The following is a 57,671-nucleotide window of genomic DNA, read 5'->3' as shown; positions in this document are numbered from 1 at the left end:
TTAATCTCATGGTTTACTCGATGTGCGCTTGTATTGGTTTGTACCTCAGCTCCTATATTGGCGAAAGCGCCTGTAGCTACTGGTGTTGACGTTCTTAATACCGCTGAAAAAGATGACTCTCTCAACGGTACTGCTGATGAAGAGCAAGATGATGAGGTATCTCAAGGCTGGCTTGAGGACTTCTTGCAAACACTGGGCGCCAATGGCGAATTTGATCCCGATAAATTGATCGACTTTAGTTACTTGCCGGGCCCTTTCTACAACCCAGAAATGGACTTAGGGGTTGGGATCTCGGCGGTGGGCTTGTACCAATATGACCCCGATGATGAAGTCAGTCAGTTATCATCCTTAGTGATCAACGGTCTCGCCTCGACCAATGGTGCATTGGGGGTGGCGGTGGCTAATAAGACTTTTATCAATCAAGACAATCAACGTTTCTACCTGAACGCCGAAGTCTATGATGCTCCCGATGTCTTCTATGGGGTGGGTTACGATACTAATCATCAAGAGGGGAGCCGTGTCGAGTTTAATCAGCGGATTATCTCGGTTAACCCTATGCTGCTACAGCGGATGAGCCCGACTAGCTTCGTGGGGATCGGTTTCGATTTTAGTTACGCCGATGCTAGCAAGATTAATCTATTAGACTCAGATGTCGATACTGACATACTCGATGACAGTTCCCGCAGTGTCGGTGTGAACCTGCTACTGAATCATGACAGTCGAGATAATGTATTAAACCCACAGTCGGGGCGGATTTTAGAGATAGATGCGACCTTTTACCGTCAGTATTTAGGTAGTAAGACTGACTTTGATGTCTACAATGCCCTGTATAGCGAATATATGCAGACCGGACGCGGCGAAGATATCTTAGCCTGGCAGGTGAGAGGACGTTTCACCAGTGGTGAGGTGCCGTGGGATCAGCTCTCTAAAGCGGGAGGGGGGGATCTACTTCGTGGCTATACATCGGGACGTTATCGCGATAAACAGATGTTGATGAGCCAGGTTGAGTATCGGCTGAATTTATCTGGGCGTCATGGCATGGTGTTTTGGGGCGGTGCGGGCGTGATTGCCGATGATATTAGCGAGTTTGATGGCAATAAAATCTTACCTAATGGCGGCATAGGCTATCGCTTCGAGGTTAAACCGCGTGTGAATTTAAGATTAGATATGGCGTGGGGCGATGGTGATAGCGGCTTCTATTTCAACGTCAATGAAGCGTTTTAATTGATGCAGAATGTATAGTTGAAAGTAAGAAGGGCTCATTTGAGCCCTTTTTTATTAACGAATTTGCTGACTTTTTATTTCTTGAAGATAGCTTCGTTAGTGCCATATGGGCCTAGGTTTAGGTCACGCTTACGGATCTCATCAACACGGTCGAATGCTTCTTCCGCTACGCGTAGGTTCTTAACGTCTTTACGCCAGTAGTACTTAAAACCGTTAAAATGTGCATTGTTCGGGTACCAGTACATTACACCTAGGCCTTTGTCAGACATGATAGGCGTATTGTGGATAGTGGCACCAGGAATGTAGAAGTACTGACCTGTGCCTAGCTTCTTGAACTGGTTATCGGCAAGAGTTTGGCCTTCACCGTTTACTACGTAGTAACACTCAGGCTGGCCATGGAAGTGTGGTGCGTGGTCAGATTTGCCACCGTCTGTAATACCAATAACCACTGGGCTATCTGAAAGCTCTTTCCAGATATAACCAACTGGTGATTTTGATTTATCACAGTCTTGAATTTCTAGTACGTTGCCGTCGTCATCTAATGACTTACAGAATTGCTGATCTTTAGCGATGCTGTCGTTAGCTTGGATAGTCGTGAAATCAATTTCACCTGCTTCCCATGCTGCGATATACGCTTCAACTTCTGGGTTGCTACACTGCTCAGGCATAGTGTCTTGTGGTGAATATGGTGTGCTGTCATATGGGACTGGTGTCATCTGCTGGTATGGCAGCTGAGCATGATCACACTGTGGACCTTGGGCAAAAGCGGCTGTAGAGGTTAGCGCGGCAATGCCGAACATCATTTTTAATTTCATCATTCTCATCCTGTTTTTTAGCTGATGCAGCCAAAGCTGCGATATTGTGCTCGTTTTAACGGGCTTGAACTAACAATAAAGTGATAATTGCTGCGTAAAGTTGAATTGGATCACGCAGCATTTTAAGCAGCAAACTTATTCGTGAGCCAAGTCGCGAATAATCTTTCCTTTACTGTTTTTTAAATATGAAATTGCAAACTCATCTGGGCGTAATTTGAGGCGCCCTGCGGTGCCGGGATATCTTCATAGGGGCTCAGTCCATCATCAATCTGGTAACGACCGATTTCAAAACCAAGTTCTAATGCCGGTGTGAGGTTGGTGAACAGATTCACCCCTGCATGAAAGCGGTTTGACTGCTCCTGTTCGGTGATAGTGTGGCCGTAGAAAAGGCTCGAACGTGTACGCTCTGTCCAGAAGTGGCGATAAGCAAACATGGCCGAGGTGGTGGTTTCTATTTCGCCACTAACCATATCTCTAGCCGCATCGGTTCCCACATAGCGGCCTAGGTTGCCGTAGTGAAGTTGCAGGCGAATATCGTCTTTACCAACGGTTTTTAGCTTGGCAGCGAGTGAGACACCAGCACCAAACTGTGCTGTACCTTGTGGGTCTAAATATCGCAGTAAACTTGCTACAGATACATTGCCCCAGTCGCCTTTTTGATTGAAACGGATTACTGCGTCGGGGACATAATCATTGCTGGTATCGACCCACTTTTTATCGGCATTTGTACTACCAGCCTGAGTGCCGTAGGTGTAAGGGTTTTCTAGCGCAAACTGCCAACTCTCAGTGCTGTAGCGTACTAGTGCTTGGCGTACCATGGCCTGGCCAACTAAGGGACCACCTAAATCTGCCGTTTCGGCAAAGGCACTGGTGTTAACCATGGTCGACCAAGTTTGGCCTACGGTGAAGTCTTGGTAGTTGATATAGGCATGTCTTAAGCGTGGACTATAGGAGTTAGAAAAAGCTGGATTACCTTGAGCCGAGCCTGAGAAATCGATCTCTGCAAAGCCATACACATCACCATGAGTGATACCGGCATTGAAGCGGCTTTCGGCGGCGCTAAATTGGCTTCTTTTTGCAGAGTCAGTGACACTGCCGCCACCGGTCCAGCTATCTTGAAAGGCAATGTTGCCATCTACATAGCGGGCATTGGCTTTTAGGAATCCACCGAAATGGTATTCACTTGCCATGGATGACTGCGAAACAGTGCCAATTAAATAGATACAGATAGAGACTTTAGTCATCGGTTTCATAGTTATTTCTTGTAGGGAAGAGTAAAAAAGCCCTATTACTATTTGGTATAGAAAGGGCGCGATCCATTGCGGCGCAGTAAGCAGGGATACTGTGCCTAGTCCAATTGTTGGGAGAATCTAAAGCTTGCAGGGGTAACAGAAGCGAAGTGAGAGCAGCTTCGCTTCTGTCGGTAACGTGAGTTAACCTTGTCAGGCTTGCTAATGAGCCTTGCATGCTCCTGTGCTTGGAACATTGGCAAGCGCTAACATAATAGCTGAAAGTTCAGCAGCTATTAGAAGTAGTAACCGAAGTTAATGTTAACGCGCTTGTCCCAGCTGTCGCCCATCTCTGGTAGACCCACATGGTCGTTGTTAGCGGTAGAGAAGGTCATGTTCTTACCCATCACGAAATCGACCATGGTGTAAGTTGGGCCTGCCGAAATTGCACAACCTGTCACGTTTTGCATACTGTTATCGTAGCTAGAATCATCAACATCGGGTGTCATCAGACCGAAGTCGTTGTAGCACTTCACGCTGCCCCAATCGGTAGCGAATGTCTTTGCGATGTTAGCGCTATAAGATTGGCCTTTAGAGGCGATTTCATACTGCCAGCTCACAACAGATACGGCGATCTTGTTAGCATCAACAGCGTCAGCGGCATCGTACTCATACTGCATCGCTTGTAGCTGCAGATTCCAGCCTTTGTAGCTGCTGTCTAAGTGCAGCGCGACTGCATAACGATCACCATTGTTACCTGTATTGCTGTTATAGATCTGACCATATTGTGCTGAGCCACCAAGAGTCGTTTGACCGCCTTCATGCTCTGCTGTGTAAGTCTGACGCAGGTTGAACTGGTTCGTTTCTTCGTTGTAGTAAGTGATACCACTCGCCGCAATTGTGCCACTGTAGATATCAGTCGAATAACGTTTGTTTTCAGATGGGCCGTATTCAGCACTCTTATAGAAAGCTAAATCGGTATGCCAGCCATTTTTTTCGTAAACAGCCTTGATACCTGTGTCATGATCATCTTCAAAACCTAAGTAATAAGGAATGCCAAACCAGTAACTGTTTGAGATGAAGTCCGGGTTACCAAATGGCACCTTGTTGATACCCACTTGTAATTGCCAATCAGGATCGACATCGTAGTAAGCGTAACCGTATTTTATGTAGTTAGTGCCCGAGGTAAAGCGATACTCAGCCGATAGACCCCAATCACCATGCTTGCCATCAAACTTGATTGCTGCCATATCAAAGTAAAAGTCACCGCCTTTATCTTTATTGGCTTCGTCATAGTCACGGTAAGCGTAGTTAACTCGCACTGCGCCGCCCAGCTTAATGCCATCTTCAGTTTGCTCTGCAGCAAATGCTGTTGAGCCTGAAAGTGCGATTGCTGTAGCCACCATCGACAACATAAATTTAGTGGTATTTTTCATCATCATTCCCTATTTCTATTTTTAGATTTGTAAATTAATCAGTCAAATTACATCTCTTCAAACCAAGTACGGTGGCACTCTGTACAAACTGGTGCTTTCTTCTCGTGCTCGGCATGACATGCTAGGCAGCTTGCACCTTGGTTGTAATGCAGTGACTTGTGAGGATGCGCTTCTGGAATAGCCAGTTTGCTTTCATCTACTGGGATGCTGTTGATGTCGCCATGACATTCAACACAGGCAGCGTCAGTTGCGTTTTTCTTCCCCGAACCTTGGTGGCAGGTTTGGCAGCCATCTTGGTAGATAAATTCGTGGTTTACCCGTCCTTCGGTCTTGCCTTTCATCTTCACTAGCTCGCCAGCCATCACGTTGCTAGATAGAGCAAGGCCAAGTAGTGCGCTTAGTAATAACTTGTTCATTTGACGGCTCCTTATAGATCGGCTTTGATGGTTTCAGACACGATGATGCCCATGGCTAGACACTCTAGGCAGGATGTCGAGCTCAAACGCGCTTCACCGTGGATACCACCTGTCACTTCACCAATGGCGTATAGGTTTTTGATCGGCTCCATAGAGCGACCATCAATTACGCGAGCGCCTAAATCGGTTTTCAGACCGCCCATGCAGTAATGCACTTTTGGCCAGATGCGTGACACTACAAATGGACCCGTTAGCGTTTCTGCCGTATCCATCTTGCGCTTGAATAGCGGATCTTTACGGTCGCTAACGTGCTTGTTGTATTCAACAATACTGCGCTTAAGTTCAGCAGCTGGAATATCGAACTTAGCCGCGATCTCATCTAGTGAGTCGACCTTCCAAGCCATCTTGTCGCGCAGTGCGCGAACAACACGGTCATCGTTGGCATAGTTGTTATAGTTGAAGAACACCACTGGGTAAGCTGGGCTGCCGTCGGCGTTACGGTTTTTCATAATGGCTTCAGAGCAGGTCTTACGGTCAGCACGCTCGTCCATAAAACGCTTACCGTTTAGCACGCTGATAGCAACACCCTGGTGCCAGCCGATAGATAGCAAGGCGTTTGACCAACCAAACCCGCCTTCATCTGGAGAGCCCCAGTGGCCTGTTTGGATAAGGTTCATGTGCACAGGCAGTGCGCCGTATGCCATCGCCGTTAGAGTGACTTCACCTGTCGCTCCCATCGCATTGGTGCAATCGAGTGTTGGGTCGAGTGATGGATCAACCGCTTCACGTAGCTTCATGTTGCGAGCGAAGCCGCCATTAGCGAGTACAACGGCCTTGTTGGCTTTAACAAAGATAGTGGTGCCGGTTTTTAGATCGGGGAAGCGGTAGTTCTTACGAACCTTAACGCCGACGATTTTCTGACCGTCCATGATGAAGTCTTCGATGTAGTGCTGTAGACGGTAATCAACGCCCTCTTTTACACCGGCTTCATATAACTTGGTGGTGATGTCGCCGCCAGTACCATGTTGAGTTCGAATAGCACGCGCCTTGTTGTGACCGCCCACTTGGATATTAAAACCGTCACGAAATTTAACGCCGGTATCGATACAAAGATGGTAAGCATCTAGAGAGCGGTTAGCGATCTGGCGTAGCGCAGGTTCGTTTTGCATGCCACGGCCAGAGATGATCTGATCTTTGACTAACTCTTCTGGAGAGTCGTCATTCACGCCTTGAGCCAACTGGATAGGATTCTTAGGGATCGCTAACCAGCCGCCGTTAATGGCTGAGTTACCACCGATCACTTGCATCTTTTCTAAAACAAGTACTGAACCTAGGCCTTGGCGTTTAGCATTTACAGCAGCAGAAAGACCTGCAAAGCCAGAGCCGACAACAATCACGTCTACGCTTTCGTCCCAGTTAATTTCGCCACAGGTTTTAGCTTGTACGGTACCGGGTAATGTTGCCGCTAAACTACCTACGGCAGCACCAGCACTCAGTTTTAAAAAGTTTCTTCTACCTTGCATTTTCTCGTAATCCTCAATCAGGGAATGAGGTAACGATAAACGCAAGTTCAGTTGCTAAAGGTGAACTAAGTCACGCCATTTTTTCAGTGACAAATTTATTCGTGAGGCAGCTCTCGAATAAATTTTCTCTCAAAATTTGCGATGTTTTACAGTGTTTCTAAATGTGAACGGATTCGATATGGAGTTAAAAGTTATGTCCGTAATGTTTGTATGACGTAACTCACAAAGCCTACTAATAAAGTGGTATTAGCGTGAAGTGAATCCCGATTAAGAAAGAGGTATCTATAATCGACAATTGTTAAAAGCGCATAATCGGTTTAACTCGATAAACAGGTTGGTTATAGATGAAATGTCCCACTGAAACGTTGCCCATGATGCGCTGCAACCAGATACTCGACGCCGCAGAACGGCTCATTGAGTCGCAAGGCATCGTGTCATTTAAGTTCTCGCAACTTGCGAAAGAGGTGGGATGTTCCACTGGCACACTGTATAAGTTTTTTGAGCGTAAAGAGGATGTTTTGGTTTGTCTTTTTTTACGCAGCGCGACCTCTAACCACTTACCAATATTTATTAACAAATATCCCGATTTAACCGCCCAAGAAAAAGTGTTGTTGCCCATTCTGTTTACATTCGAAACCATCAAGCGCAGTAAGAGTTTCTTTACTCTGCGCTCTGTTTCAGTCAATACCATGGTGTGGCAACTGGCCAGTGATGAGAAAGTGGATCGTTTCAAAAAGCGTATCAATGCGTTTTGGGGCTGGTTTACCGACTCACTCAATGAAGCCGTAGCAAGAGGCGAACTTGTGGCCACGCCACTACAGGTGAAAGAGCTCGTTCAAGGGATCACCTTTTACCTTACAGGTTCGTTAACCCAGTTCGAAAGCCAACTGATTGCGCCTGAATACTTATCGAATCGTCGCGAGACCTGTTATCGCCACTTGGCAAGATTGATGGCGCAATACAAGTGGACTAAGCCATTGAATCCTGAACTGTTTGAGTCTCTCGAGAGTCGAAGCTCGAACTTTTTCGATAAACACTATCGCGATCATATGAGTTGCAGCGCATGCAGTGCCTTGACCAGCTCCTCGGCCAATAGCTCAGCACCTTGTTTACGCAAAAAAGAATGCGCCGCTTAACTCTTTTTTAAAGTATAAAAAAGCCCTCCTGAAAAGAGGGCTGGCTCAGTAACCCTTACCTGATATCTTTCCAGAGTTTAGTTAATACGCTTATTGAAGATCTTGAGGCTAGCCCCCGTTTTGCTTGACTTTTATATGACCACTGATAGGCTGCTCAGTCAGTAATCAAGGTGGTATACAATGCAAATAACTTACAACTTAAAACCTGCGTTAGAGCGCCGTACCGAGCAATTCAAGCCTACAAGCAATGTCGGCTTCGGTAACCTCAGAACTGACCACATGTTTTTAATGGATTATCGCGATGGGCAGTGGTGTGATCCCAGAGTCGTTCCTTATGGCCCATTTGAAGTTGCACCGGGTGCCATTGCTCTACATTATGGTCAGTCAGTTTTTGAAGGTGCAAAAGCCTTCCAGCACGAAGACGGCGAAATTTACACCTTCCGCATTGATAAAAATGCCGAACGTTTAAATCGTTCGGCAGACATTCTCTGTATTCCGGCATTACCTGAACAGATGCAGATAGATGCCATCAATGCCTTGATTGATGTGGATCGTTTGTGGTTCCCGATGCAAGAGGGCGCCTGTCTCTATATCCGTCCATTTATCTTTGCTACCGAAGACCGCTTATCGGTGAGTCCGAGTGAGCAATATACCTTCTGCGTGATGTTGAGCCCTAGTGGCCCCTATTATAGCGACGGTTTCGATAAGGCGATTCGTCTGTTGATCAGCGAGCGTTTTCACCGCGCAGTTGCCGGCGGTACCGGTGCCTCTAAGGCGGCGGGTAACTACGCGGCATCGCTAAAGGCGGGTAAGGCTGCTGCTGAGTATGGTGCCGCGCAGGTGCTGTACTTGGATGCTAACAATAAGCAGATTGAAGAAGTGGGCGCGATGAACCATTTCCACGTGCTTAAAGACGGCACGATTATTATTCCAAAATTTACCGACACCATCTTAAAGTCGATTACCTCACAATCTATTCTTGATTTGGGCGGGCTGCTGGGCTGCGAAGTACGCCAAGAGACGGTGATGTTGGATCAGTTTATTAGCGATATCGAGTCTGGTGAGATCATCGAAGCGGGTGGTTTTGGTACTGCGGCTGTCGTATCGCCAGTTGGCTCTTATATCTTCGAAGATAACCGCATTGTCACGGTCGGAGATGGCGAAGTAGGTGAGCACACTAAGCGGATCTATAAGGTGTTAACCGAGATCCAGAAAGGTCATATTCAAGGGCCAGAAGGCTGGGTGCAGCACGTTAAGCGTATGCAGGGCTAACAAGCTATTTTCTAAAGGCTAAGCTTAGCTCACTTAGCTGAATGCAAAAGGCTCCTAATTAGGAGCCTTTTTTATGGATGTTTTTTAAAGCGTGACAATAGTGTTGATCATAACCGCCTGACGGCTAATGTTCTGCGCGGTTGGGTAAAACCGATACTCGCTTATTCCTGTCAGTTCATCCACGGGGATCTTAGTGCCGTCGCTGGTGTTAACCATGCTGACCTGTTGCATTGTCCCTGAGTTGCTAATCACAAAGGAGACTTTATAGGTTGCTTTATCTTGCGCAGGCTCGGCGGTTGGCAGAGGCAATATCTGTTGCCAACTGATGAGCGTATCTTTTGTCACCCAGAAGTAAGCCATCTCGGTACCGCTGATCTGTAGTGGTGACTTAGTGGAGTTAGTGCCGCCTTGATTTGCGCAGCCCATACTCATCAGCATAAAGAGAACAATAAAAAAGGTGTAGGCTAATTTGAGTTGACGATACATTTTAATACGCTTGTTGTTATTGTGTTGGTGACTGGTGAGCCTATCCTCTAGAACTGACTAAGTCTAGTCAACATATTGACATTACTGGCAAATTTAAAGTTTTGCTTAGTATTTTATATTGTAGATTTTACAGTATGCAGGGGCTGCTGGAGGCTTATTGGCTAACTCTAGATTGACGTGGCTGTTTGCGGTCTGTTACTTAGGGGTTTGAACTGTTTGTTTTGAGTGCGGTTTATTTGACGAATTCCGAAGTGTTGAAGCTAAAAGAGGCTTTAAATAGGCAAGGTTGTATGCCTTGCCTAGATGAAACTTGGTACATCTATTGATTATCTGAGTCGCTAGGCTTATGAACAATATGCTCGCTAGATGGATTGTGTTTAAGCATTAGATGATGGATCTCTTCATCTTTATTTTCCCAAAGATCATTGAGCCAGCGTTGAAACTCAACGCGGTAAGCTGCCTCTGAAAAATAGCGCTTATTATCGACCTCGGGCACAGGTAGTACTTTTACCCGCACGACAATCTTTTTCATGCGGCCATGCATCACTTCGTATAAGGCATCCTTTTTAAATACGTCAGGATAAAGGACTGTGATGTCGAGTACATTGGTAAACTGTTCACCCATCGCCGAAAGCGCAAAGGCAATACCACCGGCTTTAGGGCGTAGAAGGTAACGATAAGGTGAGTCTTGACGAGCATGCTTCTCACCTGTGAAGCGACTGCCTTCAACATAGTTGATAATCGATGTTGGCATGTTACGGAATTTTTTACAGGCACGACGGGTGCTGTGTAAATCTTTGCCTTTAAGCTTAGGGTTTTTCTTTAGCTTGGCGGGGCTAGTTCGAGTCATAAATGGCATATCGAGTGCCCAGCATCCTAAGCCTAAAAATGGCACGTACATAAGTTCTTTTTTAAGAAAAAACTTAAGCATAGGAATGTGGTTACGTAATACATAAGTCTGCACCGCAATATCGAAGCCGCTGAGATGATTGCTGATCAGTAGGTACCAGCTCTTTTTATCGAGATTGTCTAGCCCCTTAATATCCCATTCAATGTCGGCGAGTAGATATAAAATACCGCCATTACAGGTAGCCCAAGCCCACATAAAGCGATTCATGACATGGGTTAAGCCGATGCGCACGACAGTAATTGGCAGTAGCAGTTTAATGATGCCACCTACACTGATCAGTGATGCCCATAAAACGGTATTAATGATCAAGAATAGGGTGCTTAGGAAATATAAGACTGGTCCAGGTAAAAAGTTTAACATCTTGCTTTTATGCCTCTTCTCGAGTGATTTCTGCTTGCGCTAATTGGGCTAGTACACGATCTTTCTGTTGCCAGATAAGGTTTAACTCTTGCTGAAATTGGATTTTGAATTGGCGGTCTTTGATGTAATCACCGCGCAGTTCATCATTAATTGTATTAACACTAATATGAACTCTAACTTCTTTTACTTGGCCGCTAATGTATTCCCAGTAGGTCGGAACCTTGCCGGGATAATAGATAGAGACGTCCACTAGTTTGTCAATATGCTCGCCCATTGCCGAAAGCGCAAAAGCCATTCCGCCAGCCTTAGGCTTAAGAAGGTGAGTAAAAGGTGAGTTCTGTTTGTTGTGTTTTCCTGGATGAAAGCGGGTGCCCTCAACAAAGTTCATTACGCTGACCGGCTTGTTCTTGAATTTAGCACAGGCTTTACGAGTGATCTCGATATCTTTACCGCGTAGCTTAGGGTTTTTCTTTAATTGTGACGTGCTATAGCGGCGCATAAACGGAAAATCTAGTGCCCACCAAGCTAGCCCTAATACAGGTACAAAGATCAGCTCCTGTTTTAAGAAGAACTTTAAGAAGGGAATTTTACGGTTCAAAATTCGCTGCAAGATGAGAATATCTACCCAAGACTGGTGGTTAGCAATAACCATATACCACTCTTCGGTAGACAGCTCTGTGTCACCTTCAACAGTAAGTTTGAACGGGTGCAACAGGTTTTCGATAGCGCCATTGACGCTGATCCAAGCACTGGCACAAAAATCGAGGAAATAGGTGCAGGCCTTACGAGTCACTGTTAAAGGAATAAGCTTGAAAATGCTCATAACTAATATTGGAGTGACCCAAAATAGCGTGTTAATTACATAACACAAGAAGGCAAAGCTTCCCCTAATGCGTGACACTATCGCGCCCATTAACAACCTCTAGAAAAAAATTGGAGACCTATAGTACTCGTTGTCAGGGCTGGTCTCAATCTAGATGTTAAATTATGGACGGTTTACGGTTCAGTCTATCGGTGCTTTGGGGAAACCTGTTAGTGACTGTTAGCGCGAGTTGTGACTAGTTGTTCAGAAGATTTATCACATTATAAATGTTAAGCCCCAGCATTATACTGATTAGTATTATGCTAGGGCTTGATTGAGTTTTAGACGTTAACTGTTGAGTAAGTAGGTTCTTAGCTCCGTTGCGGGCAGTGCCTTTGAATAGAGCCAGCCTTGATGCAGATGAATACCTAACTCTTGTAGGTATAGAGCCTGCTCACGGGTTTCAACCCCCTCTGCGATGAGATTAATATTCATCTCCCTCGCAATCGCAATGTAGGAGCGGATGAGAAATGGTTGGTTTTGCTCGCTCAGTACTATTTTGATAAAGGCTTTATTTATCTTTAGGCAGTCAAACTCTAACTGCTGGATAAGCAAACCGCCACCGTAACCCACGCCCATATCGTCGAGCTTGATGCGACAGCCTAACTGCTTACAGCCAGCGATAAATTCACGGATAACCTGTAAAGACTCGATAGGCTGACGTTCGGTGAGTTCGAAGCATAATTGGTCCACGGGATAACCATTGTTAGCTAATAGCTGTAGATATGGCAGTAAATCTTGCTGCTCTATCTGTTTCGCGCTGATATTGATGCTGCATCTGGCTATCTGATTACTTCTAAGTAAGGATTTTAGTTCACTTAACGCAGTTTTAATCATCCACTTCGTCAGCTGTGGCATTACAGAGTCTTGCTCCAGCATTTTGATATAGCTGCAGGTTTCTCTACAGTCTCCGTTTTTCTTACGCCACCTTAGCAGGGTTTCGACCGCAAATACTTGTCCAGCCTTGGTATCTATTATTGGTTGATAAGCTAAGTAGAAGGCCTCTTTTTTCATGGCCGACACGAAGCGACGATGCCAATAAAACTTAAAGATTTTCTCGCGATATAGATAGAGCGTAAAGCCCAAGAATGCCGCAGGTAGTAGTAATAGTAGGAATACGGTTAGCCAAAGCAGGTTTCTTGCTGACTCATTGCTGATTAAGGTGTACTTAAATTGTGAGCCTTTGGCTTGGTACTCGATACTTGCAAAGGGATTTGCATCAGTATTTTGACTGAGCCAATCATGGGAGTTTGCTTTAATATTTATGCCACCGCATGCTTGGCAGTCGGCGAGAACCCGATTAACGGCTCCTATCGATTGTACAGGCACAAACACCTTTGTCAGACTGTCAGCTGCGCGGGCATAAATGACCTTTTGTTTGGAGAAGGCGCTAACGTCGGTGGTTTTCACGAGCCCATGACCATCAATATCTCTGCTGAGTAATTTGCCTCCTGGAGGGATTGGCCAGCGACCGATAGCCGAACAGATAATGTCTTCGTCATTAAACTTCACCCAAGGCACAGGTTGGTCACTCTGTGTAAATAGCTTCTTCTTGAGCAGCTTGATGGTCTCTTCAGAGCAGTGAGTCTCTTTATTCTCTTGTAGCATCGCCTGCACTTCTCGCATCTGTGCTTTTGCGGCTAGTAGTCTTTGCTCGTATTCATGCTCAAGCTTGCTGGCAACATCGGTAAGCTGACGCGTTAGTAGGTAGTGGCTAAGACCTAGTGATACAGCCAGTAATGCAATAAAGAAAAGGCCCACAGTAAGGGATTTTATGGCATATTTGCTGTTATATTTGAATTTACTTGGCATGGTCATAATTTACTAATAACGAGAAAAATTAAATAAAAGATGATAGCCATTAGCCTGTTACAGGCTGAGTGGGGTGATGGGCAAACAGATCCTTACCATGTTGGAGATCGCGTTGTGAAGGTCGCTCTTGGTGGCGAAAATGCTATAAAAACGCTGCTTAGGTATGATCAAAGTAAATAAATGTTTGCTACTTCAATATCATCGAGTTAACGAAGCGGGAGGAATTTACTGGAATCTAAGACTTGATTCAACTTATTTTGTCATAAGGGTAACAGTTATTTAATTTAAGCATATCTTATTTACTTTCTCCATTGGGGGCTCTGTAACCTCTATATCTTTGCCTGTTTATGCACAACCCACTAAGAAATATGACAAAGTCAGCCATGCTGCAAGCGGCTATATTGAGTATATGAGCAGGTTAGGGACCTACATTGTGCAATCAAGCCTACGCGTCATTACTGCCTTGATAGCGAGGCGAGTAGTCGATCCATGGCGCGGTATCCTAGCGCTTGGGCGATGTGAGAGCGGCTGACATTGGGCTCTTGTTGCAGATCGGCTATGGTGCGAGCGACCCGCTGTAGACGGTGATAACTGCGTACAGACAGCCCGAGTTGATTGACGCTTTGCTCCAAAAAAATCAGGTCTTTATCATCAAACTTAGCCTCTTGTTTAAGCTGTTTGCCTGTTAGTTCACTGTTGAGCACGCCGGAGCGAGCGAGTTGCGTCTCTCGTGCTTGTTGTACGCGCTTGGCAATTGTCGCACTGGTTTCGGCTTGTGTGTTTTGGTTATTGAGTGCGCCTAAGGGCAGTTTGGGCACGTCTATAGTTAAGTCAAAGCGGTCGAGAAAAGGCCCTGATAACTTTGAAAGATAGCGCTGGATCTGCTCATTACTGGATCTGCCATTGTCGCTATCACCGCAAGGACTAGGGTTCATGGCGGCGATGAGCTGGAAGCGACTGGCAAAGGTCAGTTTGGCCGCCGCACGGGAGATACTCACCTCACCGGTTTCCATCGGCTCACGCAGGCAATCGAGGACTTTTCTTGGAAACTCCGCCACCTCATCTAAGAAAAGTACGCCCCTATGAGCTAAGGATATTTCACCGGGTTTGGGCTGGGCACCGCCGCCCACCAAAGAGATAGCCGAGCAGGTATGGTGCGGGCTCCTAAAGGGACGCTGATAAAAACTATCAGGTTTAATGTTGTGTCCTGCAACAGAGTGAATGGCAGCGACCTCTAAGGCTTCGCTATAGGCTAACTGTGGTAGAAGCTGCATCATACGGCTAGCGAGCATGGTCTTACCGGTTCCAGGTGGCCCCAGCATCAGCAGGTTATGGTTGCCAGCAGCGGCTATCTCTAATGCTTGTTTGGCTTGATGTTGACCCACCACTTCACTCATACAAGATAACGGCTTAGTTTTATCTTGTGATAACCACTCAAGATTAAGGTCGATACTAGGGAGTTGCGATTGGCCGTGTAGGTAGGCGGCTAGAGATTGCAGGTGAGTGGCAAAAAGGACCTTTTCAAAGCCCACGAGTTCGGCGTCTTCACGATTATCTACCGGGAGGACTAAGGTGCTATTTTGTTTGCTGGCATCGACGATGACAGGTAGCATCCCTTGGCAGTAACGCACATGGCCAGTCAGTGCCAGTTCACCGACAAATTCATGTTGCTCGACAGATTTGAGTGGGATCTGCTTCGAGGCCGCGAGGATACCGATGGCGATAGGCAGATCGTAGCGACCACCATGTTTAGGCAGGTCAGCCGGTGCAAGGTTAACCGTGATGCGGCGCATGGGGAATTCAAATCCGGCGTTGATAAGCGCGCTACGCACTCGCTCTTTCGCCTCTTTGACAGAGGCTTCAGGTAGTCCAACTAGGCTAAATGCAGGCAGACCGTTGCTGAGATGGACTTCGACTTGTACGGCAGGGGCTTGGACGCCGTGGCTAGCACGGGTGGCAACACAGGCTATGGGCATAAACAAATCCTTTTGTTTTATGGAGAGGTCGTTGTGGATAGGGAAATCCAGTTTTCCCTTTGTTTGGGTTCTGGTTAAGTTTAGCAGTTATATAGGGTTTGTTATTTTTACCTTAATAACTTGGACTTGGAGTTAGACTTCGTCTAACAAACTGGAAGGTATCAAACTTCGTTTGATAAAGGGTCGTGGCGCTTCGCTCTACGCTTAGTAAGAGGAAGCGCATTCGTTGAGAGAAGTTAGTTAATCATTAATATTATCAGGCTTATTATTGTTCGGGTTATTACGCACGTACTCGATATTATTTCTCTTATAAATATGTGAGTCAGGGTGCTGCCCTTGTTTAACCTCTTTCACCATTTGAGATCTAGCTACGTTACCTCTGCCTGTTATCGTGTAAGAGGTATTCCCCCCATTTTTACCGCCGCCATTACCGTTAATGCTTGAACCTTTAGCCATAGTACTCTCCAGTTGGATTTATAGTCGTATTAGCAGCTAAGAACTATATGAAATATATAGCTTCACCTCCTTTGCTACCTTCTAACTATGTATGGGCATACAGTATCGTATTCAAGGTTTGAATAGAGAAAGTTGGTGATAAATCAAACTAATTTCTGTTTGTTATTTCTGCTAGGTATCAAACTGTACATTTACCTTAAATGGTAGTGATTTGCCGATACTTGTAATGCATCAGGCTACGCCTGACAAAGGTCGTGAGCTTCCAGCTCACACTCGGGCAAGAGGGGGTCAACAGCTACCCCCTCTTGCATCTCCCCAGCCGCCCCTACGAAGTTGTTGATCCTCAGTCATTTTCGAAAATCGCTATCGCCTCAGAATCGCCATCCATGGCTCTACTAAGGCTACCTCGTCATCCATGACTCGCTCACGCGATTTATCTTCAATGACCCTCGGCAACTCCGATGGGGAAATGGTGTTCTCTGTACGGACAGGGGGAAACTGATAGCAGTGGGATTATGGTCAACAGAGCAAAAAACAACGGCAGAGTTTATTTTACTCTGCCTCTAGGTTTATTTGATTTCAGTTTGAGAATGAGCAATATAAGCATATTGCCGAAGATGACAAGGGAGTTTAATTGAAGAGTTTAATTTATTAAGGCTCAAATAAATGCCTCCAGCTAAGCCAACTCCTTTTGTGAACATTTCAAAGCCTTCTAACAGTCCCATAGAAGTTAGGCTGGTGGAAACCCATTCTACGCCTCCAGTAAAAGTAAGAACTTCAGTTGCACATCGTTTAACGGATGGTTGACGAGATTCTTTAACTAATCGGTTTACATCCCCGATATCTCTTTCAATTTTCCTTATTTTTCGTCTAAGCATCTCGTCAGAATCCGCGGATAAAAGTATTGCACTTTTCAAGTCATCCATACTATCTCTGAACTCAAGTAATTCATCAGACCTTTTTTCTTTAAATTCTAAAATTTCGGAAAGAGGTACTTCAGGTGTAAAGACATTCATGGCATCTAATAAATGAACTGATATCGCTTCATCCTTTTTAGATGCTATAGCCTGCTTTTCTAATAACTTAAAACTTGAAGCCAAGCACCAATCTGTATCTTTATCTACAGATAAAGCTTGTAGTGCTCTATTCTCTAACTCACTGAAAAATTCATTGTTAACGTTTATGGAACCGAAAAAGTTTACAGTCTTATAATCGGCAATTCCTGCATTTATTAAAAAATCGAAATCAGCACCTAGACCTGAGTAAATAATATTACTTTGTGGGCAAGATAGACGGTCCCAAAATAGTAAGTACTGCCTTAATGCTTGTTGGTCGATACCACCATTGAGATCAAAACCTTCACTTCTAGCACTAATGTCCTGAGTTATCATTAACCCACGTTTCATAATAATACGCCTTAGTTTCAGATGGTTATCAAGCTACTCTGTTCAAGTTGTTGATTCAATATATATTCTAGTTAAGTGAGGTGTAACTCATTATCCAAACTATTTCGCTTTTCTAACTTGGTGTAGATACGGCTGAAGCCTTCGGTTTCAGGGATGAAACCGTAGAGCTCACAGGGATGTGCTCGCAGCGTGCTTCAGCAGTGTCTGCACATGCGCTGGCCGCAGGCCATTGGAACCATTGGTGTAGGAAGATACATCAAATTCAGCCTAAGAATTGGTGAAGCAAAAGTTCGCATGCTTTAGATTTTAAGCCTGCGTTCGTTTCACGCAAATGAAACCACGCCTAAAGGGTCTCCCCTTTAGCAGAAAACACCAAGGTGGTGCGAAACTCAACCCCGTTATCATGAGGTTGATAACCCCACCCCATGCGTTCACAGATCCGCTCGACAATGACCAGTCCAACACCATATCCCGCATTGTAAGTCTCATTACCCTCATGCCGGTTGGTAATCGTCAGAGTATACCCCGTGAGCACGATTTCGATATCGCCTATGCTGTAGCTAAAGGCGTTTTTAATGACGTTATTAAGCACGATGGCAATAAAGCTTTGCGGTGCGTGTATCATTGCAGCTTGCTCTATCGATAGATTGTAGCTGCTGCCTTGCTTTGCGAATAAGACCTCCATCTCAGCCAGCTGTTTACGTAATGCTTGCTCTAAACTGAAGTCATCAAAGTAACGTGGGTCAATCGTCTCCTTACCGAGTAGTAAGAATGTTTCGGTGAGCACCTGCATCTCGTCGCTGGCCCGCAGCAGACGCTTTACGGCGTTGACCGCCAGTGGGTGCTGGTCGGGAATTTTTGCCAGTAACTCGGCCGAGCCTTTTACCACCGTAATCGGGGTTCTCAGCTCATGGGAAGCAAAGTGACTGAACTCCTTTTCACGTTGAAAGAAGCCGTTGATATTATTTCGACTATCTACCAGGGTTTGTTCGATATTACGGGTCTCGACAAACCGAGTATCGACGCCAAAGGGGGGATCATCTGGCGACATCTGACTGATTTTCTGCTCAATAATGTTCAGTGGCTTTGATAGGGCGCGGATAAAATACAGGCTATAAATTGTCATTAATAAGCCGATAAGCAGGCCTAAGATCAAGATGTAATCGTGCAGATGCTCCTCATAATCATCGAGGTAGTCGTCGGAGTCATCTTGAAACAGGATATACATTAAGCCTGTGCCTGAAGGGTGGGGTTTAACAATAAAATGCTTATCTTCATCGCCGAGTTGATGCTCATAAAATCCCGGCACTTGGTAAGCTTTAAGCCACTCAGGGAGTGGCTTTTCACTCCAATAGCTGGTGAACTCACTGTCATTGGGGCGCGTGGCATGTTCGCCGTGAGTTTTGTAGTCTCGGCTGTAACGTGAGGATTCTGTGTCTAACCAGTGGTGCAGACTGATGAGCTCAATTTGGTTCTCGGCAATATAGATCACCGACCAAAATAGGCTGAACATAGCAAAGGTCATCAAACCGAAACTCCAACGGATCTTTCGGTAGATGCTTGGGAAGTGCTTATGCTTTGAGGCGGTAACCTTGTCCATGAATAGTCTCTAATCGTGATTGTTCGAAGCTTTTATTAAGGGCGGTTCTTAGGCCGTAGATATGACTCCGAAGCGCATCACTTGGTGGCGACTCATCCCCCCAGACGGCGTCGCTGACATCTTGTCGACTGACAATTCCCGGGGCTCTCTTTATCAATACCTTCAATATTTTCAACTGAATACGACTGAGCTTAATGGGTTGCTCGGCTCGGGTGACGATATTAGTTTGGGTGTTAATTTTGATGTCGGCAAACGACAATGTGCCGATATCTTGCCTCGGGCCGCGGTTACTTAGTGCATGCAGGCGTAGACTCAGCTCCTCCATGGCAAACGGTTTGAGTAGATAGTCATCGCCTCCGGCTTTAAAGGCGGCGACTTTATCGTCGAGGCTATCTTTAGCTGTTAAGAATAAAATGGGGGTATTGCAATACTGCTCTTCCCGTAGTTTTCGCACTGCGGTGATACCATCAATCTTTGGCATCATGATATCCATAATAATCACATCGTAACTATTCTCAGACACCAAGTTTATGGCAGCTTCGCCATGGTAGGCACAGTCAATCACCATCCCCTCGAGTTCTAAATAGTCGGCGATTGTTTCACTTAGGTTATGGCTGTCATCAACAATTAGAACTTTCATAGATTATTTTATCTTTCTTCACGATCGCTTCACGGTTCAAGTTTTAACATACAGCTAAATTTGATAATCATCTCTTTATATAAGGGTATTTAGATGAAAAAAGTAGCTTTAGTTTCAACACTTGCTCTGATTTTAACTGCTTGCGGCGGTGGAAGCGACAATTCTGACAATGGTAATGGCGATAACGGTAATGGCGGCGGTACTGTTACAGCTCCTGCAGCGGTTAAAGGTACAATTGACTCAGTCGATGCTGCGAAGAATCAAGTTGTCGTAAATGGCTATAGCTATGACGTTGCCGGTGTTATGTACGGCGACGTTAAACTAAATACCTCTGATCTGCAGCCTAACATGATGGTGCAGATCGGTGGCCAACAAGCATTTGCTGCAACGGCTGCAACTGCTGCAGTTCAAGTTAATCTTGAGCCGACGATTACAGGTAAGGTAACTGCCATTGATGCGGCTGCTGGTACTTTTGATGTGAACGGCATCAGCTTAACCTATAAGTTGTCTGACGAAATTGATCTAGGCGATTGGGTGATGGTGTCTTCACTGCCAACGGCTAATGCGGGTTACAAAGTCTTGTCTGTGGTTAAGTTTGAAAATGCAGACTTAGTTAATCACTACGAAGTTGAAGGTCGTTTATCTAGCTTAGACGATAACGCCAAGAGCTTTAAGTTAGGTGCTGCGTTAACGGTTGACTACTCTGCTGCACAAATTGAAGACAATGCAATACTTGCAAACGGTCAGTGGGTTGAAGTGGAAGGCACAATGAATGTGAATACACTCGATGCCACTCAAGTGGAAGTTGAAGATTATAGCGATCTTGCAAACGACACCGAAGTTGAAGGTATTGTGACTTGGGTTGATGTGCAAAAAGCAGCGTTTGAGCTTAACTACCAAGGCCGCTTTGTTGTTAATGCTCAAACTAAGTTTGAAGATGGCGTGAAGGCTAACTTAGTGCAAGGTGCTTTAGTAGAAGTCACTTCAGTTAAGAATGGTACGACTCAAGTTGCCACTGAAGTTGAGTTCGATGATGATCACTCTACAGGTGACGACAATACAGGCAATTGGAAAGAGTTCGAGCAAGAAGGTTTTGCGACCTCTATCGATGCCGTGTCTCAAAGCTTTATTGTTAACGGCATGACAGTTTTTGTTGATGCCAGCACGCAATATGAAGACGGTATTCGCTTTGACACACTAAGTCAGCAACGAATCGAAGTTGAAGGCGTAGTGATTAACGGCCAAAACATTGCTCGTGAAATCGAAGCCGATAACGATTAATTGTAAGTCGATATTTCGAATAGATTGTCCCCAAATGCCTTTCTTATGAAAGGCATTTTTGTATCTGTTTTTTGCCCACAGTTGTGGCGTGGTAGTCGTTAGGCTCAGATGAATGAGCAGTATTTACTTACCTGATTAGGATAACTAATGCTTGTTAAATGAGCGAATTAGGGCCTTGTAAGGCCATGCTGCTTTAGAGAGGATGAAAAAAAAAGTCATTATTTCGATGGAATGTGAATATTGATACTACACTGAACGGTAGTTTTGATTTATGCCATTAAATAAAGGATTATGTTATGGACGAAGAGTACCAGTATCCCGCCAATTACAATTTAATCTCAATCACGTCTCCTTCTAGTCATATTAAATATGCCAGCCCGCATTTTTCTGAAGTAGCGGGATTTGCAGATGGTGAGCTTGTTGGTCTTCCTCATAATGTTGTTAGACATCCGGACATGCCAAAGGCCGCGTTTAAAGATCTTTGGGGTCACTTGCAGAGTGGCAACCATTGGATGGGAATGGTGAAAAACAGCCGTAAGGGCGGAGGTTATTATTGGGTGGATGCATTCGCATCGCCGATAAAAAACAATGGTGAAATTGTTGAGATGCAATCGGTGCGCTTTAAGCCTGAGCGTATTCATGTCACTAGAGCCGAGGCGATATATAAGCAGCTCTCAAACGACAAAAAACCCTTTCGTTTAAGCATCGGCTTGAGAACAAGGCTTTGGCAGCGCAGCGCCTTTTTCTATGGCATCGCGGCACTTGTCTCGTATGCGATTGCGATGTTTTCCCAAAATACCGCTATCACGCTGGCATCCTTCTTTGTGATGGCGACTCTGATTAGCTATCTGTTAACTCGTCCCTTAGAGCGACTCGCAAAAGAGTCCCGTAAAGAATTTAATAACCCGCTGATGGAGTTAATTTACACGGGCAAGGTTAATGATTTTTCTGAGATAGAGTTGGCAATGAAAATGCGCAAGCAACATGTTAAGGCATTGATTGGTCGGGTCAATATCTCGGTGATGGAGGCCTGTGATAAGACCTTAGATAACGCAAAGTTAGCCACAGAAAACAACCATAAAGTGACTGAGCACTTGAACACACAGAAAACGGAAATTGAAATGGTGGCCACGGCAGTCAATGAGATGCAGGCGGCGTCGACTGAAATCTCACAAAATGCTCAGGGTACTGCCGAAGCGACAATGCAGACTCAAACGACCATGTCAGATAACTTGGAGTGCATTAACCAGGTTAATAAGTCGATGCTGGAGCTAGTGGAGGAGTTGGCTTCAATTTCTAGTACCGTGGTATCACTCGATAAGCAGACTCAGCAAATCAGTTCGGTGATCGACGTGATTAATGGCATTGCCGAACAAACCAATTTATTAGCATTGAATGCGGCGATTGAGGCGGCTCGAGCCGGGGATTCTGGCCGTGGTTTTGCGGTAGTGTCTGATGAGGTGCGTACCTTAGCCCAGCGGACTCAAGTGGCAACAACGGAGATCCAGACCGCGATAGAACAGATCCAAAATAATAGTCAAGTTGCGGTTAAGTCACTAGAGGTCGGCAATGACAAATCGAGCAAGACGGTCGATATCATCAATACATCACTGGCTAAAATTGGTGAATTAGAAGAACTCATAGAGGGCATTGTGGAACGTAATCAGCAAATTGCCGTTGCGATTGAAGAACAAGTGTATGTCTGTAATGAAGTGAACACCAATGTGCAGATGGTCAATTGTAAGGTGTCAGAATCTTATGATCTTATTACCGTTACCAACACTTTAAACCAAGAGGTTGAAAGCAGCACCAGTGACCTATCCGATACGATTAGAAATTTTAATATGTAGTCTTGCGGGCTAGTGCCTGAAACGGATTGATATTAAAAGGTGCTTAGCTGATGGCTAAACACCTTTTTTATTGGTAAATACTAGAAGTAAAACCTAGATTACTGTGGAACTGAGTATGACTTAAGGAACTTAATACCGTTATTGATATCGGGTGTGTAAGTTCGGTCTAAATCGACAAATGGTACCACTTTACGGTACTGCTCAATTAGATGGCTAGTGCCTTGGCCCATCTGCTTATCTTGGTCTCTCATGCGAATTTCCATACCTTGAGTGGTATGCAGCACTTCGTAAGCGTAAATTTCGTAGCCAATGTCAGCCATTTTCTCAACGCGAGAAGCAATTAAGTTCACATTGCTGAACGTCTCTTCGATGCCTACTGAAGTTGGTATCCCGTAAAGAGTTGCGCTGTTTGTTAGTGTCATGGCTTCAGCGTATAGCCCTGACATGGACTGCGCAATATTAGCAAAACCATCACCGCCGACATTCTCTTTTGCAATTAGGTAAGTCGGTAGGTTAGTACGGTGTCCATCATCTAACTGAGTCGTACGCCATGCAGAAATATGGATCACTTGTGCGAGTGCACGGCCTAAAGACTCCATCTGTACGGCTAGTTGTGTGTTGTCGAAGTTAGCCCCTGAGTTAACAAAAACACTGTCATCGCCAACGCGTAATGCATTCACAGCAGGTGTGTCGCTGTACCATAAGTCATCACGGGCTTCGGTATTCACAATTGGGTTATCTGTCGTGTGGTTGATAGCGGTGTTAAGTAGCGCTTTTGCTTGGCGTAGCTCTTCTTTAGCCGTCGCTAAAATGTAGCCTGATGAGCGGAATGACAGTGGATCTTGCAGGTTACGCTTGCTGTCCAACTCCCATAAGTAAGAGCCTTTTAATGCGCCAAGAATCGCTTCTGCTGCTTCATGACCTTGTGGCCAACCTTTGGTGTCCACCGTATGCCAAAGGAAAGGTGATACGTTACCGTTAAGCGCTTCTAGTGAAGAGGCGATAATGATCGGTGAGATTTCAAGTAGGTGTTCGGCTTTTTTCACCGCCGCGATATTTTGTGCTTCGGCCACGTTACCGTTAGATAAGATAGAGATCCCATCTAAGCCAAAAGGCCTGTATGGCTTAAGATCTAGCTCATCGCGAACCTCTTTCGAGTTACGGCGCTCACCTTTATACATCACATCCCACTCACCCATTAGGGATAAGCCGATGTGAGTCGCTAAACTGAGATCGTTAGCGCCAGATGAGCCGCGGCTTGGGATAAGTGGAGTCACATCTGCGTTGATGTAGTCGATAAAGGCCTGTGCACCTTCGGTGCTCATCGCTGTGTAACCTGCCGCCATTTGGTTAAGACGAATGATCATCGCCATTTTAGATTCGCGCTCAGAGATGAACGGCTCGACACCTGCGGCTTGAATGCGCATTTGACGTTCGTTGAACTTGATTGATGCGGTAAAGTTCGGCTCATCTTCCACTGAGGTACCTGCAACACGCTGATCTTTAAGTGCGCCATAATTTACGGTTAAACCATAGATAGAGCGGCCATCAGCTGCGGCGTGGATCGGCGCCTTATAACCTGCGTTAATACGCTGCCAGCCAGTCTTAGAAATAGTGACATCTTCACCCGGCTGGGCGATTTCCCATAATTGATCAACGGTCAGCGAACGGCCATCTAAGGTGTGCGTTGCTGCATTGACAGATAGAGGTAGGCTGGCAGCGATTAGCATTGCAAATACACTTTTCTTCATTCTTTATATTCTCTTACTTAGCAAATTAATTTATTTGAGATTGTTAAATTCGACTTTGTGACAATCGGAGCAAATATCTTTTGAAGGCTGGTGCTCAGAGTGGCATACCATGCACTCAAGCAAGTCTTCATAGTGATGCGAATTGTGTGGATTCTTATCGAAGCGATTTGGCTCAGTCGGGATATCATGCATGCCGCCATGACAATCGATACAAGCCTGATCGCTTGGGCGTTCAAATGCGCCCTTGGTTGTATGGCAGGTACGGCAGTTCATGTCATCGCCAAGAGCATCGATATGATGTTGTTTAATGCTCGGCTTTGCGGCTAAAGCACTGCAAGACAGTAAGGTTGCGATGACGGCAACGGCAAAAGAGGTTCTCATTATACGTTCGCCTTATAATTTGCTGCAGTTCTGCCTGCAATCTGACCAAAAACTAAACCGTCAACTGACGAACAACCCCCTAAGCGATCCATACCGTGAGTACCTCCGGCAACTTCGCCGGCCGCAAACAAACCTTTAATCGGTTCACATGTCGTTGCATCGATAACTTCGGCGTTTGGAGTAATTGCTACGCCGCCCATGCAGTAATGCAACTTAGGTGACAATCTAAGTGAGTAAAATGGTGGCTTTAACTCGGTTCTTCTATCTAACGGCTTGTTAAATGGATCGGGCTTGCCTTCGACAATCTCATTCCAATCTGCGATAGATTGGGCGAGTATCGCCTCATCGACACCGTGACGCTTGGCGAGTTCAGCAACAGAGTTCGACTTGTTAACCGCGCCATCACGGTAAGCTCCCTTAAACCCTTCGGCACGTTGAGTGGTCGCTTCGCTACAGAAAGTAAATGGGAAGTTAGGTTTGTTTTCAGTGCCTTTCTCCAACACTACTAACTGTGCTTCGGCGCGAGTGCGGCGATCGGCAAGTTCATTCATAAAGCGTTTACCCGTCATCGGGTCGATGGCAATGCCTTCGCTAAATGAGTAGTCGGCAAAGAAAGAGGCAGGCCCCGCTCCACGCTCATCAGGAGAAGCCCAAGGGCCAAGTTGATACATGTCGATCATGATAGGTAATGAGCCTACCGCGAGTAGTGATTTGATCATGCCTGCCGTTGCGCCAGGTTGAGCCGTGGCTTCTAGGTGTGCATAGATAGGCATGGTGGTTTTAACAAACTGCTTATCTTGACCCCAACCACCTGTTGCAACGATAACACCGTGGCGAGACTTGTAGGTCTGCTCACTCTTGAACTTTTCTGTATCGAAGTCGAATTTTTCCTGTACGGCAACGCCTGTAATCGCGTTGTGCTTATCACGCAGCAATGTGGTGACTTGAGTGCGGTTTTGGAACTGGACACCTTTATCGAGCAGGTATTTGTGCATCGGTACCACAATTCCGCCACCAGATGCATTGGCTGGGATATGGGCTCTTGGTGCGCTGTGTCCACCAAGACGGATAATTTTATCCATAAATTCAACGCCACAGCCAATTAGCATGTCGTAAACGGTATGAGCCTCAGTCGCTAGGGTTTTACATAGCTCTGGGTGATTGAACCCACGACCAGCTTTTACCATGTCTTTAATCATGAGTTCTGGTGAGTCTTCGATACCGTGCTTTTTCTGGAGTGACGTGTTTGGCATACAGGCGATACCGCCGCAGATAGCCGAGTTGCCACCCCAAGTTTCCATCTTTTCGAGAACGAGTATGTTTTTTATTCCTGCTTTGTTCGCTGAGTAGGCTGCTGCTAATCCTGCAAAGCCACTGCCGACAATGATTAAGTCATACTCACGATCCCAACTATTTTCCGATGCAACGGCTGTCGTTGAAAAAGGTAAAGCCATGGCTGCGGTGACACCCATGCTTTTAGTTAGAAATTCTCTTCTTTTCATTATTATCCCACTAATTAGCTCTAGTTAGTTTTCGTGGTAAATGATATTTATCACTCAGTTCTTAGTTTGTGATGATTATCTGATATATCGTGGTATAAAAAAAAGCAATACCTGCTATTGTAAGTAGCGTTATCGCTATAAATACCGTGAAGTATGATTATCAATAGGTATTTTTCACTAGGGTTATTTTTAGCGAATTAACGTGTGTTTGATTGTAATCTCATAACCATAAAAATATAGACTTAGAGCACATAGCGCTATGATTAACAATACGGTAATTTATCATTTTTATTATTCTGCAAAGTTCTCGTCTTTCTCAAAAGCCGCCAGTTTTTTAAAGACAACGCAGCCAAATGTAAGTTCTAGCATTATTGCTTTAGAGAAAAGGATGGGTACTAAACTATTTGAACGACAAAGCCACGGAGTCCGATTGACTCCTGCAGGAAGTGATATTTACCTAAAGGCTGAAGCCGTTATTATTTCGCTTAATGATATGAACTCAGCATTGTCGCAGATTAATAGAAAGTCGGTTATTAAAATTGCAACTCAGCCTAGATTGTATGAAAAGTATTTGTCATCTAAGTTAACGCCGGAGTTCATCGAAGAGTTTTTTATTCAAATTAATACTGGCGAACTGGCAACGATTAAAGGCTGGATGGACTCGGGTGATGTCGACCTAGTTATTACCGAGGGGATATTCCATAATCACCCCATATTTGAACATGTTGATGAACTGGATAATCTTAAGTTTTTTTGGGCAAAGAAGAGAGGCATTGAGTTTGCAGCTCCTATCCCTACCTTTGTGCATTCTGATGTATGGAATCATTGGCATGATCTGAGCGAGTGTATGTATAACAACCCAGACTTCAGAAAGGTCATGGTGATCGACACGCCAGACTTTTCTTGTAAATTAATCGAGCGGGGTATGGGGATCGGTCTATTACCTGAACAGATTATTCTGAATAACGACATGCTTGAAAAATGTGTTGGACCGACAGAGGGAGATATCGATGGCCCTATTGCTATCTATGTTAATCAAGAGCGCAAGTTGGAATTACAGCAAATAGGCTTAACTAATAAAATTATCTCTAACAACAGTGAAGGGTGATTTTTTATTACTTAATGTAGCTGAGACGATTCTCTGAACAAAAGTAATGTGCTTATTGTCACGATTATCTTGGTAGTATGATTGTCCTCATAAATATAACGATTATCTGGACGAATTTATTTGTAGGCTTGTATCGGTCTCTTTATGAAATAATTAACTGGGTTGATGTTTACTAAGCTTGCTTGCTAATTTAAAAAAATTGCTATGAATAAAAGCTAGAGTGATTGATTTTTATAAAGTCGCCTCACTATATTATGATGGTTGGCTGGTTAATTTAGATTCAACTTACCTCTATTAAACCAGAGGTGATACTAAAAAGTGTGTTATTCACAGATGTTTTATTGAACGAAAATGGCATGATTCCACTTTAGCTAGTGAGCCGAAGAGGATGAATCCTAGTCGTATATTTAGCCGTCGTTATATTGATTAGTCTGCCAGATAAGTCGAATTTCCATAGCGTTAGTTCACAAAGCCTTTATTATGATAAGCATAACTTACGCTGGCCCTAAAAGGTTGTTTGTGAAACAGTTGGATTTCAATTTACTCAGAGTGTTAGAAGTGCTGCTTGAAGAGCAGAGCGTGACGGCTGCTGCGTCGAGACTACATTTGAGTCAGTCCGCGGTGAGTAAGCAGCTGAGTAAACTGAGGGAAACCTTCGATGACCAGTTGTTTGAACGCACGGCCTATGGCTTAAAAGCCACGCCCCGTGCTTTGCAGTTGGCGCCTGAGTTGAGAGAGGTACTGCAAAAGCTTGATCAATTTACTCGACCCAGTACCTTTGACCCGGCTGAGAGTCAGCGTCGCTTTCGTATGCATATTGTTGAAACCGCCTACTCGCTAACCTACCCCCACTTTATGCCAAAGCTGCTAAAAGCCGCGCCTCAGGTGAGTATTAATGGTCATACTTGGTCGCATACCAGTATGGACATGCTGCTACGCTGTGAAATTGATATGGGTATTATCTGCCGTGAGTGGGATAAGCGCTCCTTGCTGCATATGAACAACTTACCGGAAGAGCTCGGAGCGACAGAGCTTATTCGTGACTATCCTGTGTGCCTGCTAAGGCGCGATCATCCTGCACTGAAGGAACCGTGGAACTTAGATACTTTTCTAAAATACCGTCATCTGCAAGTGGCCTTTGGTGGCTTGGAGCACTGGCTGCTCGATGATGTACTACGTCTAGATCATCTACAGCGCGATATCGCGGTCAATATGACCGACTTTAATTGTGCGATGGACTTGTGTGAGAACAGCGATCTTATCTTGTGTGCGCCGCGAAAATATATTCAGCAGATGGTGGCAAACTATGACTTGGTTTGCCTCGATGTCCCTGTGCATGTTGAGCCTGGTGCCTATGTCTTAGTCTGGCATAAGCACTTTAATTTAGATCCGAGCCATCGCTGGCTGCGCAACTTAATTGTTGATGGGGTACAAACACAAGCGGCAGCTATCGAGTCTGGTCGCTAGATTTCATCGCGAAAAACTTGAATATGGTCGTCTCGATGCTTGGCTTGATACATGGCGATATCGGCGTGTCTTAATAGTGCTTTTCGATTATCACCATGGGCGGGAAAGAGTGCTATCCCAATACTGAGTCCCACGCTTAAGGGGACGGGTTCGCAGGCTATTTTTTGTCTAAAACGGGTCTGGATAGCTTGGGCAGCCTTAAGGGCTTGTTCAAGCTCGGTATTGGGCAGTAGTAATATAAATTCATCACCGCCAATCCTGGCCACAAGCCCCTCTTGGGGCGAGACGCTGAGAAGGCGTTTAGCCACCTCTTTGAGAACATAATCGCCTATGGCGTGACCATAGGTATCATTGATAATTTTAAAGTTATTAATATCTATCATCATGCAGCACATAGGCTGTGGCTGCACGATCCAAAGCTCTAGTGTTTCGTAGAAATAGATGCGGTTAGGTAAATTCGTGAGAGCGTCGTGGTGTGCCTGAAACTCCTTCTGCTCTAAGACGGTTAGCATCTGTGTGATAGTGCTTCTGCTCATCATGGTGATGGTTAAGACAAAGCCGCCACCGCCCAACAATATGGTCGCAACCACGATTTCCAGCATGCCAGCATTGCGATCTAACAACATCCAGATGAAACCAAGGTAGCCAAAAATAAATAGCTGGATCATGATAAATAGACCGATCCAGCCGCTGCGTTGATACTTGGATTGATGAAAGATCTGAAAAGCGGGGTAGAGCGCGAGCAAGAGCCCTAAAAGACCCAATGAAACAAGAGCGAGAGCAATGGCATTCATAGGCTTAATAGTGGTGAGTGATGGCTAAAGTATAGTCAAGAATAGCTTATTGCCGATTTTGGCTGCCCTAGGCTCGCTATTACGGCACGATTAAATCACCTCTAAAAATGCAGCAATAATAGGTTCTTGTAAGGGTTTGCTTTTACAGGCGCAGCCTAGTTCAACATGACTGAATGTCGATTGGCATACATCTCAGGTACCTGAGGTGTACGTGGCTAAATCGCCTGTAGAAAAGCTTCGATAACAGGCTCTTGTAAGCGTTTACTTTTACAGCAACAGCCGAGTTCAAAAGGTGGGATGTCGATAGGTGAGGCCAGCAGTTGAATACGGTCTCGCACCGGACTGTTGTTGATCACCACCTCTGGGGTAATGCTGACGCCACAGCCGAGTGCCACCATAGAAGCGATCGCTTCTTGTCCCGACACTTGGGCATAAATATTGGGAATTAAGCCTAATGCCTTAAACCAGTTATCGATACGTTTTCGCCCGGGGCCATGCTCCGGTACGATAAAGGGCAGTCTATCCCAAGGGATATACGATTCGGTTAATAACTTTTGTACTTGGCATCTAAAGGTCGGCGCGATGATCGACAGCGGCACGTCATCGATTTTGGCGAAATGCAGGTTATCGGGAAACGGATCGGGCAGGGCGGCGATGGCGATATCGGCGCGCTGGTTACGTACCTCATTGACGGCGTTAGCGGCGTCACCTGTGGTGAGGGCTATCTCAACTTGTGGGTGTTCACGTCTAAAGCGATCCAGTAATCCGGGTAGATGACTGTAGGCGGCTGTTACCGAGCAATACAGGTTGAGTTTGCCCCTGAGTATGTCCTGCTTGGGATCGATCTTAGTTTTAAGCTTTCCCCACTGATCTAAGGTTAACTCGGCAAAGTGGCGATACTCGATACCGGCACTGGTTAAGGTCACACTGCGATTATCACGTTGAAACAGCTGCGCACCGACCTCCTCTTCTAGCCTTTGCATCGCACGGCTCAAGGTCGACGGGCTGACATGCATCGCCTGCGCAGTTCTAGCAAAGTGCAAACTGTCTGCCAAATGCAGGTAAAGTTTTATGGTTCGAATATCCAAGCGCAGCTCTCCATCAGTTTGTCAGAAACTATGAATCGAATTTGTATTGCAAAAAACGCAACGTGACGTTTCGAATATATCATTTTAAGCAATGAAATGCTTGCGCTATAGTGAATTCAATTACAGCGTGACTCGCTATCGAGTCAGCCCGTTTAACTGTCCAGAATCAAGGTGGTATATCAGATGGCTAACTATTTTAACTCTCTGAATTTGCGTCAACAATTACAGCAGCTGGCACAATGCCGCTTTATGGATCGTAGTGAGTTTAGTGAAGGCTGTAACTTCATCAAGGGCTGGAATATCGTCATTCTTGGTTGTGGCGCTCAAGGCCTTAACCAAGGCTTGAATATGCGTGACTCGGGCCTAAATATCTCTTTTGCACTGCGTGAGCAGGCGATTACTGACAAGCGTGACTCTTACCAGAAAGCGACAGGCAACGGTTTCCGCGTAGGCACTATCGAAGAGCTTATTCCTGATGCAGATCTGGTTCTAAACTTGACGCCAGACAAGCAGCACACTAACGCTGTGAACACGGTAATGCCGTTGATGAAGCAAGGTGCAACCTTGTCTTATTCTCACGGTTTCAACATTGTTGAAGAGGGCATGCAAGTTCGCCCTGATATCACGGTAATCATGGTAGCACCTAAGTGCCCAGGTACTGAAGTTCGTGAAGAGTACAAGCGTGGCTTTGGTGTACCAACACTGATTGCGGTTCACCCAGAGAATGACCATAAGGGTGAAGGTTTCGATATCGCTAAGGCTTACGCAAGTGCAACCGGTGGCGATCGCGCTGGTGTACTACATTCATCTTTCATTGCGGAAGTGAAGTCTGATCTGATGGGTGAGCAAACCATCCTTTGTGGCATGCTGCAAACCGGTGCAATTTTAGGTTATGAGAAGATGGTTGCCGACGGTATTGAGCCTGGTTACGCGGCCAAGCTTATTCAGCAAGGCTGGGAAACCACCACTGAAGCACTGAAGCACGGCGGCATCACTCATATGATGGACCGACTATCAAACCCAGCCAAGATCAAGGCATTTGATATGGCTGAAGAGTTGAAAGTTATTCTTAAGCCGCTGTTTGAAAAGCATATGGACGACATCATCGGTGGCGAATTCTCTAAGACCATGATGGCTGACTGGGCAAACGATGATGCGAATCTACTGAAGTGGCGCAGCGAAACTAACGACACTGGCTTTGAGAATGCACCGACTTGCGATGAGTATATCGATGAGCAGGCTTATTTCGATAAAGGCATCTTCTTGGTGGCGATGATCAAAGCGGGTGTAGAGCTTGCTTTCGATACCATGGTTGCGGCTGGCATCATCGAAGAGTCGGCTTACTATGAATCACTACATGAGACGCCACTTATCGCGAACACCATTGCACGTAAGCGTTTATACGAAATGAACGTAGTGATTTCAGATACGGCAGAATACGGCTGTTACCTATTTAACCATGCAGCGCTACCGCTACTAAAAGACTATGTTGCTAATATGTCTGCCGAGTACCTAGGTGGTGGCTTGCAAGATACAAGTAATGGAGTCGATAACCAGCGTTTAATTGAAGTTAACGCGGCGATTCGTTACACCGCAGTTGAAGAAATTGGCGCCGAACTTCGCGGATATATGACTGAAATGAAGCGCATTGTAGAAGAAAGCTAATCGCTTTTTAGCCAGAGTCTTCGCCATGATTAGCGCAGGCTCTGGCTGTCTAAAATTGAAATTAGAGATAAAAGTCATTTAGACAAATCATTAACGATTAACACTTTAGTGACGGTAATAAAGTTAGGCAGTGCATCATTATTTATCGCTATATGAGCCACCAAAATAGTGCTCACAAGATGATAAATTTTGATGTTATAAAGTTTTTATTGTGTTGTTTATAGGCTTTGTGGTACTTCTTAATAGTCGAATTTTAAACGACACCGAATTTAAGCAAAGAATCTAATTAGGAAGTAAGTCGAATATGTTCAACCAAGCTGCCCAGCTCATTATTGTGATTATTACCGTCGTGATTATTAAATCACAGCGGGGGCTGCGCATATTAAATCGACACACCTAACCTAGGTTTAAGATTGCAAAAACCCCCGCTCCGAAAGGAACGGGGGTTTTTTCGTTTAAGGGCTTAGGTGAAATAAAAGGTAAAGTAAAACTTCTATCTAAGCTCTTAATAAAAAAGTTAATTGTAGCGGAGCGCTGATTTATGGAACAAGGGAAGATGGAGCAAGGACAAATGATAAGAGGCGCAGATGCAGTCATCAAGGCGATTGCCGCACACGGTGTAACAACGGTGTTTGGTTATCCCGGTGGGGCGATTATGCCCATCTATGATGCGCTCTATGGTAGCCCTGTCGAGCACCTGCTAAGCCGTCATGAGCAAGGCGCGGCATTTGCCGCTGTCGGCTACGCCAGAGCCAGCGGCCAAACCGGGGTTTGCTTTGCCACTTCAGGCCCTGGTGCCACAAATCTCGTGACATCACTTGCCGACGCTCTGCTAGATTCGGTGCCAGTCGTTGCCATCACGGGTCAAGTTTCTACCGCGGTTATTGGCACCGATGCCTTTCAAGAAATTGATGTCTTAGGTATGTCACTGTCATGCACTAAACATAGCTTTATGGTGACCCATGTCGATGAGCTTGTTCCTACTCTGTACAAAGCGTTTGAGATCGCCGCCTCTGGTCGCCCTGGTCCTGTGTTAGTCGATATCCCTAAAGATGTGCAGATCGCCATGCTTGAATACAAGACGCCACTGCAAGCGGTTAGCGTTGAACCTGAGCACACTGCCGAGCAGCTTAATGAGGCAAATCAGCTTATTGAGCAAGCTAAGCGACCAATGCTTTATGTGGGTGGGGGGGTAGGCATGGCAAGCGCTGTCGAGCAACTCGCTGATTTCATCAAGGTCACCGGGATTCCATCGGTTGCCACCCTAAAGGGCTTAGGCGCTATCAATCCAAATACTCCCGGCTACTTGGGTATGCTCGGTATGCACGGATCTAAAGCGGCCAATTTAGCGGTACAAGAGTGTGACTTGTTGATTGTGGTGGGGGCTCGTTTTGACGATAGGGTGACCGGACGCTTAGCCAGCTTTGCTGAAAATGCCAAGGTGATCCATCTGGATATCGACGCTGCCGAGCTAGGTAAGTTACGTCTTCCTGAAGTGGCTATTGCTGGCGATTTGCGCCAAATTCTTCCTGCACTAACTCAAAACCTAGGTGAGCAATTTGCCCCATGGCAAGCCAAGGTGGCCCAGATGAAGCATGAGCATCAATGGCGTTATGACCGTCCGAGTGAGCTTATCTACGCACCTGCAATGCTCAATCGTCTTGCGCATAAGTTGCCACAAGACAGCGTGGTGTCCTGTGATGTCGGTCAGCATCAGATGTGGGTAGCGCAGCACATGTTCTTTAATCGCCCAGAAGATCACCTGTCGAGTGCCGGGCTTGGCACTATGGGCTTTGGCTTGCCTGCGGCCATTGGCGCTAAAGTGGCGCGTCCCGATGCTATGGTAGTCGCAGTCTCGGGGGATGGCTCTTTTATGATGAATGTTCAGGAGCTGACCACCATCAAGCGTAGGCGCCTACCCGTTAAAATCTTGCTTATCGATAACCAAAAGCTAGGCATGGTTAAGCAGTGGCAGCAGCTGTTTTTTGAAGAGCGCTACAGCGAAACCGACCTGTCTGACAACCCTGATTTCGTTAAGATGGCATCGGCATTCGATATCCCAGGACGCACTATCTCTAAGACGAGTGAAGTCGAAGCCGGACTCGATGAACTCCTCAATAGTGAAGGTCCCTTTTTACTGCATGTGTCGATAGATGATGTCCATAACGTCTGGCCATTAGTGCCGCCAGGGGCTTCAAACCAAGAGATGATGGAAGAGATGGATAAGCAAACTTAAGCTGCAGAAATCGGCGAGTTTGAGTCTGAATAAGAAGATTAGAAAGAGCGATAAAACGAGATGGAGAGCAAGGATATGAATAATTACTCATTAGCGTTAAACGTGCAGCAAAGACCAGAAGTGTTAGAGCGCGTGCTACGCGTCGCTCGCCATCGCGGATTTAAGGTCGCCAATTTGAGCATGCAGCTCAATAGTAATAACTGTACCAGCATCGACATGCTGGTACAGAGTGAGCGCGAAATCGGCTTGCTAACCAATCAAATAAATAAGCTTATTGATGTGATTGATTGCCAAGTATTGGTAAATAACACCGCAGTAGCATTAGCACAAAATAAAGGGTGAGAATATGGCCGCGAAAACAGCAGAGTTAATTTGGTTCAATGGTGAAATGATGCCTTGGGGTGATGCTAAGGTTCATGTCATGTCTCACGCGCTGCACTATGGTACTTCCGTTTTTGAAGGCATACGTGTTTACGATACTCATCGCGGTCCGGCGGGGTTTCGTTTAACTGAGCATATTCAGCGCCTATTTGATTCTGCCAAGATTTACCGTATGCCTATCCCATATAGCTTCGATAATGTTATGCAGGCGTGTCGAGACGCCACATTAGGCAATGGTTTAAAGAGCGCTTATATCCGCCCCTTAGCCTTTTATGGTGATGTTGGTATGGGGATCACCCCCCCTAAAGATGCTCAGTGCGACTTGTTAGTCGCAGCATTTCCGTGGGGAGCCTATTTAGGGGAAGACAGCATGGATGCCGGGGTCGATGTCGCGGTAACCTCCTGGAATCGCTTAGCGCCAAACACGATTCCAACGGGAGCCAAAGCGGGCGGGAATTACCTCTCTTCGCTACAGATCTCTACCGAAGCTAAACGTAACGGTTTCGATGAAGGGATTGCACTCGATACTAACGGTTTAGTCAGCGAAGCCGCTGGTGCCAATATTTTTGTCATTAAAAAGAACAAGATCTACACACCTCCAGCCACAGCCGCTATTCTGATGGGGCTGACTCGAGACAGCATTATTACTCTTGCACGAGATAAAGGTTATCAAGTGGTTGAAGAGCCGATGTCACGCGAGTTTCTCTACCTTGCCGATGAGATCTTTATGACCGGCACCGCGGCCGAAATTGTGCCGGTACGTAGCGTCGATCGCATCGAGATAGGCAGCGGCAAGCGCGGTGAGATCACCAAAGAAATTCAGCAGAGCTTTTTCGGCCTGTTCAGCGGTGAAACCGAAGACAAGTGGGGTTGGTTGGAGGCTTTGGAAGGCTAAGACGAACGCTGTGCTGACGGAAAGGCCGGAAAAGCAGATCCTAGGTACTAGAAAAAGCTAAGAAAGGCCCTAGGAAAGCAGAGGCTAAGACGAACGCTGTGCTGACGGAAAGGCCGGAAAAGCAGATCCTAGGTACTAGGGAAAGCCAAGAAAGGTCCTAGGAAAGCAGAGGCTAAGACGAACGCTTCGCTGACGGAAAGGCCGGAAAAGCAGATCATAGGTACTAGGAAAATCCAAGAAAGGTCCTAGGAAAGCAAAGGCTAAGACGAACGCTTCGCTGACGGAAAGGCCGGAAAAGCAGATCCTAGGTACTAGGAAAAGCCAAGAAAGGTCCTAGGAAAGCACAGGCTAAGATGAACGCTTCGCTGACGGAAAAGATTAAGGCGAAACATAAAAGCTCAGAACGATATCTCAGATTAAAAATTAGAAAATTGAAGGATAGGGTGGCTAGTTTGATGCTAGAACCTAGAACCTAGAACCTAGAACCTAGAACCTAGAACCTAGAACCTAGAACCTAGAACCTAGAACCTAGAACCTAGAACCTAGAACCTTCTTTTAAACAAAGGATAAAGCAATGCCAAAACTACGCTCAGCAACCAGTACCGAAGGCCGTAACATGGCGGGAGCCCGTGCATTATGGCGTGCAACAGGTGTTAAAGATAACGACTTCGGTAAGCCGATCATTGCTATCGCCAACTCTTTTACCCAGTTTGTGCCGGGTCATGTGCACTTAAAAGATATGGGCTCATTAGTGGCGGGAGCGATTGAGGAAGCAGGCGGTATTGCTAAAGAATTTAATACCATCGCCGTCGATGACGGTATTGCGATGGGGCACGGCGGCATGCTGTATAGCCTACCTTCGCGTGAGCTGATCGCCGATAGCGTGGAATATATGGTAAATGCCCACTGCGCCGATGCATTAGTGTGTATCTCCAACTGCGACAAGATCACCCCTGGCATGCTGATGGCATCTTTAAGACTGAATATCCCAGTGATATTTGTCTCTGGCGGACCGATGGAGGCCGGTAAAACTAAGCTGTCAGATCAGCTGATTAAGCTGGATCTGGTCGATGCCATGGTTGCTGGCGCCGACTCCCGCGTTTCAGATGCCGATAGCGAGCAGATTGAGCGCAGCGCTTGCCCAACTTGTGGGTCATGCTCGGGCATGTTTACCGCTAACTCTATGAACTGCTTAACCGAAGCGCTGGGTTTATCATTGCCGGGCAATGGTTCAATGTTGGCTACCCACGCCGATCGCCGCGAGTTATTCCTTGAGGCGGGTCGCCGCATTATGGATCTTGCTACTCGCTATTATCAACATGACGATGAATCCGCACTGCCGCGCAACATCGCTAACTTTAAGGCGTTTGAAAATGCCATGACACTCGATATTGCCATGGGCGGTTCGAGCAATACTGTGCTGCATCTACTGGCTTCTGCGCAAGAAGGCGAAGTTGACTTCACCATGGATGATATCGATCGTCTGTCTCGCCTAGTGCCTCACCTTTGCAAAGTGGCGCCATCAACCCCTAAATACCATATGGAAGATGTACACCGCGCGGGTGGGGTAATGGGGATTTTAGGTGAGTTAGACCGAGCTAACTTGCTCCATAACGATGTGTACCATGTCGCGGGTAGCAATCTTGCCGATGTATTAGCACGATTTGATATTGTGCAGACCGACGACGCCGCGGTGCATAAATTCTTCTCGGCAGGCCCCGCAGGCATCCCCACCACTAAAGCCTTCAGCCAAGATTGCCGCTGGGACAGTGTTGATAACGACCGCAAAGAGGGTTGTATCCGTAGCCGTGAGTTTGCCTTTAGCCAAGAGGGGGGGCTTGCGGTGTTATCGGGTAACGTTGCCCTAGATGGCTGTATTGTTAAGACCGCTGGCGTAGAAGTTGAAAACCATACCTTTATCGGCAGTGCTCGCGTTTTTGAGAGTCAAGATGATGCGGTGGCTGGGATCTTGGGTGGTGAAGTGGTTGCTGGCGATGTTGTGGTTATTCGTTACGAAGGCCCTAAAGGTGGCCCAGGTATGCAAGAGATGTTGTACCCAACCAGTTACCTTAAGTCGCGCGGTTTAGGCACAAAGTGCGCACTGATCACCGATGGTCGTTTCTCGGGAGGCACCTCGGGCTTGTCTATTGGTCATGTTTCACCAGAAGCAGCTGCTGGTGGCACTATCGGTCTAGTGCAAACGGGCGATCGAATTGAGATTGATATTCCAGCTCGTTCAATCAAACTTGCGATTAGCGATATTGAATTAGCGGCGCGCCGCACGGCGATGGAAGCACTTGGCAAAGATGCATGGAAACCACTTGGCCGTGTAAGACAAGTATCGATGGCGCTCAAAGCCTACGCGTTACTCGCAACCAGTGCCGATAAAGGCGCAGTGCGCGATACCAGTAAGTTGGTCTAATCAGTTTTCCGGGATTAAGAGGTAGTTTATGTTGGCTTTAGCATCACAATCGCAACTGGATTTAGCCCATTATTATTTGCAGAAAATTTTGCTGTCATCGGTTTATGATGTGGCTAAAGTCACACCGCTGTCGAGCCTTAATAAGCTGTCGGCACGCTTGGGCTGTCAGGTCTTTTTAAAGCGTGAAGATCTGCAGCCAGTGCACTCTTTTAAGCTTCGCGGTGCTTACAATAAAATTGCCGAGTTAACCAAAGATGAGTGCGAGTGCGGTGTGGTTTGTGCCTCTGCCGGTAATCATGCTCAAGGCGTGGCGATGTCGGCAGTGGCCCGTGGTATTAGTGCGGTTATCGTGATGCCAGAAACCACCCCAGATATTAAGGTCGATGCGGTTAGGCGTTTAGGCGGTGAAGTGGTGCTCCATGGTCAAGCATTCGATCAAGCCAATGCTTATGCGCAGAGCCTAGCTAAGAGTGAGGGCCGAGTCTATGTCGCGCCTTTTGATGATGAAGCGGTCATTGCTGGCCAAGGCACCGTTGCGCAAGAGATGTTACAGCAGCAGCGCGATCTCGAAGTGGTGTTTGTGCCTGTTGGTGGTGGCGGCCTGATTGCAGGGGTTGCGGCTTACTATAAGGCCGTGATGCCACAGGTGAAGATTATTGGTGTAGAGCCTGAAGATTCTGCCTGTTTAAAAGCGGCACTTGAGGCCGATGAGCGGGTAATATTACCGCAAGTTGGCCTATTTGCCGATGGGGTGGCAGTTAAGCAGATTGGCGCCGAGCCCTTTAGATTGGCCCGTGAGTATGTCGATGATGTGATCACCGTGAATTCAGATGAGATCTGCTCTGCGGTCAAAGATATCTTTGAAGACACGCGCGCGATTGCCGAGCCGTCGGGAGCACTGTCACTGGCTGGGCTGAAAAAGTATATCGGCACCAATGGTAAGGGCGAGAAAGTCGGTGCGATTTTAAGTGGCGCTAACGTGAACTTTCATAGCCTACGTTATGTGTCGGAGCGCTGTGAACTCGGTGAGCAGAAAGAGGCTATTTTGGCGGTTAAAGTGCCGGAGCGCCCCGGTGTGTTTCTGCGTTTTTGTGAGCTGTTAGGTAAGCGAGCAATGACCGAGTTTAACTACCGCTTTAGCAGCCGTGACAAGGCCGTGGTGTTTGCGGGGATTAGGCTTACTCAAGGGCAAACTGAGCTAGATGAGATAGTCACTAACCTTGAGTCTGAAGGCTTTGATGTCCAGGACTTGTCTCAGGATGAAACCGCTAAATTGCATGTGCGCTATATGGTGGGAGGTCATCCACCAGAGCCGTTAGAGGAGCGTTTGTTTAGCTTTGAATTTCCTGAGCATCCGGGGGCGCTGTTTAAGTTTTTAACCACCTTGCAGAGCAAGTGGAATATCAGTCTGTTCCATTACCGTAATCATGGCGCGGCCTACGGCCGAGTGCTCGCGGGGTTCGAGGTGCCGGAAAGTGATGCTTTGGCTTTTCAGCAGTTCTTAACAGAGTTAGGTTTTGTTTATCAGGAAGAGACAGATAGTCCGGCTTATCGACTGTTTTTAGATAACCGCAGCCGATAGTTGCCGCTATATAAGTTACAGAGGCAGTAGCGTTTTTCGATGCTGCCTTTTTATTGAAGATAAACAACAGTAAGACTGGATACAATCTTTATCAGCTATCGGCTTGATAGTCTAAGAGCTTTCTTTGTAGTATGCCTTAGATAGAGCAATAATATTTCACTAGAGACAGACTAACACCTAGGGGCTTGACGATATTTATCGTTGTAGCAGTGTGGCAGTCGTCAAACCTTAACCTTTTAAAAGCCTGTAGTTTTAGAGGAAATATCATGTTACCTGCACCCTTTTTCGAGCCTTTTAGCCCACCTCGCCGAATCCTCATGGGACCCGGTCCTTCCGATGTGTATCCAGAGGTACTGGCTGCTCAATCTAAGCCAACCATAGGCCACTTAGACCCGCTATTTGTCGAGATGATGGATGAGCTAAAAGCACTTATCCAGTACGCTTTTCAGACCACAAATGAGATGACCATGGCGGTTTCTGCTCCGGGTAGCGCCGGCATGGAGACTTGCTTTGTGAACCTGGTTGAGCCCGGTGAAAAGGTGATCGTTTGCCGTAATGGTGTATTTGGTGAGCGTATGCGCCAGAACGTCGAGCGTGTCGGCGGAGTGGCTGTAGTGGTTGATAATGAGTGGGGCGAGGCGGTAGATCCCGATCAAGTTGCTAGTGCATTGGCGGCAAATCCTGATGCGAAGTTCTTGGCCTTTGTCCATGCAGAGACTTCAACGGGGGCATTATCAGATGCTAAAGCCTTATGTGCACTCGCAAAACAGCATGATTGCTTATCAATCGTCGATGCGGTTACCTCTTTAGGCGGCGTGGAGCTGCTTGTTGATGAGTGGGGCATCGATGCCATCTATTCAGGCTCTCAGAAGTGTTTATCTTGTGTGCCGGGCTTATCGCCGGTGTCATTTTCTCCGGCGGCAGTTGCCAAACTAAAGGCGCGCAAGACGCCGGTACAAAGCTGGTTTCTCGATCAAACCTTGGTGATGGGCTATTGGGATGCGTCTAGCGATGGCAAACGCAGCTACCACCATACCGCCCCGGTAAATGCACTGTATGCATTGCATGAATCGCTACGCTTGTTAGCGGCTGAAGGGTTAGAGCTTGCATGGCAACGTCATGCTGATATGCACCAAGTGTTACGTCATGGCTTAGAGCGTTTAGGGCTTAAGTTTGTGGTGGCTGAAGAGTGTCGTTTACCGCAGCTGAATGCGGTTTATATTCCAGATGGCATCGATGACGCTAAGGTAAGAAAACAGCTTTTAGAGAACTATAATCTAGAGATTGGTGCTGGCCTTGGTGCTTTAGCGGGTAAAGCTTGGCGCATTGGTCTGATGGGCTTCGGGGCAAGGCGTGAAAACGTAGCCTTGTGCCTTAAAGCCTTAGAAGAGGTACTCGTTTAAACGAGACCCTTGTTTATTCATTAACAAGGCCGCTGATTTCAGCGGCCTTGTTGTTTGTGAGCTTTAGCTGAAAAGCGATTAACTTAGAAAGTGTAATCGACTTTAACCCAAGCCGTACGGCCCGGCTCGTTGACTTGGAACATCGGTGAGCTACCCGGGATATCGTTACCCGCACCGGAGCGACTGATGTGCTCTGCATAGGTGATATCGAATAGATTCTCTACGCCGAAGCTAACCAATAGGGCTTCATTGTGTTTCCAGCTAGCGTTGAAGGCGAGGGTACCGAAACCGCTGCTTTCAGCCAAGTCTTGGCCCGAGATATTACCTTCGCCAATGGCGACTCTATCTTGAGCCGCGACTAGGCGCCAAAGTAGTCCAGCCGTCCACTGGTTGTATTGGTAATCTAAGGTAATTCGGCCTTCAAGTGGAGGAATTTGCCCTAGAGGAGTGCCTGCGGTGTCGTTCTCTCCGTGGCTATAGCTAACGCTCGTCTGGCTTGAGAAGTGCTCGGTTAATGGGAACGTAGCGGCTATTTCACCACCATAAACGGTGGCGTCGATGTTATAGGCTGTCGCTGCTGGTCCGTGGTTGGCGTCAATCAAGATATAGTCGCGGATCTCACCGTAAAATAGCGAAGTCGAGACGGCGATATCGGCTTCATAGATCCAACCGATATCCAGCTGAGTGGTTTTCTCCGGTGCCAAATCGAATGCTTTCTGACTAGGGTTATTGATATCCGATTTCATGATCTCCCAGTAATCCGGCATACGCTGGGCATGGCCGACACCCGCATAGTATTGGCTATTACCAGATGTGAGTTCATAGCGGCCGTAACCGCTGAATAGGTCGTCGGTTCGCTCACCTTTCTGAGCGACCATCAACTCAGTTTTCCAATGGTCGTAGCGCATACCCGCAAGTAACTTACCGCTTGAAAGATTGTAGGTGGATTCTAAGAATAGGCCACTGGCCTGATAACGCATGTTGTCTTTGAATGGCTTATTGAGCAGATCGTCTAAGCCATTATCGACAGCAGGGTTAATACTGCGCCCTTTGTGTGTACTGTCCATGTAGTCAGCACCCGCGGTTAATGTCCAGTCAGTGGCTAAGGTAAAGTCAGCCCAAAGATGGCCACCCTGAGTGCCACGCCTAACATTAGTGCCTGAATTAATGCCTTGGTCGAATTGATCCATGATGTGATCGTTTTCGTTGGTGTAGGCTTGGAATTCGATTGCATCTATCCATCTACTATCAAACTCATGTTGCAGTAAGACGGTCAAGTTTTCATTGCTGATCTCACGGGCTTTATTGGCGCGATCTGCGTACTCTGCTTCCCCCGATGAGCTGCCATAAGCCAGCTCTAGTACTGTCTCTTCACTCGGTGTCCAGCCTAGGGCAAAGTTATAGTTGGAGCGATCATAACTCGATTGCACCTTGTTACCGTCACCATCTTTATAATGGTCGCTAGATGACTGGTTGACGTCCATATCGAAGTAATGATTTTCATCACCAGCTTTTAGCTCGACTAAGTAATCTTTGCGGCCAAAGCTACCCGCCGTCATGCTGGCACGGCCATCTAAGTCTGGCTCATCAAAGCTGTGGCGGTCTTTTTCGAACAGGACGGTGCCCGCGCTACCAACAGGGCCATATTTTACCGTTTGTGGCCCTTTAATCACGGTGATGTTGTCGTAAGCTTCTGGGTAGATATAAGCCGTTGGTGGATCCATGCGACCGCCGCAGGTGCCGTAAACGTGCTGGCCATCATCGACAATGCTTAAACGTGAGCCACCGAGTCCACGCAGACTTGGATCGCCGCCGGCACCGCCTTTACGACCAATGCTAAAGCCGGGAATGGTCTTAAGAAATCCCGCACCGTCATAGGCGGGTAGGGGGAGTCGTGGCTTTTTAGGATCGGTATAGGTTTTGGTGGGATCTTTCATCAACTCGCCAGTGACAATAATGCGCTCCACTGGCTCTGATTTATTCTTTGTCGTGGTTTCGGCGAAAGCTGGGGCAGAAATTAGCCCAAGGGTGACCACTGGAATGGTCAGTATAGTTTTCTTGTTCATCATAATGTCGCTTATCGTTATTTATTTTTTGCTTGTTTTACAGTGCTTAATAAAGACGACAAACTAATTTGTCGCAAGGTGCGACAAAGGGTCACAGGAGGGTGTGACTAGGCTCACTATTCTGGGGGGCCAGGATAGAAAAGGGACGATTAAATCGTCCCTTGATATCAGTAATTTTTGCAGCTGAAGTTAGCTAATTAGTTGCACAATGATCATGATGATAAGTAGCGGGCAGATGTATTTCACATACCAAGGCCATACTTTCCAAAATAGGCTGTTAGGGTTCACCCCCTCTTGCTGAGCAATCGCACTAATCAATTGATTTCGGTTCCATACCCAGCCTAAGTAGATGGCAATACCAAGGGCAATTAATGGCTGAGCCCGCTCGGTGGTTAAGGTGATCATAAAGCTAAATAGTGTCTCGAAATTAAATACCACGACCAGAGATAAAGCGGCAATCAAGCTACCCACAATCAAGGTGGCTCTATCACGGCTCAAGTTAGTTTTTTCAACTAGGTAGCTGGTGGGCACCTCGACAATAGAGATGGCCGAAGTGAGTCCTGCAATCGTCATCAAGATAAAGAAAACAATGGCAAGTAAATACTGGCTTATGCCGCCAATCGTGTCGAATAAGGCGGGTAGAACGGTAAACACTAAGGTGTCAGAATTTAATAAGCTGCCGTCGTCAGCAAAAATTTGTACGCCGTTATGCTGCGCCACATACATGGCTGGAATAACCATTAGCGCTGCTAAAAATGCCACCGAGGTATCGGTCAGTGTCACGTAAGCGGTTAGCTTGGCAAGATCTTCTTTTTGGCTTAAGTAAGCGCCGTACACCATCATTGCGGCTGTACCTATGGTCAAGGAGAAGAAGGTTTGCCCTAGGGCGCCAATTAATACATCGGCTTCAAATACACGGGAGAAGTCGGGAACCAATAACACTTCTAAACCTTGCATCGCGCCTGGCTGAGTTAAGATATAGATCACCCCTGCGACTAAGATCAGTAACAACATCGGCATGAGGCGCTTAGACCAACGCTCAATCCCTTTTTGCACACCTTGGCGGATCACTAAAATGACCATGGCAATGAAAACCAGCGTGAACACTAAATTGCGTGACAGCGAGAAATCCATCAACCAAGAAGCAGCCTGTGTTTGGCCTGTTAATTCGGCAACCGGTGCGATGGCAAAGCTGACAAACCAGCCCGATAAAATGCTGTAGAAAGTACAGATCAGGGTAGCGGTAATGATAGAGATAAAGCCGATTGCCTTACCTATTTTTTTGGTTAGTGGACGGCTGGCGACTTTAGCCATGGCATCGGCAGGATTGGTTTGCCCATGGCGACCAATCATCAGTTCTGCCATTAGCATGGGGTAACCGAGTACCAAGATCAGAAATAGATAAACCAGCAGGAAAGCACCGCCGCCATGAGTGGCAGCTTGAGTGGGGAAGCCCCAGATATTACCGACTCCGACAGCTGAGCCTGCTGCCGCCATAATAAAGCCAATTCTAGAGCTAAAGTGCCCTTGTTTTGCAATACTCATTTGAGCTCTCTTTCTGTACTTCTTTGTCAATTAAGAGCGCGCATATTAATGCTTTAAATTTGCTGGTCAACGCATTAAATTCGCGCTTAAAAACATTTTTGTAGTACTTTATTTTTTAATTTGTTGTTTTGGTGCTGTTATTTCTCTTTATGGCGGGTAAGTTTGATATTTGTTTGCGTCGCAGTGCGGTTATCAATAGTTCTGCGCAATAAAATCATTTACAGATTAAAGGCAAAAATGCGACTGATTGCACAGATTATAGTCGTAACCGCTAAAGCGAGGAGGAGCGAGCGGCATGTTATGCCGCACGATGCTCAGCTGAAGGAGAGTTAAATCAAAACAAAATTAAATCGGCAGTGGAATGCTGGTTTGGTTTTTAACTTGCTTCAGCACGAAGCTAGAACGCACGCCAGCGATGTGATCATTGGTCGTCAGCTTATCGAGCAAGAAGACTTTAAAATGTTTCATATCGCTAACCAGCACTTTAAGTTGATAGTCGGCATCACTACCCGTAAGAAGACAGCACTCTTGCACTTCATCGTAGCTGCTAATTTTGGCTTCAAAGGCATCGAGAATATCGGTCGAGTGTTTCTCTAAGCGGACTTGAATATAGGCGGTCAGTGCAAGATCAAAATGTTCGGCGCTGAGCAGGGTGGCATAACCCGCAATATAGCCCGCCTCTTCTAGCGATTTAACTCGTCTTGAGCAAGGGGAAGGAGACAGACCGACTTTTTCAGCTAGTTCCTGATTAGACAGTTTGCCATGTTGCTGCATCAGTTTGAGGATGTTCAGGTCAATCTTGTCTAATTGCAGTTCAGCCATGGTCGGTCTCATCAGAGTTGGGTTTAATCAAAGTATTGTTTTGTTTGCAAGCAGAATACCGCAATGGCTATTAAGCGCAAGTGAGCCGCTTAATAGCTGTAGGGTTTACTTTATCAACTTATCAGGCTGCTTTGAGGCGTGAGACAAACAGGTTATTGATTGCTGGCCACAGCGCTTGAGTTAAGTAGATGCTGATAAAGGCGATGCTACCGCCAATTGCTGTCGAAGCGAGAACATCTTGCGGCCAGTGCATCCCTAGCAGCATACGGCTAAACCCCATGGTAATTGCCCAGCCAAATAACATCAATGGCAGTAAGGTTTTCCCTGCCATGAGTAGATAGAAGCTAACCGTTAGGGCAAGTGTGACGGCAAAGAGAGTATGACCAGAAGGGAAAGCGTAACCGACTTCATGTTGCCAATGGCGTTTTATTGAAGGGCTTAAGTTCAGATCTGGGCGTGCCACTTCAAGCTGATGTATTGCGGTACCGATCAGCTCTCTTTTATCGGCTTTAGTCTGTTGATAAAAATCTTGGGTATTAAGTAGGTACTCTTGCTCTAGTAGCGCCGCATTGGGGCGAGCTTCGGCAAAATAGGGCTTAAGAAAGTGGTTGAGACTAAGCGTTGCAGCCATGCTAATGGAGACTGCGAGCACCAGTTGCATAAATTGCTGGCGGCTTAAACTGCGATAGCAGACAACAAGAATAAGTATCCCGGTCATGATGCCGTAGGGTGCGGTGCCTGTACTGGTTAGCCAATAAAGAGCCTGAGCAAACCAAGAGTCTAGTGCAATGCTAGGGAACAGGTTTACGGAGGAGAGATAGATAACCGCAGGGGTGATAAGTAGTATGGCCCAAGCGCTAAGCAGGACTTTTTTAGTGTGTTGAGGCTGGAAAAAGAGTGTATTTAAAGCTGATTTTTTCAAAGTTTAGCCTCAAAGTGGTAAGTTAATGAATTAAAGGTAAAAGTGAGTCAGCAAGATTACCTATCCGTGCGGAGCTATACTAGAGCATCCACATGAAGTGTAAATTAATCTTAATTCACTCTAATCATTATTGAAAAATGGCCAATAAAAAAGGAGCATCTTTTAAGATGCTCCTTTTTATTTTATGACTTAGCTACTACAACTTAGCTCGCGCAGAGTTCGTCGTATTTGATTTAGTCTGCTGCGTTTAATTTGGCCTCAAGCGCGTCGACTTGGGCTTGTAATCTCTCAAGTTTTTCACGAGTCCTAATCAAAACGTGCTGCTGCACCTCAAACTCTTCGCGTGATACTACGTCTAGTTTTTGTAACTGATTTTGTAAAATCTGTTTGCTTCGCTCTTCAAACTCGCCTGCGAATTGTTTTAATCCACCTGGGAGGTTCTCGCTTAGTTGCTTAGCGACTTCTTCTATTTTTTTAGGGTTAATCATTATCAGTTTCCGCTTTAGTGCTTAATGCTTAATATGATTTGATTGTACCTGAGCAAGTTCTAATTGCCAAAATAATCGCCACTGGAGCACTTTGCAGCCGCAGTGACGAGCAGAGATAAAAAAGCCTGCTAATGAGGCAGGCTTTTGGGATGAAGTGACAGATAAAGCCTAGACTTTTTCTTTAACCTCTTCGTCAAATACAGGCAGAGGTTCGTGCTTTTCTGCTAGATAAGTATAGATAACGGGCAGTACGAACAGGGTAAATACCGTACCGATGGCAAGACCGGATACAATCACTAGTCCGATATTGAAGCGAGCGACAGCGCCTGCTCCTACGGCAAATAGTAGTGGGATCAAGCCTGCGATCATGGCTGCGGTTGTCATTAGGATTGGACGCAGACGGATGGTTGCCGCGTGCTTGATTGCATCAAGTTTACTTAGGCCATTATGCAGCTGCTCTTCCTTTGCTACCTCACACATCAAGATACCGTGCTTAGTGATGAGACCCACTAAGGTAATTAATCCGACCTGAGTGTAGATGTTCATTGATGACAGCCCGAAAACATGGGTCCAACCTAAGGCTATCAGGGCACCACTAATCGCTAACGGTACGGAGACTAAAATCACCAACGGATCTCTGAGGCTCTCAAATTGACTTGCAAGCACCAAGAAGATAATTGCTAGCGCCAAACCAAAGGTGGCATAAAGTGCTGAACCTTCGGTGACATACTGACGTGCCTCACCTAAGAAGTCATAGCTATAGCCTTTAGGCAGTTCGTTATCACCGATATTCTGTAAGAAGGCAATCGCATCACCAATAGCAACGCCTGGCGCAGCAACACCACCGACGGTAATCGCATTCATCTGGTTGAAGTGCGGCAGTGAACGAGGCTCCGACACTATCTCGACGTCCACTAGACTAGACAACGGAATTGAGCGACCATCGGCGGCCGTTAGATAGTAACCAGCAAGTGCTTCTGGGTTAGCACGTAGTTTACGCTCAACCTGCGGGATCACTTCATAGGAGCGACCATCTAAGTTGATACGGTTAACGTAGCCATCACTCATCATGGTGGTTAGTGTTAGACCTATATCTTTCATGGTAATGCCGTAGGCACCAGCCACATCACGCTTGATATGGATCTTCATCGAGCCAGAATCAAACTTTAAGTTGACCTCAGAGTAGACAAAAAGTGGGCTCTGCTGCACTTTGTTAAGTACGCCAGAACCTATCTGGAATAAACTTTCGAATGAGTTTGAGCTGGTAATCACAAACTGAATCGGCAGTCCGCTAGAGGCACCGGGTAGCTCAGGCATCTGGAAGGTCGTTACAGCCATACCTGGTACTTTTTTAACTTCTTCACCAAAGAACTTTTGCATCTCTTTCTGGCTTTTGTCTCGCTCACTCCAAGGCACAAGAGGTGCGATACCGAAAGCTTGGTTAGCATTAGGTACACCCACGAAGGCCAAAGATGCCGCCGCTTCAGGCTGAGCGCTGATCATATCGGTCACTAATGTCATGTTAGCTTGGATATAGTCTAAGTTCGCACTAGAAGGGGCGGTGCCCATCATCATTACTACGCTCTTATCTTCATTAGGAGCAAGCTCTGATGGGATAAAGCTAAACATCACAGGTAGAGAGGCAAACACGATAATCGCGAAGGCTATCACGACAGGACGCTTGTTTAGTACGGCTGTGAGCATGCGGTTGTAGCGAGAGGTTAGGCCACTTAGGAAGTTTTCAACACCTCGTTCAAAGCGGTTAGGCTTCGAGTGAGCCTTGAGGATTTTTGAGCACATCATAGGAGACAGGGTTAGCGCTACGATACCGGAAATAAATACCGCTCCGGCCAAGGTTAGGGCGAACTCTTTAAACAATGAGCCCGTGATCCCACCCATCAAGGCTATCGGTGCATATACTGCTGCTAAGGTAATGGTCATCGAGATAACCGGAACTGCAATTTCTCGAGTACCTATAATTGCCGCCCTAAAGGGTGTTTCACCGAGCTTGATATGCCTATCGACGTTTTCGACCACCACGATGGCATCATCCACAACCAGACCGATAGCGAGTACCATGGCCAGTAGTGTCATCAGGTTGAGAGTGAAGCCGAACATCTGCATGATCACTGCCACACCAATCAAAGATAGCGGAATGGTGACAATTGGAATAATCACTGCTCGGAACGAACCTAAGAACAGGGTGATAACCACGATAACAATCAGCGATGCTTCACCGATAGTTTTAATCACTTCATTAATCGATTCATCAATCGCTAGCGACGAATCATACAGAATTCGAGCCTTCATCGAGATCGGTAAATTGCGAGTGATCTGTGGCATCATGGCGCGCGCGTCTGCAGCAACCACCAGTGGGTTAGCTGTTGGTGTAACGTCTAGACCAACGACGACGGCCTCTTGGCCATCGGCTAAGGCGCGATAGACATCGTGACTCTTCTCTAGGCTGACATCTGCGATATCGCCTAGGCGGATCACTAGACCGTCTTTACTACCGATAACTAGCTTCTCTAATTCTGCAACGGTTGCAACTTGGGTGTCTGCAGTACCGTTAAGCAGGGTAAAGGTATTGTTAGTTTGGCCAACAGCGGACTGGTAGTTGTTAGCCTGCAGGACGCTCATCACATCGGTTGATGATAGGTTAAAGCCTCCCATACGCGCTGGATCTAACCATATGCGCATCGCGTACTTTATACCGCCGTAGAGGTTGACTTTAGCTACGCCATCGATAGTGAATAACTCAGGCTTAACCACACGCTCTAGATAGTCGGTTATTTGGCTTGAGTTGATCTGATCGCTGTAGAAAGAGATGTACAGAGCAGATGTTTGCGCACCTGTCGACATCTCTACTGTGGAGTCTTCGGCTTCTTTCGGTAGCTGAGAGCGCACCGAATTTACCTTAGCCAAAATGTCGGCTAGGGCGCCATTAGGGTCGGTATTGAGCTTCATGTAAACAGAGATTTTGGAACTACCCAAAAAACTATCTGATGTCATGAAGTCAACGTTGTCAGCCTGAGCTAACGCTTGCTCCAATGGCTGGGTAATAAAACCTTGGATCAAGTTTGAATCGGCACCATAGTAACTAGTACTTACCGTCACAACGGTATTGGTCATCTCTGGATATTCACGTACCTGCATGCTTTTTAGGGCATAAAAGCCGAGTAGTAATATCAGAAAGCTAATGGAGGCCGCCAGTACCGGCCTGCGTATAAAGATATCAGTAAAGCGCATTGCCAAACCCTCCGTTACAACTGTGGCAATGTGGCGGGAGGAGTTAATGCATCATCCTCTGTCACTTTGACTTTACTGTTGTTACTTAGGCGAACCTGACCCGAGGTGACGATAGTATCACCGGCACTGATACCACCGCTGACTAATGCATTGATATCGTCACGCTCTAGCACTTTAACGTTAACTTGCTTAACACGTTTGATCTGCTCGCCATTTTCACTTTTCTCTTCGATGATATAGACGGAGTCGCCGTAAAGAGTAAAGCTAATTGCAGTTTGTGGTAGCACCACCTGTTGAGTTAATTCAGGCAACATAATATCGACTTTAGCGAACATGCCGCTACGTAGTTTCGCGTCGGTATTTGGGATCCGCGCTTGTACCTGGATCAGACCACTTTGATAGAAGACCGCGGGCTCGATGGCTGAGATAACCCCTTCAAATGGCTCTGTAGGATAGGCGTCCACATAGACGTGAACCTTTTGCCCTGTCGCGATACGAGAGAGCTGAGTTTGTGGAATGGTAAAGCGGATCTTCATGGTGCTGATATCTTCAAGGCGAACAATTTCGCTGCCCGTTTGTAGATATTCACCTAAGTTAACATTACGAATACCCACTAGACCCGCAAATGGTGCACGAATTTCACGGCGGCCAATGGTTGCACTTAAGCTTTCACTGTCGGCCATTAGCGCTAAGTATTTAGATTGGCTATTGTCGAGATCCTGCTTGGAGACAGAGTTTTGCTTGTAGAGTTTACTCAGGCGCTTAAAGTCAGCCTCTGCTGCTGGTAGTTGAACTTGTTTGCTCTTAAGGTTGGCTTTTTCTACCTTAGAATCTAGCTCAATAAGCATTTGGCCGACTTCAACTTTGCTACCATTTTCAAAGCGGATAGCAGACACCACACCAGAGACTTGGTTAGCAATGGTCACACCTTGATTAGGCTCGATGAACCCAATGGCGTTGATTGTTGGTTGCCATTTACTTTGTTTGACATCCACTGCGGTAACTGGGGCCACTGCTTCAGGCATATTAGCGATGGCATTGGCGATTTTTCCTTTTATAAAAATATTAAAACCAATGACTGAACCGAAGGCCAGTACTGCGATGATAATCATCACTAGGCTCCACTTTTTCATGTCCTGAAACTCCTTTAGATTGTCGCTGTAGTTGTATTTGGGCTGAGTATGGCCCGCCAGCATAAATCGCAGGCGAAAGTAATATCTTTAGGTTGGTAATCAATAAGGCCGCGTCTGCAAGTTCGTGCCATGGTCATCGCGGGTTCCATCGCGAGAGCGTAAAGCATACGTGGGTGTAGTGGTTGGATTAGCCCTTGGGCTTTTCCCTGTTCGAATAGTTGCTGCAGTGGCGCGAAAAGTTGCATCTCTAACTGGCGGATCTCTTGGGTATTGATCACCGGAAGATTGGCATATTGCTCATAGCTTAAATTGGCTGGAGAGGGTTGCTTTCCGTAGTTGTACATTTTCATCCAGATCCGTTTGAATCTTTGCTCAATCGTACCTATTTGATGGTCTTCCAATATGGCGCTAGCTACTTGCGATAGCACATCTTTTCTGAGTTCAAGGATAAGCTGGTCTTTATCTTTGAAGTAGCGATAGATAGTGCCTGCTGCAACGCCAGCTTCGGTTGCGACCAATTGCATGGATAAGCCTTGAATACCACCTGCTGCAATAATTTTTTCTGCCGCGCGAAGAATGAGCTCGTATTTATTGTGCATGGTATAGCCTAAAATGAATGAACGTTCATTCATTAGTGTAATCTTCATCCAAAAACTTGGCAATAGAGCTGCGTTAAGTACTTTGTCTTTTATGTGATTAAGCTCATAAGTACATTAATGAAAAATGGAGTTACTAATAATCACAGTCGAGATATTGTCGATAACTTTTCCGCTTGCTAGGGGCTTTCTGCTATCATTCCTCTTTTAATGCCTTCCTTAATACCTTGGTTATAACGTATCCATGAAGCTCAATCCCGGACAAAATGACGCCGTTCACTATGTTAGCGGCCCTTGCTTAGTACTTGCAGGCGCAGGCAGTGGCAAAACCAGAGTAATTATTAATAAAATTGCCTATCTGGTGGAAAAGTGTGGCTATAAAGCACGCAATATCGCAGCGGTAACCTTTACCAATAAAGCGGCGCGCGAGATGAAAGAGCGTGTGTCGCAGTCTATGGGACGTAAAGAAGCACGTGGTTTGTGGATCTCAACTTTCCATACCTTAGGCCTTGAGATCATTAAGCGTGAACATAAAGTTGTGGGCTTAAAGCCCGGCTTCTCACTATTTGACGACCAAGATACCTTTGCACTGCTAAAAGAGCTGACTCAAGATGAGTTAGACGAAGATAAAGACTTACTCAAGTTATTGGCCAGTACCATTTCTAATTGGAAAGGCGATCTTGTTATTCCTGAGCAAGCTCGAAAAATTGCTAAAGACGAGCAACAGCAACTCTTTGCTTTGTTGTATCAGCGTTATGCTCAGCATATGAAGGCCTATAATGCCCTCGACTTCGATGATTTGATCTTATTACCGACTTTGTTACTTAGGCAAAATGAAGAGGTGAGAACTCGCTGGCAAACCCGTATTCAATATATGCTGGTGGATGAATATCAAGACACTAACACCAGTCAGTATGAGATGGTTAAGTTATTGGTTGGTGAACGGGCGCGTTTTACCGTGGTAGGTGATGACGATCAGTCAATCTACTCTTGGCGTGGTGCTAAGCCGCAAAACTTAGTATTACTCGGCAAAGATTTTCCTAGATTAAAGTTGATTAAGCTGGAGCAAAATTATCGTTCTAGCCAGCGAATTCTGCGTGCCGCAAACATCCTCATCGCCAATAACCCACATGTGTACGAAAAAGCACTGTTTAGTGAGCTCGCTTATGGTGAGCCCATTAGGGTATTGATTGCTGCTAACGAGGAGCAAGAAGCGGAGCGGGTGATTGCGGAAATGATCCGCCATAAGTTTGTTGGTCGAACAAGCTATGGTGATTACGCCATTTTATATCGAGGCAATCACCAGTCGCGCTTACTCGAACGGGCTTTGATGACTAACCGTATCCCTTATAAGCTCAGCGGAGGCACCTCTTTCTTTGGCCGCGCAGAGATTAAAGACATCATGGCGTACCTGCGTTTAGTGGTAAACCCTGATGATGACAATGCATTTTTGCGAATTGTTAACCTACCTAAGCGGGGAATTGGTCCGGCAACGCTTGAGCGTTTAGGTAACTTTGCTAATATGAAGCAGATCTCCATGTTTGCCGCGATCTTTGAAGCGGATCTGAATCATGAACTGCCGCCTGCGGCGATGTCATCTTTGTATCAGTTTGGCCGTTTTGTGGTTGAAATGGGTGACTGTGCCGAGCGTGGTGATCCCGTGGAAGCGGTTAAGCAGTTAATTAGAAAGATTAACTACGAAGACTATCTTTACGAAAACAGTACTAGCGCTAAAGCGGCTGAAATGCGCATGAAGAACATTTCAGAACTGTACCGCTGGGTGACAGAGATGCTTGAAGGTGATGAGCTCGATGAAGGTATGACACTACCTGAGGTGGTCACTCGTCTGACATTGCGCGACATGATGGAACGTAATAGTGAAGATGAGGGCGGCGATCAAGTACAGTTAATGACACTGCACGCCTCTAAAGGCCTAGAGTTTCCTTATGTGTTTATGGTGGGCGCCGAAGAGCGGATTTTGCCGCACCAAAGCAGTATCGACGAAGATAATGTCGATGAGGAACGTCGTTTAGCCTATGTGGGGATCACTCGCGCGCAAAAAGAGTTGTGGTTTGTGATCTGCCGCGAGCGACGCCAGTTTGGTGAAACCATCCGCTGCGAGCCGAGCCGTTTCTTGATGGAACTACCACAAGATGACTTGATCTGGGAGAACCGCAAACCGGTGCAAACCGTAGAGCAGCGTCAGCAATCAGGCAAAGCCAATATTGCCAACTTAAGAGATATGTTTAAGAACAAATAATCCTTAAGCTATACCTGAGCTAGGCTAAACTTAAGTGTGTGCCCTATTGAAGTTAGGCACACACACTATTTTTTTTTGTTCTAGCTCAATGACATTGCCTAGCGCGCTCCCCTGACCATTCGTAAAGCCTATCTCCTGCAGCGCTTCACATTGTTTACTGTCATTGATCCCAACAGCAAAGACGTCTAACCCAAGGGCTTGCGCCGCATTAAAGTAGGCCTTCACCAACTTTACATGTTGTTTGCTCTCTAGGTGAGCGACATAACTAGGATCGAGTTTTAGGGCCTGAATAGGCAGGAAGATCAAGCTGCTGATGGCGCTATGGGCGCTGCCATAGGCTTCAATTCCCAATTTCGCATCAAGCTTATTGAGGCTATCGAAAGCACTAATATGGTTATCGGTATTTTGTACGAATTCCTTTTCATTAAAAAACAGTGTCAGCTTGCTGATATTGAAACTGCACTGCTTAATTCGGTTTTTAAGGGCTCTTAATGCATGTTTATGATTTAAGTGTTGGCTCGAGATCGATATTTGCAGCTGAAATTGATTGCCGTATTGCTGCAGCATGCTGTGAAAGCTTTGGTTGACCAGCTCTAACAGGTAGTTGTCTAGCTCAATCGCCATATGGCAGTGTTCGGCTATATTATTTAGCTGTGCCTGTTTGAGTTTGCCTAAACTTGGGTGATGCCAGAATAATCTGGGCTCAAAGCCAATGACCTGCTCTGAGTTTAGCGCCATGATCGGCAGGTAACTTAGTTGCAACTCTTTATTGATTAATGCGTTTTTTAGCTCACTTTCAATTTTGAGATCTTTGATTTGCCGTTGATTTACGCCGTGATTAAATATCGTATAGCAGCCTTTCCCCTGTGATTTTGCTTGGTACATGGCGGTATCGGCATCACGCAGTATCGATTCACTGGTGTCAGAACGACTTTGGCCGCTCATAGCAAGGCCGATACTGGCACTGGACTTAAACTGCTGGTTAGCAAGCTGGTAGGGCTTAGACAGCTCGGCAAGCACTCTTTCCGCTACATCTTCGGCGTCCTGCTGGCCACTGATACTATCGAGTAAAATAACGAATTCGTCACCGCCTAAGCGGGCAAGCATATCGTTGTTACGGATGCATTGTTTAAGACGCTTAGCGGTTTCAATTAAAAAGCGATCGCCTTCTAAATGCCCCAAGGTGTCATTCAGTAGCTTAAACCTATCCATATCGATAAACAGTACGGCGAATCTTTCAAGGCTATGGCGACGTACATGTTTTATCGCTTGGGTTAAGCGTTCCATAAACATGGAGCGGTTGGGGAGACCGGTCAGATTGTCATGCTTAGCATCATGGACTAATTGGCGTTCGATACGCTTACGTTGGTTAATCTCTTTCTCAAGATCTTGATTGACACTTGCTAGTGCTTTAGTTCGCTCATCGACTTTCTCTTCTAACAGCTCGTAGCTCTGTTTTAATGACTCTTCAGATTGTTTCTTTTCAATTGCCGTGGCGATGTGTTGAGAGACAAAAGTCAGTAGTTCTAAGTCTTTCTCCTGGTAGTGTTGGTTATAGCTACAACTGTAAATAGTCAGTGCACCACTAACTTTGCCGTGGATAAATAGCGGTACACCAATCCACTGGCTGATCTCCTGAGTATCATTGAGCTCAGGAGCTTTGCAATAGAGGTCACCAGATTCTATAAGCCCTTTTATATCATTATGGTTGAGCAACTTAGGCTTATTATTCAATAGAATATATTCGGTTAAACCATCACTTAACGCCCTAGATTTAGGAGCGGGGAGATCATACTGAGAAACGAAATAAGGAAAGGTCAATGCATTGCGCTGTTCATTCAGCAATGAGATAAAGTAGTTATTGACTGGCAGTAGATGGCTAATGACGCGATGGATTTCGCTGTAGAACTCTTGGCTGTCGATATTTGAGTTTGCTAAGTCTGCAATTTCAAATAGTGACTTCTGTAGACGTTCTGCACGACGTCTCTCGTACACCTCTTGCTTAAGCTTGTTATAAGCAATGCTTAATTCTTTAGTGCGGGTGTTGATCGCTTGCTCTAGCTGCTCTTGATTCTGTAGGCGTTGAATTACACCTGAAATATGGTGGCTAATGAAGTTCATTAGCTCAATTTCTATCTCATCATAAACGGTGTCACAGTTGTAGCTTTGAAAAACTAATACGCCTATGGTGCTATCGACGCTTTGGATCGGGGTGCCTATCCATTGGTGAAAATTGCTGCCGCGAGGCGTGATGAGATTTGATGTCACGAGTTGCTGGTATGTATCGTCGTTGCAGATTAAAGCTTGCCCTGTTTTGAGCACGTAGCCAGTGAGTCCACTGTAAAGGGTATCGGACAGCTCTTCATCGGGGTAGAACTCTCTGGGGTGTGCATCTTTTTCGTCTTGAAAGAAGGGAACTTCAAGTTTACCTGTATCTGCATTGAGTGTAGCGATAAAAAAATTATCGGCAGGAAGCAGTCTGTTGATCGATCTATGCAGCGATGAATAGAACTCTCTTGGTGTCGTCACACTCGATGCTAAGCTAGAGATCGCTAGTAAGGCATTTTGAGTGATCTCGGCGCGCTTGTATTTTAGCGCTAGGGTTTTTAGACGAGTAATCCGTTTATTTAACCTCAATGCCTCTTTTGATTGAGATGTTTCTTCCCTAAACATGTCGTTCCGCCAATCGCAATTTTTAATCTGAACAGAATTTAAGCTAATATGTATTGATAACACGAAAAAGGCCTCTATCCAAGTCATTATTTTGACGCTTTGTAGTGGAAAATTGTACAAATGACTCAAATCTTGAGCGAACAAACATAAAAACCATAAAAAAAGCAAAACAGGTGTAGACGGCAGGGCGTTTTGAACCTACTATATGCCCCGCTAACAAGGCAGGCACCCATAGCTCAGCTGGATAGAGCGCACCCCTCCGGAGGGTGAGGCCGAGGGTTCGAATCCTTCTGGGTGCACCAGAATGGAAACGGCGGTTTTGTTAGTAGGAAATATCAGTGGTGATTGTAGCTCAGTTGGTAGAGTCCCGGATTGTGATTCCGGTTGTCGTGGGTTCGAACCCCATCAGTCACCCCATTTTCCTAACGCTTTAAAAGTTGTAAAAACTCGGTGATTAGCGCAGCCCGGTAGCGCATCTGGTTTGGGACCAGAGGGTCAGAGGTTCGAATCCTCTATCACCGACCATATATATAAATAGCGAGTTTACTCGAT

General features: G+C 46.1%; 43 protein-coding genes and 3 tRNA genes (1 of these 46 running past the window's edge). 18 read left to right on the top strand and 28 right to left on the bottom strand.

The features are described from left to right. Window positions 1-1,224, top strand: partial view of a BamA/TamA family outer membrane protein gene (locus tag SHAL_RS20520; protein WP_012279028.1) — the 3' portion only. It extends 27 nt beyond the left edge of the window; 1,224 of the gene's 1,251 nt are visible here — the last part of the coding sequence; the start codon falls outside the window, past its left edge; its stop codon occupies window positions 1,222-1,224. Between the two features lie 74 nt (window positions 1,225-1,298). Here the strand turns inward: SHAL_RS20520 and SHAL_RS20515 are convergent, their stop codons facing one another. The 5 genes from SHAL_RS20515 to SHAL_RS20495 form a co-directional block, all read right to left on the bottom strand. Beyond that, a complete protein-coding gene (locus SHAL_RS20515) occupies window positions 1,299-2,042 on the bottom strand; it encodes a cupin domain-containing protein (protein WP_012279027.1) in 744 nt (247 codons plus the stop codon). Window positions 2,043-2,218: 176 nt separating this feature from the next. Continuing rightward, window positions 2,219-3,292, bottom strand: a complete 1,074-nt coding sequence (locus SHAL_RS20510) for a DcaP family trimeric outer membrane transporter (RefSeq protein WP_012279026.1) — start codon at window positions 3,290-3,292, stop codon at window positions 2,219-2,221. A gap of 272 nt (window positions 3,293-3,564) precedes the next feature. Further along, complete coding sequence (locus tag SHAL_RS20505; protein WP_041416626.1) at window positions 3,565-4,707, bottom strand: putative porin; 1,143 nt, start codon at window positions 4,705-4,707, stop codon at window positions 3,565-3,567. 44 nt (window positions 4,708-4,751) lie between these two features. Continuing rightward, window positions 4,752-5,120, bottom strand: coding sequence for a cytochrome c3 family protein (locus SHAL_RS20500; protein ID WP_012279024.1), 369 nt, complete (start codon window positions 5,118-5,120; stop codon window positions 4,752-4,754). An 11-nt stretch (window positions 5,121-5,131) separates the two neighbouring features. After that, the gene (locus SHAL_RS20495; RefSeq protein WP_012279023.1) at window positions 5,132-6,643 is read right to left on the bottom strand and encodes a flavocytochrome c; all 1,512 of its coding nucleotides are present in this window, start codon (window positions 6,641-6,643) and stop codon (window positions 5,132-5,134) included. Window positions 6,644-6,987: 344 nt separating this feature from the next. Here SHAL_RS20495 and SHAL_RS20490 point away from each other — a divergent pair, with 344 nt between their 5' ends. Then, window positions 6,988-7,779 (top strand): TetR/AcrR family transcriptional regulator, encoded by a 792-nt coding sequence (locus SHAL_RS20490; RefSeq protein ID WP_012279022.1) that lies wholly within the window; start codon window positions 6,988-6,990, stop codon window positions 7,777-7,779. A 180-nt stretch (window positions 7,780-7,959) separates the two neighbouring features. Next, a complete protein-coding gene (locus SHAL_RS20485) occupies window positions 7,960-9,051 on the top strand; it encodes a branched-chain amino acid aminotransferase (RefSeq protein WP_012279021.1) in 1,092 nt (363 codons plus the stop codon). Window positions 9,052-9,135: 84 nt separating this feature from the next. On the opposite strand, the gene SHAL_RS20480 is transcribed toward SHAL_RS20485, so the two are convergent. From SHAL_RS20480 to SHAL_RS20440, 9 genes are all read right to left on the bottom strand, one after another. Next, the gene (locus SHAL_RS20480; protein ID WP_012279020.1) at window positions 9,136-9,537 is read right to left on the bottom strand and encodes a hypothetical protein; all 402 of its coding nucleotides are present in this window, start codon (window positions 9,535-9,537) and stop codon (window positions 9,136-9,138) included. A 319-nt stretch (window positions 9,538-9,856) separates the two neighbouring features. Then, entirely contained in the window at window positions 9,857-10,807 is a 951-nt protein-coding gene (yihG, locus tag SHAL_RS20475) for a 1-acylglycerol-3-phosphate O-acyltransferase, YihG family (RefSeq protein ID WP_012279019.1), read from the bottom strand. 7 nt (window positions 10,808-10,814) lie between these two features. Next, entirely contained in the window at window positions 10,815-11,720 is a 906-nt protein-coding gene (gene yihG / locus SHAL_RS20470; RefSeq protein WP_012279018.1) for a 1-acylglycerol-3-phosphate O-acyltransferase, YihG family, read from the bottom strand. Between the two features lie 237 nt (window positions 11,721-11,957). Then, complete coding sequence (locus SHAL_RS20465) at window positions 11,958-13,481, bottom strand: EAL domain-containing protein (RefSeq protein WP_223296224.1); 1,524 nt, start codon at window positions 13,479-13,481, stop codon at window positions 11,958-11,960. 455 nt (window positions 13,482-13,936) lie between these two features. Then, the gene (locus SHAL_RS20460; protein ID WP_012279016.1) at window positions 13,937-15,457 is read right to left on the bottom strand and encodes a YifB family Mg chelatase-like AAA ATPase; all 1,521 of its coding nucleotides are present in this window, start codon (window positions 15,455-15,457) and stop codon (window positions 13,937-13,939) included. A 240-nt stretch (window positions 15,458-15,697) separates the two neighbouring features. Next, window positions 15,698-15,913 (bottom strand): hypothetical protein, encoded by a 216-nt coding sequence (locus SHAL_RS20455; protein ID WP_012279015.1) that lies wholly within the window; start codon window positions 15,911-15,913, stop codon window positions 15,698-15,700. A gap of 569 nt (window positions 15,914-16,482) precedes the next feature. After that, window positions 16,483-17,319, bottom strand: coding sequence for a DUF6236 family protein (locus tag SHAL_RS20450; RefSeq protein WP_012279014.1), 837 nt, complete (start codon window positions 17,317-17,319; stop codon window positions 16,483-16,485). Window positions 17,320-17,662: 343 nt separating this feature from the next. Beyond that, complete coding sequence (locus SHAL_RS20445) at window positions 17,663-18,919, bottom strand: sensor histidine kinase (protein ID WP_012279013.1); 1,257 nt, start codon at window positions 18,917-18,919, stop codon at window positions 17,663-17,665. Further along, window positions 18,891-19,559: a response regulator transcription factor gene (locus SHAL_RS20440; protein ID WP_012279012.1), complete on the bottom strand. Its 669-nt coding sequence runs from the start codon at window positions 19,557-19,559 to the stop codon at window positions 18,891-18,893. Before SHAL_RS20440 ends, SHAL_RS20445 begins: the two co-directional genes overlap by 29 nt. A gap of 93 nt (window positions 19,560-19,652) precedes the next feature. Between SHAL_RS20440 and SHAL_RS20435 the strand changes: the two genes are divergently transcribed. Together SHAL_RS20435 and SHAL_RS20430 are read left to right on the top strand one after the other, a co-directional pair. Further along, on the top strand, window positions 19,653-20,840 hold the full coding sequence (locus SHAL_RS20435; protein ID WP_012279011.1) for a DUF5666 domain-containing protein: 1,188 nt from the start codon (window positions 19,653-19,655) through the stop codon (window positions 20,838-20,840). Between the two features lie 296 nt (window positions 20,841-21,136). Then, window positions 21,137-22,690, top strand: a complete 1,554-nt coding sequence (locus SHAL_RS20430; protein WP_012279010.1) for a methyl-accepting chemotaxis protein — start codon at window positions 21,137-21,139, stop codon at window positions 22,688-22,690. Between the two features lie 98 nt (window positions 22,691-22,788). Here the strand turns inward: SHAL_RS20430 and SHAL_RS20425 are convergent, their stop codons facing one another. The 3 genes from SHAL_RS20425 to SHAL_RS20415 are packed head-to-tail and all read right to left on the bottom strand — an operon-like array spanning window position 22,789 to window position 26,324. After that, complete coding sequence (locus SHAL_RS20425) at window positions 22,789-24,441, bottom strand: HAL/PAL/TAL family ammonia-lyase (RefSeq protein WP_012279009.1); 1,653 nt, start codon at window positions 24,439-24,441, stop codon at window positions 22,789-22,791. 30 nt (window positions 24,442-24,471) lie between these two features. Beyond that, the gene (locus SHAL_RS20420) at window positions 24,472-24,822 is read right to left on the bottom strand and encodes a cytochrome c3 family protein (protein ID WP_012279008.1); all 351 of its coding nucleotides are present in this window, start codon (window positions 24,820-24,822) and stop codon (window positions 24,472-24,474) included. Beyond that, window positions 24,822-26,324, bottom strand: coding sequence for a flavocytochrome c (locus SHAL_RS20415; RefSeq protein WP_012279007.1), 1,503 nt, complete (start codon window positions 26,322-26,324; stop codon window positions 24,822-24,824). The genes SHAL_RS20420 and SHAL_RS20415 overlap by 1 nt, the downstream gene beginning before the upstream one ends. Before the next feature lie 259 nt (window positions 26,325-26,583). On the opposite strand from SHAL_RS20415, the gene SHAL_RS20410 reads away from it, so the two are divergent. Continuing rightward, window positions 26,584-27,432: a LysR family transcriptional regulator gene (locus SHAL_RS20410; RefSeq protein WP_012279006.1), complete on the top strand. Its 849-nt coding sequence runs from the start codon at window positions 26,584-26,586 to the stop codon at window positions 27,430-27,432. Between the two features lie 480 nt (window positions 27,433-27,912). Beyond that, window positions 27,913-28,899: a LysR family transcriptional regulator gene (locus SHAL_RS20405; protein ID WP_012279005.1), complete on the top strand. Its 987-nt coding sequence runs from the start codon at window positions 27,913-27,915 to the stop codon at window positions 28,897-28,899. On the opposite strand, the gene SHAL_RS20400 is transcribed toward SHAL_RS20405, so the two are convergent. Together SHAL_RS20400 and ilvY are read right to left on the bottom strand one after the other, a co-directional pair. Further along, window positions 28,896-29,693, bottom strand: a complete 798-nt coding sequence (locus SHAL_RS20400; RefSeq protein WP_012279004.1) for a GGDEF domain-containing protein — start codon at window positions 29,691-29,693, stop codon at window positions 28,896-28,898. The genes SHAL_RS20405 and SHAL_RS20400 overlap by 4 nt on opposite strands. Window positions 29,694-29,908: 215 nt before the next feature. Further along, on the bottom strand, window positions 29,909-30,781 hold the full coding sequence (gene ilvY, locus SHAL_RS20395) for an HTH-type transcriptional activator IlvY (RefSeq protein ID WP_012279003.1): 873 nt from the start codon (window positions 30,779-30,781) through the stop codon (window positions 29,909-29,911). Between the two features lie 183 nt (window positions 30,782-30,964). Between ilvY and ilvC the strand changes: the two genes are divergently transcribed. The 7 genes from ilvC to SHAL_RS20360 all read left to right on the top strand — a co-directional run bounded on the left by ilvC (window position 30,965) and on the right by SHAL_RS20360 (window position 41,365). Continuing rightward, window positions 30,965-32,446, top strand: coding sequence for a ketol-acid reductoisomerase (ilvC, locus tag SHAL_RS20390; RefSeq protein WP_012279002.1), 1,482 nt, complete (start codon window positions 30,965-30,967; stop codon window positions 32,444-32,446). 556 nt (window positions 32,447-33,002) lie between these two features. Next, window positions 33,003-34,682, top strand: coding sequence for an acetolactate synthase 2 catalytic subunit (gene ilvG, locus SHAL_RS20385; protein ID WP_041416150.1), 1,680 nt, complete (start codon window positions 33,003-33,005; stop codon window positions 34,680-34,682). 75 nt (window positions 34,683-34,757) lie between these two features. Continuing rightward, entirely contained in the window at window positions 34,758-35,024 is a 267-nt protein-coding gene (gene ilvM, locus SHAL_RS20380) for an acetolactate synthase 2 small subunit (RefSeq protein ID WP_012279000.1), read from the top strand. Window positions 35,025-35,028: 4 nt separating this feature from the next. Then, window positions 35,029-35,958 (top strand): branched-chain amino acid transaminase, encoded by a 930-nt coding sequence (locus SHAL_RS20375; protein WP_012278999.1) that lies wholly within the window; start codon window positions 35,029-35,031, stop codon window positions 35,956-35,958. 574 nt (window positions 35,959-36,532) lie between these two features. Beyond that, the gene (gene ilvD / locus SHAL_RS20370) at window positions 36,533-38,380 is read left to right on the top strand and encodes a dihydroxy-acid dehydratase (RefSeq protein WP_012278998.1); all 1,848 of its coding nucleotides are present in this window, start codon (window positions 36,533-36,535) and stop codon (window positions 38,378-38,380) included. Between the two features lie 28 nt (window positions 38,381-38,408). Further along, window positions 38,409-39,962, top strand: a complete 1,554-nt coding sequence (gene ilvA / locus SHAL_RS20365; protein ID WP_012278997.1) for a threonine ammonia-lyase, biosynthetic — start codon at window positions 38,409-38,411, stop codon at window positions 39,960-39,962. Window positions 39,963-40,228: 266 nt separating this feature from the next. Continuing rightward, window positions 40,229-41,365: a pyridoxal-phosphate-dependent aminotransferase family protein gene (locus SHAL_RS20360; RefSeq protein ID WP_012278996.1), complete on the top strand. Its 1,137-nt coding sequence runs from the start codon at window positions 40,229-40,231 to the stop codon at window positions 41,363-41,365. Between the two features lie 83 nt (window positions 41,366-41,448). On the opposite strand, the gene SHAL_RS20355 is transcribed toward SHAL_RS20360, so the two are convergent. The 8 genes from SHAL_RS20355 to SHAL_RS20320 all read right to left on the bottom strand — a co-directional run bounded on the left by SHAL_RS20355 (window position 41,449) and on the right by SHAL_RS20320 (window position 52,222). Continuing rightward, entirely contained in the window at window positions 41,449-43,434 is a 1,986-nt protein-coding gene (locus tag SHAL_RS20355; protein ID WP_012278995.1) for a TonB-dependent copper receptor, read from the bottom strand. A 186-nt stretch (window positions 43,435-43,620) separates the two neighbouring features. Beyond that, on the bottom strand, window positions 43,621-44,976 hold the full coding sequence (locus SHAL_RS20350; RefSeq protein ID WP_012278994.1) for a sodium-dependent transporter: 1,356 nt from the start codon (window positions 44,974-44,976) through the stop codon (window positions 43,621-43,623). Between the two features lie 345 nt (window positions 44,977-45,321). Then, window positions 45,322-45,798, bottom strand: coding sequence for an Lrp/AsnC family transcriptional regulator (locus tag SHAL_RS20345; RefSeq protein WP_041416148.1), 477 nt, complete (start codon window positions 45,796-45,798; stop codon window positions 45,322-45,324). 121 nt (window positions 45,799-45,919) lie between these two features. Next, window positions 45,920-46,720: a phosphatase PAP2 family protein gene (locus tag SHAL_RS20340; protein ID WP_012278992.1), complete on the bottom strand. Its 801-nt coding sequence runs from the start codon at window positions 46,718-46,720 to the stop codon at window positions 45,920-45,922. A 233-nt stretch (window positions 46,721-46,953) separates the two neighbouring features. After that, window positions 46,954-47,208, bottom strand: a complete 255-nt coding sequence (gene ubiK / locus SHAL_RS20335) for a ubiquinone biosynthesis accessory factor UbiK (protein ID WP_012278991.1) — start codon at window positions 47,206-47,208, stop codon at window positions 46,954-46,956. Between the two features lie 168 nt (window positions 47,209-47,376). Beyond that, window positions 47,377-50,457, bottom strand: a complete 3,081-nt coding sequence (locus tag SHAL_RS20330) for a multidrug efflux RND transporter permease subunit (protein WP_012278990.1) — start codon at window positions 50,455-50,457, stop codon at window positions 47,377-47,379. Window positions 50,458-50,471: 14 nt separating this feature from the next. Continuing rightward, window positions 50,472-51,590, bottom strand: a complete 1,119-nt coding sequence (locus SHAL_RS20325; RefSeq protein WP_012278989.1) for an efflux RND transporter periplasmic adaptor subunit — start codon at window positions 51,588-51,590, stop codon at window positions 50,472-50,474. A 14-nt stretch (window positions 51,591-51,604) separates the two neighbouring features. Next, window positions 51,605-52,222 (bottom strand): TetR/AcrR family transcriptional regulator, encoded by a 618-nt coding sequence (locus SHAL_RS20320; protein ID WP_041416146.1) that lies wholly within the window; start codon window positions 52,220-52,222, stop codon window positions 51,605-51,607. A 208-nt stretch (window positions 52,223-52,430) separates the two neighbouring features. Between SHAL_RS20320 and rep the strand changes: the two genes are divergently transcribed. Next, a complete protein-coding gene (gene rep / locus SHAL_RS20315) occupies window positions 52,431-54,446 on the top strand; it encodes a DNA helicase Rep (RefSeq protein WP_012278987.1) in 2,016 nt (671 codons plus the stop codon). A 30-nt stretch (window positions 54,447-54,476) separates the two neighbouring features. Here rep and SHAL_RS20310 read toward each other — a convergent pair whose 3' ends face one another. Continuing rightward, on the bottom strand, window positions 54,477-57,119 hold the full coding sequence (locus SHAL_RS20310; RefSeq protein WP_041416144.1) for a sensor domain-containing phosphodiesterase: 2,643 nt from the start codon (window positions 57,117-57,119) through the stop codon (window positions 54,477-54,479). Between the two features lie 225 nt (window positions 57,120-57,344). On the opposite strand from SHAL_RS20310, the gene SHAL_RS20305 reads away from it, so the two are divergent. The 3 genes from SHAL_RS20305 to SHAL_RS20295 all read left to right on the top strand — a co-directional run bounded on the left by SHAL_RS20305 (window position 57,345) and on the right by SHAL_RS20295 (window position 57,644). Next, a tRNA-Arg gene (locus SHAL_RS20305) sits at window positions 57,345-57,421 on the top strand. 39 nt (window positions 57,422-57,460) lie between these two features. Further along, window positions 57,461-57,536 (top strand) — tRNA-His (locus SHAL_RS20300). A 31-nt stretch (window positions 57,537-57,567) separates the two neighbouring features. Continuing rightward, window positions 57,568-57,644 (top strand) — tRNA-Pro (locus SHAL_RS20295). Window positions 57,645-57,671 lie beyond the last annotated feature (27 nt).

This window comes from Shewanella halifaxensis HAW-EB4, assembly GCF_000019185.1.
Taxonomy (GTDB): Bacteria; Pseudomonadota; Gammaproteobacteria; order Enterobacterales; family Shewanellaceae; genus Shewanella; species Shewanella halifaxensis.
This window is presented reverse-complemented; position numbering and strand designations above follow the sequence as displayed.

What these genes read in the sequence shown, in the direction of transcription:
- SHAL_RS20515 (WP_012279027.1), bottom strand. Translation starts at nt 2,042, where the DNA reads ATGATGAAATTAAAAATGATGTTCGGCATTGCCGCGCTAACCTCTACA.
- SHAL_RS20510 (WP_012279026.1), bottom strand. Translation starts at nt 3,292, where the DNA reads ATGAAACCGATGACTAAAGTCTCTATCTGTATCTATTTAATTGGCACT.
- SHAL_RS20505 (WP_041416626.1), bottom strand. Translation starts at nt 4,707, where the DNA reads ATGATGAAAAATACCACTAAATTTATGTTGTCGATGGTGGCTACAGCA.
- SHAL_RS20500 (WP_012279024.1), bottom strand. Translation starts at nt 5,120, where the DNA reads ATGAACAAGTTATTACTAAGCGCACTACTTGGCCTTGCTCTATCTAGC.
- SHAL_RS20495 (WP_012279023.1), bottom strand. Translation starts at nt 6,643, where the DNA reads ATGCAAGGTAGAAGAAACTTTTTAAAACTGAGTGCTGGTGCTGCCGTA.
- SHAL_RS20490 (WP_012279022.1), top strand. Translation starts at nt 6,988, where the DNA reads ATGAAATGTCCCACTGAAACGTTGCCCATGATGCGCTGCAACCAGATA.
- SHAL_RS20485 (WP_012279021.1), top strand. Translation starts at nt 7,960, where the DNA reads ATGCAAATAACTTACAACTTAAAACCTGCGTTAGAGCGCCGTACCGAG.
- SHAL_RS20480 (WP_012279020.1), bottom strand. Translation starts at nt 9,537, where the DNA reads ATGTATCGTCAACTCAAATTAGCCTACACCTTTTTTATTGTTCTCTTT.
- yihG (WP_012279019.1), bottom strand. Translation starts at nt 10,807, where the DNA reads ATGTTAAACTTTTTACCTGGACCAGTCTTATATTTCCTAAGCACCCTA.
- yihG (WP_012279018.1), bottom strand. Translation starts at nt 11,720, where the DNA reads ATGGGCGCGATAGTGTCACGCATTAGGGGAAGCTTTGCCTTCTTGTGT.
- SHAL_RS20465 (WP_223296224.1), bottom strand. Translation starts at nt 13,481, where the DNA reads ATGCCAAGTAAATTCAAATATAACAGCAAATATGCCATAAAATCCCTT.
- SHAL_RS20460 (WP_012279016.1), bottom strand. Translation starts at nt 15,457, where the DNA reads ATGCCCATAGCCTGTGTTGCCACCCGTGCTAGCCACGGCGTCCAAGCC.
- SHAL_RS20455 (WP_012279015.1), bottom strand. Translation starts at nt 15,913, where the DNA reads ATGGCTAAAGGTTCAAGCATTAACGGTAATGGCGGCGGTAAAAATGGG.
- SHAL_RS20450 (WP_012279014.1), bottom strand. Translation starts at nt 17,319, where the DNA reads ATGAAACGTGGGTTAATGATAACTCAGGACATTAGTGCTAGAAGTGAA.
- SHAL_RS20445 (WP_012279013.1), bottom strand. Translation starts at nt 18,919, where the DNA reads ATGGACAAGGTTACCGCCTCAAAGCATAAGCACTTCCCAAGCATCTAC.
- SHAL_RS20440 (WP_012279012.1), bottom strand. Translation starts at nt 19,559, where the DNA reads ATGAAAGTTCTAATTGTTGATGACAGCCATAACCTAAGTGAAACAATC.
- SHAL_RS20435 (WP_012279011.1), top strand. Translation starts at nt 19,653, where the DNA reads ATGAAAAAAGTAGCTTTAGTTTCAACACTTGCTCTGATTTTAACTGCT.
- SHAL_RS20430 (WP_012279010.1), top strand. Translation starts at nt 21,137, where the DNA reads ATGGACGAAGAGTACCAGTATCCCGCCAATTACAATTTAATCTCAATC.
- SHAL_RS20425 (WP_012279009.1), bottom strand. Translation starts at nt 24,441, where the DNA reads ATGAAGAAAAGTGTATTTGCAATGCTAATCGCTGCCAGCCTACCTCTA.
- SHAL_RS20420 (WP_012279008.1), bottom strand. Translation starts at nt 24,822, where the DNA reads ATGAGAACCTCTTTTGCCGTTGCCGTCATCGCAACCTTACTGTCTTGC.
- SHAL_RS20415 (WP_012279007.1), bottom strand. Translation starts at nt 26,324, where the DNA reads ATGAAAAGAAGAGAATTTCTAACTAAAAGCATGGGTGTCACCGCAGCC.
- SHAL_RS20410 (WP_012279006.1), top strand. Translation starts at nt 26,584, where the DNA reads ATGATTAACAATACGGTAATTTATCATTTTTATTATTCTGCAAAGTTC.
- SHAL_RS20405 (WP_012279005.1), top strand. Translation starts at nt 27,913, where the DNA reads ATGATAAGCATAACTTACGCTGGCCCTAAAAGGTTGTTTGTGAAACAG.
- SHAL_RS20400 (WP_012279004.1), bottom strand. Translation starts at nt 29,693, where the DNA reads ATGAATGCCATTGCTCTCGCTCTTGTTTCATTGGGTCTTTTAGGGCTC.
- ilvC (WP_012279002.1), top strand. Translation starts at nt 30,965, where the DNA reads ATGGCTAACTATTTTAACTCTCTGAATTTGCGTCAACAATTACAGCAG.
- ilvG (WP_041416150.1), top strand. Translation starts at nt 33,003, where the DNA reads ATGGAGCAAGGACAAATGATAAGAGGCGCAGATGCAGTCATCAAGGCG.
- ilvM (WP_012279000.1), top strand. Translation starts at nt 34,758, where the DNA reads ATGAATAATTACTCATTAGCGTTAAACGTGCAGCAAAGACCAGAAGTG.
- SHAL_RS20375 (WP_012278999.1), top strand. Translation starts at nt 35,029, where the DNA reads ATGGCCGCGAAAACAGCAGAGTTAATTTGGTTCAATGGTGAAATGATG.
- ilvD (WP_012278998.1), top strand. Translation starts at nt 36,533, where the DNA reads ATGCCAAAACTACGCTCAGCAACCAGTACCGAAGGCCGTAACATGGCG.
- ilvA (WP_012278997.1), top strand. Translation starts at nt 38,409, where the DNA reads ATGTTGGCTTTAGCATCACAATCGCAACTGGATTTAGCCCATTATTAT.
- SHAL_RS20360 (WP_012278996.1), top strand. Translation starts at nt 40,229, where the DNA reads ATGTTACCTGCACCCTTTTTCGAGCCTTTTAGCCCACCTCGCCGAATC.
- SHAL_RS20355 (WP_012278995.1), bottom strand. Translation starts at nt 43,434, where the DNA reads ATGATGAACAAGAAAACTATACTGACCATTCCAGTGGTCACCCTTGGG.
- SHAL_RS20350 (WP_012278994.1), bottom strand. Translation starts at nt 44,976, where the DNA reads ATGAGTATTGCAAAACAAGGGCACTTTAGCTCTAGAATTGGCTTTATT.
- SHAL_RS20345 (WP_041416148.1), bottom strand. Translation starts at nt 45,798, where the DNA reads ATGGCTGAACTGCAATTAGACAAGATTGACCTGAACATCCTCAAACTG.
- ubiK (WP_012278991.1), bottom strand. Translation starts at nt 47,208, where the DNA reads ATGATTAACCCTAAAAAAATAGAAGAAGTCGCTAAGCAACTAAGCGAG.
- SHAL_RS20330 (WP_012278990.1), bottom strand. Translation starts at nt 50,457, where the DNA reads ATGCGCTTTACTGATATCTTTATACGCAGGCCGGTACTGGCGGCCTCC.
- SHAL_RS20325 (WP_012278989.1), bottom strand. Translation starts at nt 51,590, where the DNA reads ATGAAAAAGTGGAGCCTAGTGATGATTATCATCGCAGTACTGGCCTTC.
- SHAL_RS20320 (WP_041416146.1), bottom strand. Translation starts at nt 52,222, where the DNA reads ATGAATGAACGTTCATTCATTTTAGGCTATACCATGCACAATAAATAC.
- rep (WP_012278987.1), top strand. Translation starts at nt 52,431, where the DNA reads ATGAAGCTCAATCCCGGACAAAATGACGCCGTTCACTATGTTAGCGGC.
- SHAL_RS20310 (WP_041416144.1), bottom strand. Translation starts at nt 57,119, where the DNA reads ATGTTTAGGGAAGAAACATCTCAATCAAAAGAGGCATTGAGGTTAAAT.